45 protein-coding genes and 1 pseudogene are annotated in these 45,056 nt (G+C 57.4%); 33 read left to right on the top strand and 13 right to left on the bottom strand.

Features of this window, described 5'->3' with window-relative positions; genetic code table 11:
- Together GO986_RS19540 and GO986_RS19535 are read right to left on the bottom strand one after the other, a co-directional pair.
- Nucleotides 1-882 (bottom strand): tetratricopeptide repeat protein (locus GO986_RS19540; RefSeq protein ID WP_157461175.1); only part of this gene is annotated, 882 nt, incomplete at its 3' end.
- A gap of 91 nt (nucleotides 883-973) precedes the next feature.
- Nucleotides 974-1,921 (bottom strand): EAL domain-containing protein, encoded by a 948-nt coding sequence (locus GO986_RS19535; protein ID WP_157461174.1) that lies wholly within the window; start codon nucleotides 1,919-1,921, stop codon nucleotides 974-976.
- 227 nt (nucleotides 1,922-2,148) lie between these two features.
- Between GO986_RS19535 and GO986_RS19530 the strand changes: the two genes are divergently transcribed.
- The 8 genes from GO986_RS19530 to GO986_RS19495 all read left to right on the top strand — a co-directional run bounded on the left by GO986_RS19530 (nucleotide 2,149) and on the right by GO986_RS19495 (nucleotide 8,363).
- A complete protein-coding gene (locus tag GO986_RS19530) occupies nucleotides 2,149-3,777 on the top strand; it encodes a S8 family peptidase (RefSeq protein ID WP_157461172.1) in 1,629 nt (542 codons plus the stop codon).
- A gap of 281 nt (nucleotides 3,778-4,058) precedes the next feature.
- Nucleotides 4,059-4,325 (top strand): transposase, encoded by a 267-nt coding sequence (locus tag GO986_RS19525; RefSeq protein ID WP_198170843.1) that lies wholly within the window; start codon nucleotides 4,059-4,061, stop codon nucleotides 4,323-4,325.
- Nucleotides 4,319-4,693 (top strand): IS3 family transposase, encoded by a 375-nt coding sequence (locus GO986_RS23525; RefSeq protein ID WP_157461169.1) that lies wholly within the window; start codon nucleotides 4,319-4,321, stop codon nucleotides 4,691-4,693. Before GO986_RS19525 ends, GO986_RS23525 begins: the two co-directional genes overlap by 7 nt.
- Complete coding sequence (locus GO986_RS23520; protein WP_157461167.1) at nucleotides 4,605-4,925, top strand: DDE-type integrase/transposase/recombinase; 321 nt, start codon at nucleotides 4,605-4,607, stop codon at nucleotides 4,923-4,925. Before GO986_RS23525 ends, GO986_RS23520 begins: the two co-directional genes overlap by 89 nt.
- A gap of 15 nt (nucleotides 4,926-4,940) precedes the next feature.
- Nucleotides 4,941-5,165: an integrase core domain-containing protein gene (locus GO986_RS23515; protein ID WP_369409487.1), complete on the top strand. Its 225-nt coding sequence runs from the start codon at nucleotides 4,941-4,943 to the stop codon at nucleotides 5,163-5,165.
- Between the two features lie 334 nt (nucleotides 5,166-5,499).
- A complete protein-coding gene (locus GO986_RS19505) occupies nucleotides 5,500-6,081 on the top strand; it encodes a M23 family metallopeptidase (protein WP_232337913.1) in 582 nt (193 codons plus the stop codon).
- Nucleotides 6,082-6,108: 27 nt separating this feature from the next.
- Nucleotides 6,109-7,623, top strand: a complete 1,515-nt coding sequence (gene lnt / locus GO986_RS19500; RefSeq protein ID WP_369409486.1) for an apolipoprotein N-acyltransferase — start codon at nucleotides 6,109-6,111, stop codon at nucleotides 7,621-7,623.
- Between the two features lie 182 nt (nucleotides 7,624-7,805).
- Entirely contained in the window at nucleotides 7,806-8,363 is a 558-nt protein-coding gene (locus GO986_RS19495; RefSeq protein ID WP_198170839.1) for an AAA family ATPase, read from the top strand.
- Nucleotides 8,364-8,558: 195 nt separating this feature from the next.
- Here the strand turns inward: GO986_RS19495 and GO986_RS19490 are convergent, their stop codons facing one another.
- Nucleotides 8,559-8,804, bottom strand: coding sequence for a DUF2171 domain-containing protein (locus GO986_RS19490; RefSeq protein ID WP_157461159.1), 246 nt, complete (start codon nucleotides 8,802-8,804; stop codon nucleotides 8,559-8,561).
- 122 nt (nucleotides 8,805-8,926) lie between these two features.
- Here GO986_RS19490 and GO986_RS19485 point away from each other — a divergent pair, with 122 nt between their 5' ends.
- The 15 genes from GO986_RS19485 (at nucleotide 8,927) to GO986_RS19415 (ending at nucleotide 23,983) form a co-directional block, all read left to right on the top strand.
- Nucleotides 8,927-11,173 (top strand): heavy metal translocating P-type ATPase, encoded by a 2,247-nt coding sequence (locus GO986_RS19485; RefSeq protein ID WP_157461157.1) that lies wholly within the window; start codon nucleotides 8,927-8,929, stop codon nucleotides 11,171-11,173.
- Nucleotides 11,166-11,414: a glutaredoxin family protein gene (locus GO986_RS19480; RefSeq protein ID WP_157461154.1), complete on the top strand. Its 249-nt coding sequence runs from the start codon at nucleotides 11,166-11,168 to the stop codon at nucleotides 11,412-11,414. Before GO986_RS19485 ends, GO986_RS19480 begins: the two co-directional genes overlap by 8 nt.
- Entirely contained in the window at nucleotides 11,411-11,956 is a 546-nt protein-coding gene (locus GO986_RS19475) for a signal peptidase II (RefSeq protein ID WP_232337911.1), read from the top strand. The genes GO986_RS19480 and GO986_RS19475 overlap by 4 nt, the downstream gene beginning before the upstream one ends.
- On the top strand, nucleotides 11,953-12,453 hold the full coding sequence (locus GO986_RS19470) for a thioredoxin-like domain-containing protein (RefSeq protein WP_157461152.1): 501 nt from the start codon (nucleotides 11,953-11,955) through the stop codon (nucleotides 12,451-12,453). Before GO986_RS19475 ends, GO986_RS19470 begins: the two co-directional genes overlap by 4 nt.
- A 20-nt stretch (nucleotides 12,454-12,473) precedes the next feature.
- Nucleotides 12,474-13,049, top strand: coding sequence for a DUF305 domain-containing protein (locus GO986_RS19465; RefSeq protein WP_369409485.1), 576 nt, complete (start codon nucleotides 12,474-12,476; stop codon nucleotides 13,047-13,049).
- Nucleotides 13,042-13,932 (top strand): cation diffusion facilitator family transporter, encoded by an 891-nt coding sequence (locus GO986_RS19460; RefSeq protein ID WP_157461150.1) that lies wholly within the window; start codon nucleotides 13,042-13,044, stop codon nucleotides 13,930-13,932. Before GO986_RS19465 ends, GO986_RS19460 begins: the two co-directional genes overlap by 8 nt.
- Before the next feature lie 24 nt (nucleotides 13,933-13,956).
- A complete protein-coding gene (locus GO986_RS19455) occupies nucleotides 13,957-14,604 on the top strand; it encodes an SCO family protein (RefSeq protein ID WP_157461148.1) in 648 nt (215 codons plus the stop codon).
- A gap of 35 nt (nucleotides 14,605-14,639) precedes the next feature.
- Nucleotides 14,640-15,002, top strand: coding sequence for an ArsR/SmtB family transcription factor (locus GO986_RS19450; protein WP_157461146.1), 363 nt, complete (start codon nucleotides 14,640-14,642; stop codon nucleotides 15,000-15,002).
- A gap of 22 nt (nucleotides 15,003-15,024) precedes the next feature.
- Entirely contained in the window at nucleotides 15,025-15,432 is a 408-nt protein-coding gene (locus GO986_RS19445) for a hypothetical protein (protein WP_232337910.1), read from the top strand.
- Between the two features lie 542 nt (nucleotides 15,433-15,974).
- Nucleotides 15,975-16,388: a DUF1775 domain-containing protein gene (locus tag GO986_RS19440; protein ID WP_232337909.1), complete on the top strand. Its 414-nt coding sequence runs from the start codon at nucleotides 15,975-15,977 to the stop codon at nucleotides 16,386-16,388.
- Nucleotides 16,385-16,783, top strand: coding sequence for a copper resistance protein CopC (locus GO986_RS19435; RefSeq protein ID WP_157461143.1), 399 nt, complete (start codon nucleotides 16,385-16,387; stop codon nucleotides 16,781-16,783). Before GO986_RS19440 ends, GO986_RS19435 begins: the two co-directional genes overlap by 4 nt.
- Before the next feature lie 8 nt (nucleotides 16,784-16,791).
- Nucleotides 16,792-17,592: a CopD family protein gene (locus tag GO986_RS19430; protein ID WP_157461141.1), complete on the top strand. Its 801-nt coding sequence runs from the start codon at nucleotides 16,792-16,794 to the stop codon at nucleotides 17,590-17,592.
- Nucleotides 17,593-18,316: 724 nt separating this feature from the next.
- Complete coding sequence (locus GO986_RS19425; RefSeq protein WP_157461140.1) at nucleotides 18,317-21,109, top strand: lantibiotic dehydratase; 2,793 nt, start codon at nucleotides 18,317-18,319, stop codon at nucleotides 21,107-21,109.
- Complete coding sequence (locus GO986_RS19420; protein WP_198170836.1) at nucleotides 21,099-22,337, top strand: lanthionine synthetase LanC family protein; 1,239 nt, start codon at nucleotides 21,099-21,101, stop codon at nucleotides 22,335-22,337. Before GO986_RS19425 ends, GO986_RS19420 begins: the two co-directional genes overlap by 11 nt.
- A 125-nt stretch (nucleotides 22,338-22,462) precedes the next feature.
- Nucleotides 22,463-23,983 (top strand): ATP-binding cassette domain-containing protein, encoded by a 1,521-nt coding sequence (locus GO986_RS19415; RefSeq protein WP_198170834.1) that lies wholly within the window; start codon nucleotides 22,463-22,465, stop codon nucleotides 23,981-23,983.
- Between the two features lie 82 nt (nucleotides 23,984-24,065).
- Here GO986_RS19415 and GO986_RS19410 read toward each other — a convergent pair.
- Nucleotides 24,066-25,087 (bottom strand): annotated as a pseudogene (locus GO986_RS19410) (IS4 family transposase).
- A gap of 696 nt (nucleotides 25,088-25,783) precedes the next feature.
- Here GO986_RS19410 and GO986_RS19405 point away from each other — a divergent pair.
- On the top strand, nucleotides 25,784-26,614 hold the full coding sequence (locus tag GO986_RS19405; protein ID WP_157461133.1) for a hypothetical protein: 831 nt from the start codon (nucleotides 25,784-25,786) through the stop codon (nucleotides 26,612-26,614).
- Nucleotides 26,615-26,656: 42 nt separating this feature from the next.
- Complete coding sequence (locus GO986_RS19400) at nucleotides 26,657-26,950, top strand: DUF7674 family protein (protein ID WP_157461131.1); 294 nt, start codon at nucleotides 26,657-26,659, stop codon at nucleotides 26,948-26,950.
- On the opposite strand, the gene GO986_RS22665 is transcribed toward GO986_RS19400, so the two are convergent.
- The 5 genes from GO986_RS22665 to GO986_RS19375 all read right to left on the bottom strand — a co-directional run bounded on the left by GO986_RS22665 (nucleotide 26,933) and on the right by GO986_RS19375 (nucleotide 31,544).
- Nucleotides 26,933-27,941 (bottom strand): IS630 family transposase gene (locus GO986_RS22665; protein ID WP_198170832.1). Its coding sequence is split into 2 segments (ribosomal slippage): nucleotides 26,933-27,469 and nucleotides 27,471-27,941, totalling 1,008 coding nucleotides; the frame shifts between segments, so codons are not numbered across the junction. The two genes, GO986_RS19400 and GO986_RS22665, sit on opposite strands and share 18 nt — an antisense overlap.
- 87 nt (nucleotides 27,942-28,028) lie before the next feature.
- Nucleotides 28,029-28,343, bottom strand: a complete 315-nt coding sequence (locus tag GO986_RS19390; RefSeq protein ID WP_157461129.1) for a hypothetical protein — start codon at nucleotides 28,341-28,343, stop codon at nucleotides 28,029-28,031.
- 19 nt (nucleotides 28,344-28,362) lie between these two features.
- Nucleotides 28,363-29,371, bottom strand: a protein-coding gene (locus GO986_RS19385; protein WP_157461127.1) for an IS630 family transposase whose coding sequence is annotated in 2 segments (ribosomal slippage) — nucleotides 28,363-28,902 and nucleotides 28,904-29,371 — 1,008 coding nt in all. Because the reading frame shifts where the segments join, the coding sequence is not laid out codon by codon here.
- Nucleotides 29,372-29,404: 33 nt separating this feature from the next.
- Nucleotides 29,405-30,181 (bottom strand): IS982 family transposase, encoded by a 777-nt coding sequence (locus GO986_RS19380; protein WP_157461125.1) that lies wholly within the window; start codon nucleotides 30,179-30,181, stop codon nucleotides 29,405-29,407.
- 142 nt (nucleotides 30,182-30,323) lie between these two features.
- Nucleotides 30,324-31,544: a hypothetical protein gene (locus GO986_RS19375; protein ID WP_157461124.1), complete on the bottom strand. Its 1,221-nt coding sequence runs from the start codon at nucleotides 31,542-31,544 to the stop codon at nucleotides 30,324-30,326.
- A gap of 138 nt (nucleotides 31,545-31,682) precedes the next feature.
- On the opposite strand from GO986_RS19375, the gene GO986_RS19370 reads away from it, so the two are divergent.
- Nucleotides 31,683-33,137, top strand: coding sequence for a CehA/McbA family metallohydrolase domain-containing protein (locus tag GO986_RS19370; RefSeq protein WP_157461122.1), 1,455 nt, complete (start codon nucleotides 31,683-31,685; stop codon nucleotides 33,135-33,137).
- A 134-nt stretch (nucleotides 33,138-33,271) separates the two neighbouring features.
- On the top strand, nucleotides 33,272-34,396 hold the full coding sequence (locus GO986_RS19365; protein WP_157461121.1) for a HupE/UreJ family protein: 1,125 nt from the start codon (nucleotides 33,272-33,274) through the stop codon (nucleotides 34,394-34,396).
- Between the two features lie 55 nt (nucleotides 34,397-34,451).
- Here GO986_RS19365 and GO986_RS19360 read toward each other — a convergent pair whose 3' ends face one another.
- On the bottom strand, nucleotides 34,452-34,724 hold the full coding sequence (locus GO986_RS19360; protein ID WP_157461119.1) for a hypothetical protein: 273 nt from the start codon (nucleotides 34,722-34,724) through the stop codon (nucleotides 34,452-34,454).
- A 447-nt stretch (nucleotides 34,725-35,171) separates the two neighbouring features.
- Between GO986_RS19360 and GO986_RS19355 the strand changes: the two genes are divergently transcribed.
- Entirely contained in the window at nucleotides 35,172-35,540 is a 369-nt protein-coding gene (locus tag GO986_RS19355; protein ID WP_157461118.1) for a hypothetical protein, read from the top strand.
- Between the two features lie 101 nt (nucleotides 35,541-35,641).
- On the opposite strand, the gene GO986_RS19350 is transcribed toward GO986_RS19355, so the two are convergent.
- Nucleotides 35,642-36,373 (bottom strand): helix-turn-helix domain-containing protein, encoded by a 732-nt coding sequence (locus GO986_RS19350; RefSeq protein WP_157461116.1) that lies wholly within the window; start codon nucleotides 36,371-36,373, stop codon nucleotides 35,642-35,644.
- A 194-nt stretch (nucleotides 36,374-36,567) separates the two neighbouring features.
- On the opposite strand from GO986_RS19350, the gene GO986_RS19345 reads away from it, so the two are divergent.
- Both GO986_RS19345 and GO986_RS19340 read left to right on the top strand, forming a co-directional pair.
- The gene (locus GO986_RS19345) at nucleotides 36,568-37,359 is read left to right on the top strand and encodes a hypothetical protein (RefSeq protein WP_157461114.1); all 792 of its coding nucleotides are present in this window, start codon (nucleotides 36,568-36,570) and stop codon (nucleotides 37,357-37,359) included.
- Between the two features lie 23 nt (nucleotides 37,360-37,382).
- Nucleotides 37,383-39,500 (top strand): fibronectin type III domain-containing protein, encoded by a 2,118-nt coding sequence (locus tag GO986_RS19340; protein ID WP_157461112.1) that lies wholly within the window; start codon nucleotides 37,383-37,385, stop codon nucleotides 39,498-39,500.
- Nucleotides 39,501-39,580: 80 nt separating this feature from the next.
- Here the strand turns inward: GO986_RS19340 and GO986_RS19335 are convergent, their stop codons facing one another.
- Entirely contained in the window at nucleotides 39,581-40,864 is a 1,284-nt protein-coding gene (locus GO986_RS19335; protein WP_232337908.1) for an Nramp family divalent metal transporter, read from the bottom strand.
- Nucleotides 40,861-41,532 (bottom strand): metal-dependent transcriptional regulator, encoded by a 672-nt coding sequence (locus GO986_RS19330; RefSeq protein ID WP_157461110.1) that lies wholly within the window; start codon nucleotides 41,530-41,532, stop codon nucleotides 40,861-40,863. The genes GO986_RS19335 and GO986_RS19330 overlap by 4 nt, the downstream gene beginning before the upstream one ends.
- Before the next feature lie 176 nt (nucleotides 41,533-41,708).
- Here GO986_RS19330 and GO986_RS19325 point away from each other — a divergent pair, with 176 nt between their 5' ends.
- The 3 genes from GO986_RS19325 to GO986_RS19315 all read left to right on the top strand — a co-directional run bounded on the left by GO986_RS19325 (nucleotide 41,709) and on the right by GO986_RS19315 (nucleotide 44,708).
- On the top strand, nucleotides 41,709-42,854 hold the full coding sequence (locus GO986_RS19325) for a multicopper oxidase domain-containing protein (RefSeq protein WP_369409484.1): 1,146 nt from the start codon (nucleotides 41,709-41,711) through the stop codon (nucleotides 42,852-42,854).
- Entirely contained in the window at nucleotides 42,851-44,035 is a 1,185-nt protein-coding gene (locus GO986_RS19320; protein WP_232337907.1) for a ZIP family metal transporter, read from the top strand. Before GO986_RS19325 ends, GO986_RS19320 begins: the two co-directional genes overlap by 4 nt.
- A gap of 67 nt (nucleotides 44,036-44,102) precedes the next feature.
- Nucleotides 44,103-44,708: a methyltransferase family protein gene (locus GO986_RS19315; protein WP_157461108.1), complete on the top strand. Its 606-nt coding sequence runs from the start codon at nucleotides 44,103-44,105 to the stop codon at nucleotides 44,706-44,708.
- Nucleotides 44,709-45,056: the final 348 nt, after the last annotated feature.

Here is a 45,056-nt window from a genome sequence, read left to right as displayed (position 1 = left end):
ACCCATCTGCTGTACCAATGTCAGACTCTCTTTTAGAAGTACGGTGGCTGATTCTTTTTCGCCCAACTTAAGATATAACCTCGCATACTCATAAAGTATATCGACGAGGTGTTCGCGGTCATCTAATCTCCGAGCCCTACTCATTGCCTCACGAAAAAGAGTATGCGCGAGCTCAACTTCCCCCAAGGCACCATATGACTCGGCCATATTGGCCGTACAAGCGATAATGCTATATCTATTTTCCTGTCTCCGTGCGGAGCTCAGCGCCTCACGATGATACTTTAAGGCATCATCCCAGAAACTCAAGGCCATTCTGTTGAAACCGAGATTAGAAATTGCGTACAATTCAATATCCTCTCGCCTAACAGAGTGAGCAAGTCTTAAAGACCGTTCATAGAATGCGAAGGCATCATTATGTCGACCCAATCGATCATAGACAACGCCAATATTGTTTAATGTTGAGCAAAGCATCCAGAAATTTCGTATCGATTCGCAGACGCCTTCACTTAACAAATAATAATGGAGCGCTTCTGGCAATCTGCCTTGATTTGAGAAAATCATGCCCCGAGCATGCCAAATTCTCGATAGGATACTGACATCGCCCAATTTCTGATTTATTTTTTGTGCTTTATTGAGTCTAATAAGTGCTGAATCATAATCGCCTAAACGATCTAGATTCAAGGCCTCAGTGACCAGGAGTGATGCCAGCGCTGAAAAATCTCGATCTGCCTCTGCTAATTCAATCGCTGTACGGGCGATGCTCAGTCCCTCGCGCGCATTCACTTCTCGCAGCGCAAACGCTAACTCCATCAAGAGTCGTAGCTGATCTGGCCCTGAGGCAGACGCCACTTGCGATTTGAGATGTCTTACAGCCTCTGACATGAACTCACTATAAGAGCGTGCACTTGGTACGGTAGCTTAATACATATAGATTCATGGTCATCGCGCCACAGCTCCACAAAGCATTTCTGTTTCATGTGCATGCTCCAGATGTCTCAGCTAAATTCATGCTGCTCAGCGTCCAGTGTGGTTGTGGACGAGCAAAGAGATATCCCTGGAACAGAGAGACCCCCAGCGCCTGGAGCGCTCTCAACTGCCGGGGTGTTTCCACCCCTTCCGCAGTCACTTCAAGTTGAAGACGCTGACCGAGCTCAACGATACCCTGAACGATCCGGAGACTGCGCACGTCACGCTGCTGGAGTGGGCGAACGAGACTCCGGTCAAGTTTCAGGCCATCAAACGGAAAGGCCTGCAGGCACGCCAGATTGGAATAGCCTGTACCGAAATCGTCAAGCACCACCCAAACGCCGATGTCCCTCAGCCGCTGGAGTGCACGGGCCGCGTAACAGGACTTCGTCATCAGCATGGTTTCTGTTACTTCCAGTTCCAGGCGGCTTGGTTGAAGCCCGGTGTCCCGGAGGACCTGCTTGACCACCGTCACAAAGTTTCGCTTGCTGAATTGAGCTTCGGATAGGTTCACCGCCACACGGGTCCCCGGCCAGTGGGACGCCGCGTGGCAAGCCTGTCTTAAGACCCAGTTTCCTACTTCAGCCATGTCGCCTGAAGCTTCGAGCAGAGCTAAAAAATTCTGAGGTGAGATTGGCAGATGTCCTGGAGGCTTCCACCGGAGTAACGCCTCAGCTTTCACTGCCTGACCTGACTGCGCAGAGATGACCGGCTGATAATGCACTTCAAACTCGCCCCGACGCAGTGCGCCAGCGAGTTCTTCTGGAGCGTGCAGAGGTGTGGGTGCTTCTCTCTCAGGAGGACTGGAAAGTGAGAGGTCGCGGCCAGCGGTAGTCGCCAACTTCAGAAGTGCATTGCCGGGCGAGCAGAACCCAATGCAGGAGGAAGGATGCTGAATGACCTGGGTCAGAGGGAGTAGAGAAGGAAGGACGAGGGATTTCGGCACTTGTTGCATCAGGTGCTCCAGGCGTATTGATGAAGGTCTTTAGATCCTAAGTCATTTTTTCCGATGAATGAAATTATTTTGGCGATAAAATCATCTATCAATAAGATTGTCTATACATATTAGTTTATTCACACTTTGCTGACACCTACACTCACGTCGTCACCACAACGTTTTTCCTGCACTGCACCTGCGGTGGCCCTTTTGTTCACTGATTGAACAATTGTCTGGAGGCTCATATGAATGTACGGCTCGCTGCTGGAACCCTTGGCTTGACCCTCCTCCTCGCTGCTTGTGGACAACAGACCCCGACTGCACAGCAGCCCACTGCTCAGCCTGAACTTCAAGGTTCGCTGCCGACGACCGTGACGCGTACAGCTGCCCCTTTGCTGGGCACGAGCAACCCTGCAGCCATTCCTGGCCAATACATCGTGGTCCTGAGTGAAGGCGCTGTCAGCAATCTGTCCGCGCAGAGTGCCGGCGGATTGGTGAGCAGCCTTGGTCTGAACCCGCAGGGTGTGACGATTCAGCACGTCTACGGGGCGGCCCTCAACGGCTTTGCCGCCAAACTGAGCGCGCAGAACCTACAAACGCTACGCAGTGACCCCCGTGTGAAATACATTGAGCAGGACTCCACCTTCACGGCGAGTGCGACGCAGTCCAATGCCACCTGGGGCATTGACCGTGTTGATCAGCGCAGCCTGCCGCTTAGCGGCACGTACACCTACGATGTCACGGCAAGCAACGTGACGGCGTACATCATTGACACTGGGATCCGGACGACTCACCAGCAGTACGGTGGCCGTGCCGTTTGGGGCACCAACCAGACGGGTGATGGTCAGAATACGGACTGTAACGGCCACGGCACTCACGTCGCCGGTACGGTCGGCAGCACGACCTACGGTGTGGCGAAGAGTGTCAAACTGGTCGCTGTCAAGGTGCTGGGGTGCGACGGTTCTGGTTCCAACAGTGGCATCATTGCGGGTGTCAACTGGGCGGTCAGCAACAAGAGTGGCCCAGCAGTGGCGAATATGAGCCTGGGTGGCGGCTTCAGTCAGGCCTCCAATGACGCTGTGACCAACGCATACAACAAGGGTCTCTTCATTGCGGTGGCCGCTGGCAACAACAATGGCGATGCGTGCCAGATCTCTCCAGCCAGTGCGCCGAATGCATTTACCGTTGGGGCCACCACCAAAACTGACCGCCGGGCTGATCCTCAGGACTGGGGTTATGACCGCAACGGGAACCCTCTGGGCAGCAATTACGGGACCTGTGTGGATATCCTCGCTCCAGGGACTGGCATTCTCAGCACAGTGAGGACCAGCGATACCTCGGTGGACGATAAGAACTGGAACGGCACCTCCATGGCCACACCCCATGTGACGGGCGCAGCCGCCCTAGTCCTGTCTGCCAACCCGAGCTACACGCCAGCTCAAGTCGCTTCGGCGCTGAACAACACCGCCACGACAGGCAAGCTGACGAACCTCAATGGCAGCCCGAACAAACTGCTGTTCACCAACCCTGGTGGCGGGACCACCCCGACGCCAGACCCTGATCCCACGCCGACCCCCGGCAGCAAGACCTACACCGGCACCGTGAATGCTGGCCAGTTCAGCTACCAGCCCGGCACAGCAGGCTTTACCTATGCGGGCGGTACCCTGAAAGCGACCCTCACTGGCGCCACCGGCACCGACTTTGATCTCTACCTCCTGAAAAAGAACACGAACGGGACCTGGGCCTACGTGGCCGAGAGCGAAACCCCCTCCAGCAGCGAAACCATTACGTACAACGCGACCAGCGGCACGTATGTCTGGGGCGTGTATGGGTACGCTGGCAGCGGTCAGTACACCCTCGTCGAAACAAAATAATCCTCTCCCAGTGGCGGCTGGGGACTGGAGGGGCACGCCTTGGCGTGCCCCTTACTGATTCAGACACCACTGAGAGAGAACCGATCAAACGAAAAACGCTTGTCCGAACTCTTTGTCCCGATGCCCGCACACTTTCACGGAGGTTCTGTTAAACGCCACCTGACTGTGTCGCTCATGCTGCACAAGCTGTTGGACAGCATCCGGGGGGCTGTCACTGTGTGACGTGACCCCGGTTTGTCGACCCACTCCGAATGAGACAAGATCGTCTCCAGGGAGGGGTCATGAAGCGCAAACAGTACAGCGAAAACGAGATCCTCGATGTCTTGGCCCAGGTTGAGGCGGGCACTGCGATCGGTGACGTGGCCAGGTTGTCCGGGGTCTCCAAGGCCACCATTCACCGGTGGCAGGCACGGTATGGCGGTATGACCAAGGACGACGCGAAGCGCGTCCGTCAGCTGGAAGAAGAAAACCGCCGCCTGAAGAAGCTGGTGGCGGATCTGGCGCTCGATAACAGCATCCTCAAGGAGGTGGTGAGCCGAAAGTGGTAAATCCCAACCAGTCGCCGCGATCCCAGACGCCCATCAAACGACGTGTCATCTGGGAGGTGCGGCACCTGTTCGGGATCAGTGAGCGCCGGGCCTGTCGTGTCCTTGGTTTTCATCGTTCTACACAGCGTCATTGCAGCACGAGAGATGACCGTGACCTGGCGGACAAGCTCCGGACGCTCGCGTGCGAGCGTCCCCGGTTCGGATACCGGCGGTTGCACATCCTGCTGCGCCGCCAGGGCGAGAACGTCAACCACAAGCGAGTCTACCGCGTGTATCGAGATGAAGGCTTGGCCGTTCGTCAAAAGACCCGCAGAAAGGGGGTCGCGCAGACCCGACTGCCGAGTCACGTCACCGACACGGGCCAATGAGCGCTGGAGCCTGGACTTCGTCAGTGACCAGCTGGCCAACGGGCAGCGATTCCGGATCCTCAACGTCGTGGACGACGGCACAAGGGGGTGCGTGCTCAGCTCTGCGTTGACGTCGATCCCCGGCAGCACCGTGGCGCGTCTGCGAGCAGACGCGATTCGGGAACGCGGTAAGCCACAGGTGCTCTTGACGGACAACGGGCCGGAGTTCACGGGCCGGGCACTGGATCAATGAGCGTACACCCAAGGCATCACCCATCAGTTGATCGATCCTGGAAAACCTGTCCAGAACGCCTATATCGAGAGTTTCAATGGACGGATGCGGGACGAATTCCTAAATATGCACTGGTTCCTGAGCGTGCCGCAAGCAAGACTGAGCCTCGCCAGCTGGCGGCGGGATGACAACGCTGTGCGGCCGCATAGTTCCCTGGGGAACCTCACACCGCAGGAGTTCGTCCGCCAATTGGCGGGCTGAAGTAGGCTGGACTCATTCGGGCTGGACCGATCAACGGGCGAACGTCACTACCACTTTTCACCAATTTATCTGAATAGAGATTCAGAGATGCAGATGTCTTCCGGATTGCGTTTGGATCTTCAGGCGTAAGCGGTAACTTCTCTGAACCACTACCGTTCCAGTGCAATGGTGGCTCAGCTCCTCTCCTGGCACACGTATCTCAGCTTGGACGCCATATTCGAGAAGCTCGCTGGGTCGCTCTGTGTGCTCCGTGAGGGGCCGCTCATCACCCTGCTTGACCCGGTTGATACATTCACGCCGTCTTATGCGGATTCACATCTTTGCAGTGGCGCTGATGACAGCCGTCTTGGTGTCCTCCAGCCTGGCGGCGACGATCAAGGTCAAGGCGGGTGACACGTTGAGTGGCCTGGCCGCCCAACACGGCACCACAATCACCGCCCTGCTGCGGGTCAATCCTGGCGTCAGTGCCAACCGCTTGCAAGCCGGGCAGACCTTGATGCTTCCGGCTGTGCAGACCCGCACCTCACCAGCCATCACCGTCCGCACGGCCTCCGTACGGATCAGTGCAGTGCAACCAGTGCAGGGTCGCCTGACCACGCCGTTTAACACCCAGCATGGCGGTCTGGATCTGGCCGCCCCGACGGGGACACCCATCCGCGCGACGATGGCCGGCACCGTGAAAAGCTCTGCCTTTGATGCTCGCAATGGGTGGGGCTGGACCGTGGTGCTTGAGCATCCCAATGGCCTGATGACCCGCTACAGCCACAACAGTGTCAATTTGGTGCGCACAGGCCAGCAGGTGACCACAGGGCAAGTGATCGCGCGCGTGGGCAGCACAGGCAACAGCACCGGGCCTCACCTGGACTTCCGCGTGTATCAGGCGGGCCTCCCCGTCAACCCATACGGTCTCTTTTAATCAAGTCTGAACAGATGTGCAGATAAAATGGGTGGAATGCGTACCTGGTCGGTCCCACTTCACCGTTTCTGGCTCTCCGATCTAGGCTGGGCCGCACTGGGAGGCATTCTCGGTCTGGTGTTTCTCGTCTCGGTTTGGAGTTGGCTGAGCCCGTTGCCCCTGGCGGTCCTCTTCCGCGGGATCACGCGCGGCACGCCAGCCGACGCTTTCAAACTGACTTGGCTGTTCGGCGCCGGGTTTTTCACCGCCCACCTGCTGTGGTTACCCAGCAGTCTCTCGAGCTTCCTGGGTCCAGGTGCCCTGGTCCTCAGTGCCCTGCTCATCGCCCTCTTGGCCACCATGTGGGGACTGACCGCCGCACTGACCCGCCGTCTGCTGGGCCCGGCCACGCTGTGGGGGTTGCCCCTGGCCTGGACCGTCCTGGATACACTGCGCGCTGCAGGTCCCCTCGGCTTTCCCTGGGGCAGTCTCGGCTATGCCTGGACCCCGACACCCCTGATCCAGATGGCCGACCTGGGCGGTGTCGCCCTGGTGGGACTGCTCGTCGCCCTGAGTGCCGCCGCGCTGGCGTCCGGACACCGAGGCGCGCAGCTGGCCGTGGCCAGTGCGCTGCTGCTCGCCGCTGCCTACGGTCTGACCCGGCCAGACGCCTCTGACGGCACCTTCCAGGCCTTGCTGGTGCAGGGCAACATTGACCCGCGCCGGAAGGCCGCCGGCCGGCAGCCGGATGAATTGGCGCACTACCTGGCGCTCACCCGGTCCAGGCTGCGCACCGCTCCGGCAGACCTAGTGGTCTGGCCCGAAACGGCCGCGCCTGAGGCGCCGACCGAACCCTGGGTCCGTCAGGCGCTGGCCCCACTGCCAGCGCCGTTGCTGCTGGGGGCACCCACCTGGGACAGAGGGCTGCGTAACAGCGTCTACGCGGTGCAAGGCGGACAAATTCGGGGACGCCAGGATAAACGGCAGTTGGTACCGTTCGGCGAGACATTCCCGGCGCGCGCCGCGCTCGATAGCCTGTACCGCGCGGTGTTCAGCGCCTTAGGCTTGCCGGCCCTCACCGGTACCGTGCCGGGTGAGGTGGCGGAGCCCCTTGCCATTGGCCGCCTACGGGCGGGAGTCCTGATCTGTTATGAGTCCACCTTTCCAGCCGCGGCCCGCACTCTGGTGGCAGGGGGCGCCAATGTCCTGGTCACGGTCTCAAACGACGCCTGGTTTGGCCCTTCTGTGGGTGCCGAACAGCATTTCCAGATGGGCCGGGTACGGGCCATTGAGACCCGGCGCTGGTGGATCCGAGCCGGCAATGACGGCATCAGCGCAGCTGTTGATCCCCAGGGGAAAGTGGTGGCCCGCTTTCCCAGGGGCGTAGCCGGCGCTTTCGCCGCCCCGTACGGCCTGGCCACTTCCCAGACGCTCTTCGTGCGGTGGGGCAATTGGGTGCCTGTGCTAGCCGGTCTGGGTCTGCTTGTCCTGTGGAGAAGGCGGCGGGGGCAGATCCGCTGTTCCCCTCAGACAACTGGGCGTTCCGCGCATCCTGTGGCCTAGCCTGGCTGATCCTGCTGGCGCCTGGGACTTCTTTGGCAGGGAGATGCCAAGGAAGCTGCTGTTTGACGCCATGAGGCCTGTAAGGAGAGCAAACCTGAAGGTGAGGGCTCAAGTCGAACGCCGGGTCAGGCATTCTCGCCTGCTGTCGAGAACGAGGAGACGTTCGGTAAACTGGTGGACCTGTGGGTCAGAAGAATTACCTTATTGAAGGTCTGTCCGGTACAGGCAAAACCTCGGTGGCTGAAGAGTTGCAGCGGCGTGGCTACCACGTCCTCCACGGTGACCGGACGCTGACTTACCGAGGTGATCCAGACACGGGGGCACCAGTCCCTGAACCCCTCCATGCGAGCGAGCGCGACAGGGTCGTCTGGCAGTACGAACACCATCTGTGGGATATCGCTGAAGTGAAAGCTGTGATGGCGGACCACAGCCGGGCCATCACCTTCTTTTGCGGCGGCTTGAGGAATGTTCAGGCGTTGAGAGGGCTGTTTGATAACGTGTTTGTGCTGGAGGTCAGCGATCTGGCCACGTTGTACCGGCGGTTGGACGAGCGGGTGGCGCGAGATCCAACCGATTGGGACGGCCAACCGGAAGAAAAGGCGCTGGTGGAGCGGCTGCATCTGGCACAGGAGGGGGTGCCCAGGGACGCCATTGCGGTGGAGGCAACACAGCCGCTTATCCGGGTGGTGGACGAGATCCTTCGCCATATCGGCGCTCTCCCTCAATGTCCTGAAGGCTGAGAGGGCCACCAGAATGGATACCGAGGGTCCTGCTGAGACGGGGCCACGGCTGGGACCTGGCGTTCGCCTCAGCGCGTCAGGCAGCAGCTTCCCTGACACCAAGCCATCAACGGCCAATTGATTTGAACGATCTCTCCCTCACCCAGTCAAAAGGAAGCGGCGGCCTAAGGTGAGGCCGCCGCTCGTCTCTCCCGTTTACTGCCGGTGCTCAGGATGCGGATCTTCGCTGAGCCACTGTTGATGCACCTGCTCATGGCTCAAGTTGAGGTGAACGTGCGCGTCCACATGATCCACCGCACTCAGCGGCAGCCAGTGGTGCCGGCCTGAGTCATCCTTGGTCAGCTTGATGTAGTCCCCGTCCACCCGGTCGACTTCTCCGTGAGGCTGGCCATCCGCACAAAAGACGGGCATGTGCTCCTTGATCTGTTCTTGTCCAGTCATCGTTTGTCCTCCTGACCCTGAGCGTAAGGGGCAGCTTCCCTTCACCTGGTGAAGCCCCACCAAACTTACCTTCATGTCTGAGTAGATTTACATATGAATGGTGGCTCAGCTATCATGGGCGTATGACGCCCTCCCCCAACCGGCCTGCCCCACCGGACCCCCTCACCTACTTCGTGGACGGGATGGACTGCGCCAGTTGTGTCCAAAAGGTCGAGCGCATGGTCGACACCCTCCCCGGCACTGAAGGGGTCAAGACCAGCTTTAGCAAGCAGACGCTCACCCTGCAGCTGGACGAGGCCCAGACCCCCCGGGCCACCCTCGAGAAAAACCTCAAGGCTCTGGGCTACACCCCATCTCTGATGCTGTCCAGGCCCGCCAAACCTGCGCCTGAGCACGCCGGGCAAGATCACTCTCACGACCACAGCGCCCACGATCACGCCGGGCACACCCACGAGGTCGCCCCGGCCGGCACCCCCTGGTACCGCACCGGACAGGGCCGCCTTGTGGTGACCTCCGGCCTCCTGTTGGCCGCCGCCTGGTTGCTCAGCTTCTTCGAACCCCGCTTTGCCACTGCCGGCTTCATAGCTGCCACCCTGCTCGGGGTGTGGCCCCTGGCCCAGAAAGCTGTGGCCAGTGCGCGCCTGGGCGACCCCTTCAGCATCAACATGCTGGTGAGCCTCGCGGCCATTGGCGCCGTGGCCATTGGAGAAGCCCCGGAAGGCGCCGTCGTGGTGTTCTTCTTCGCCGTCGGCGAACTCCTGGAAGGAGTCGCCGCTGGCCGGGCCCGCGCGGGGATTCAGGCCCTCGCTGCCCTGGCGCCCAAGACGGCGCTCCTGCTGGACGGGGGCCAGACCCGCGAGGTGCCTGCGGACGCCCTGCAGGTCGGCCAGACGGTGCAGGTCAATCCAGGCGCGCGTGTCCCTGCCGACGGCACCATTCTGACGGGCACCTCCAGTCTCGACGACAGCCCCGTGACTGGCGAAAGCGTGCCGGTGGTCAAGACTTCCGGAGACCCTGTATTCGCCGGCAGCATCAACACCGACGGCACCCTGACCCTCCGGGTGGACAAGGCCGCGTCAGACAACACCATCGCGCGGATTATCCACATGGTCGAGGAGGCCGAAGGCAGCAAGGCCCCCACGGCCCGCTTCATCGACCGCTTCAGCCGGTACTACACGCCTGGGGTGGTCTTGGTCTCGGCCTTGGTCGCGCTCGTGCCGCCTCTCCTCTTCAGTGGGGCCTGGCACGACTGGCTCTACAAGGGCATCAGTCTCCTGCTCATCGGCTGCCCCTGCGCCCTCGTGCTCAGCGTGCCGGCGTCCATCACCAGTGCCATCAGCGCCGGCACCCGGCGCGGCCTGCTGATCAAGGGGGGCGGCGCCCTGGAAACCATCGGCACGGTCAAAACCGTGGCGTTTGACAAGACGGGCACCCTGACGGCAGGGAAACCACAGGTGACGGACGTGGTGGGGCTGGGCCGCACAGAGCATGAGGTCCTGCGCCTGGCTGGCGCCGTCGAAGCGGGCAGCAGTCACCCCCTGGCCAAGGCCATCACGGCGGCCGCCGGACAGGCCGGCCTCACGCTGCCCGCCGCCACCGACGCGCAGGCCCTGCCCGGTAAAGCGGTAAGCGCCACCGTGGAAGGCCGCCCCTTGAGTGTGTCGTCGCCCCGTCACGCAGCATCCCTGGCCCCGCTGAACGCCGAACTGCAGGCCACCATCACCCGCTTTGAGGAACAGGGCCGCACGGCGGTGGTCCTGCTGGACGGCTCTTCGCCCCTCGGGGTGCTGGCCATCCGTGACGAGCCGCGCCCAGATGCGCGCGCGGCCATCGCGGAACTGCGCCGCCTGGGGGTCCAGCCCGTCATGCTGACCGGGGATAACGCCCGCACCGGGCAGGCGATTGCCCGCGACCTGGGCCTGGACGTGCAGGCGGAACTGCTGCCGGAAGACAAGCTCCGCCTGATCGCTGGGTTCAAGGCTCAGGGTGGCGTGGCGATGGTTGGCGACGGCATCAACGACGCCCCCGCCCTGGCGCAGAGCGATGTGGGCATCGCCATGGGCGGCGGCACGGATGTAGCGCTGGAAACTGCCGACGCGGCGCTACTGCAAGAACGGGTCTCGGGCGTGGCCGACCTGGTCAACCTCTCGCGGGCGACCATGGGCAACATCAAGGTCAATATTGCCTTTGCCCTGGGGCTCAAGGCCATCTTCCTGGTGACCACCCTCCTGGGCTACACGAATCTCTGGATGGCGATCCTCGCCGATACGGGCGCCACCGCCCTCGTGACTGCCAATGCCCTGCGACTGCTCGGCTGGAGCGCGCCTCGCCTCACCTTGACCCCCAAGCCGACGCCTCAGCATGCCTGAGATCACTGTGTACACCGTCCCCAACTGCGCCGACTGTGAAGCGGTCAAACGCCTGCTCGACCGGTGCGGCGCCGCGTTCCGTGTCCGAGACCTGCGGCAGGACCCCAGTGCATTGGCTGAGCTGCAGCAGGTCACGGATGTCCGGGTCGCGCCCGTCACAGTCATTGGGAGCCAAGTGTTCTTTGGTCCAGTTGATCAGCAGCGGCCTGGCCTGCTAGCGGCGCTGGCAGGCCAGGCATGAGCTCTGTTCGGCCGGTCCTCTGGGCTCCAGTGGCCTTGATCGCCCTCCTCCTGGTGGGGGAAGGGCTGCTCAAAGCCTGGGCCGTTCAGCACCTGAGTCCGGGGATTGACCGCCCTCTGGTGCCCGGCGTCCTGCACCTGGGGTTCACGTACAACACAGGCATGGCGTGGGGCCTGCTGGGCAGCTTCGCCGTTCCACTGGCTGTCCTGCGGCTGTTGGTCGGTGTGGGCCTGATTGGAGCGCTGGTCGTCAAGCGGGTACGGCCGGCTCTGATCTGGCCAGTGGCCCTCATCGCGGCAGGTGCCCTGGGCAACGCACTGGACGGCCTGGCGCGCGGCGCCGTGGTGGACTACCTGACCTCACCGCTGCTAGACCGAGTATCAAACATACTGAGCAGTCGCCCCTTTCCCATTTTCAACCTATCCGATGTCCTCGTCTGCGCTGGCGTGGCCGCACTGCTGCTCGTGTCCTGGTGGCGGGAGCGGCGTGCTCAGCGCCAGACTCCATCGACTCACCCCACGCCTTTTCAGGAGAACCTATGAAACGATTGATGTTGCTGTCCCTGACTGTCCTTCTCGCAGCCTGTAACCAGACGGGTGGTGATATTGAAGGTGTCCAGACCTTCAAATTTGAAGGTGGCGCCCACAAGCCTGGTCGCCTTGAGTACGCCCAGCGCCCGCCTGCGGGGGGCGAGCACAATGCCGCCTGGCAGAACTGCGGGATCTATAACCGGCCTCTGTACGACGAGTACGCTGTCCACAGCATGGAACATGGGGCCGTCTGGATCTCGTATCAGCCGGGCCTGAGCGCCAGTCAGGTGCTGCAGCTCAAAGACAGCCTGGCTGGGCGGACGTACATTCTGCTCTCGCCCCATGAGTCGCAAAAGGCGCCGATTGTGCTGAGTGCCTGGAACAAGCAACTGGAGGTGCAGGACGCGTCAGATCCGCGCATCAAGTCATTCGTCCAAACCTACGAGCAGGGTGGTGAAGCCCCGGAGATTGGAGCCTCGTGCAGCGGCGCGTACGACGATACGGTCTGATTGGCTGGACTGGCGCGGCTGTGCTCGTATCGGCCTTGGGTGTCGGCGTGGCGGTGACCTGGCCCCGGCTCCCATCTGAAGCGAATCCAGAGGTGACCTTCGCCCGGGATATGGCCGCGCATCACGCCCAGGCCGTCAACATGAGCGTCACGCTGGTCAAACGCGCGGCTGATCCAGAGATCCGCTTGCTCGCGCAGGACATCCTGCTTACCCAACAGGCCCAGATCGGCCAGCTGCAGGGCTGGCTGATGGCGTGGAGCCGCTCACTGGCCGGTCGCGAAGCGCCCATGGCCGGCATGAACCGCTCTGCGATGGGCATGGCGTCCGCAGCCGACGAGATGTCCCTGCAGATACTGTCTCCCCGCACGGCCGAGACCCGCTTTCTGACCCTGATGCGCCGACACCATCAGGGCGGCGTCGAGATGGCCACGTCGGCCCTGGGCACCGTGCGTCGTCCAGAGGTGCGGGCCTTCGCCCAGCGGGTCGTCACGGCGCAGCGCTCTGAGATTCAGGCGATTGACGCCCTGCTGGCCGGGCGCGGCGTGACGCCTGAGCCGCTGCCCACCCACAACATGGACATGATGAATCATGAGTGAACACAGTCACGCCCACGGGGCGGCCGCCGGCGCCCGTCAACTGACGCTGGCCCTGCTCCTGACCGGGAGCTTCCTGATCGTTGAGGTGGTGTACGGGCTGCTCTCCGGTAGCTTGGCACTCCTGTCGGATGCGGGCCACATGCTCACAGACGTGATGGCACTGGCCTTATCGCTCTTCGCACTCAAGCTCGGGCAGCGCGCAGCCGACCGACGCCGCACGTTCGGGTATCGCCGCGCCGAGATTCTGGCGGCCACGGTCAATGCGGCCGCGCTGTTCGCGGTCGGGTTGTACATTCTGATTGAGGCGTACCGGCGGCTGCAGGAGCCGGTCGACGTTCAAACGACCCCCATGCTCATCGTGGCGACGGCGGGTCTGATCATCAACCTGATCAGTGCCCGCATCCTGACCCAGGGCAGTCAGGACAGCCTGAACATCAAGTCGGCGTACCTCGAAGTGATGGGGGACCTGTTGGGGTCCGTGGCCGTGATCGTGGGGGCCATCCTGATCCGGTTCACGGGTCAGAGCTGGATTGATCCGGTGCTGGGCGCCTTGATTGGGCTCTGGGTGCTGCCACGGACCTGGGCGCTGCTCAAGGCCAGCGTCAACGTGCTGCTTGAAGGTGTGCCGGAGGGACTGGACCTGGATACCCTGCGCGCCGACCTGTTGGCGCTGCCAGAGGTCACGGGCGTCCATGATCTCCATGTGTGGAGCGTCACGAGTGGCCAGCACAGCCTCACCGCGCATGTCGTGAGTGCCGCGTCCATGCCACTGGTGCAGCGTCAGGTGGCTGACATTGCCGCCAAGTACGAGATCGACCACGTCACTGTCCAGATTGAGCCGCCTGGGGCCCCGCTGAGCGCCCACGATCACCTGCACAACTGACCCGTTCTTGCCCTGTGAGTTGCTATGACCCTAACCCCTGCCTCCCAAGCCATTCGCCCTCGCCCCTGGCAGCGCTCACTCACCCTGGCGCTCCTGGCCGTGGCCGCTCTCCTGTCGGCGGCCCTGCTCTACAGTCGCCTGCGCAATCCACAGGGGCTGCTGGGTACGGCTTATTCACCAGGCACAGGCGCGCCTCCTCTTGAAGGCACTGGAGACAATGGTCAGCCACTGGCGCTCTCTGATTTCAAGGGAAAAGCCGTCGCCGTCTTTTTCGGCTTTCTCAACTGTCCCAACATCTGTCCAACGACCCTGGCGGCGCTGGAACGGGTGCGGCAGACCTTGCCTGAGAATCAGCGCCAGGAGCTGATCAGCCTCCTGGTCACCGTGGACCCGAAACGGGACACGCCGGCCGAGTTGCGCACCTATGTCCGCTACTTCAGCGCCAACGCGCGCGGCCTGGTGATTCCCGCCAGTCAATTGCGCGACGCCGCGGCCGCCTGGGGTGTGGGGTTTGAATACTCGAACGTGACGGCCCCAGACCGGTATGACGTCAACCACACGACGGGGGTCTACCTGGTGGACCGGGAAGGGCAGCGCCGGGTGGTCTGGGACTACACGCAGCTGAATCTTACCGACCGGATTGCGTCGGACGTGCAGACGGTGCTGCGGTGACGGCGAGTCAAGCGGTGAGCGTCTACACTGACGTAATGAGAACAGCCTCTCAGGACGACGTGTGTGAAGTGCCTTGCCTGCATCCGGAGGCCGTGCAGTTGGCCCGGACACAGCAGCCTGAAGAGAGGTGCATTGAGAACGCGGCCTCCTTCCTGAAACTGATGGCTGATCCGACTCGCCTGAAGATTCTCAGTGCGCTGCAAACCACCGAGCTGTGCGTGTGTGATCTGGCCGCTGTGGTCGGCATCAGCGAGAGTGCCGTCAGTCATCAGCTGCGCCTGCTGCGGACCGGCCGTATCGTGACGTTCCGCAAGGATGGCCGCGTCGCCTACTATCGACTCCTTGATCACCATGTCACGACAACCATTCGAAATGCCCTGGACCACGCCCGCGAGTAAAGGCAGAGGACTTTCCCTCGCGTTGGCCCTCTTGGGCGGCGTGGTCATTGCCGTGCCGACCGGCTGGTGGCTGGCCGACACGCTGCGCTGGCGCTCACCGCTGTACTGCATTGAACGTCCAGGCACGCTCTGGAATGGGCTGACCCCTCTGCCTGCTGGCCTGACACCGACCTGCCCGAACAGCGCGAGCTACCGTCAGGAGGTGCGCGCCGGGGAAAGCCGCGTTGAGCAGTACCTCGTGCCAGGCTGGCAGCCCTTGGCAGCGGCTCAGGGCCTCAGGGAAAAGGGCTACGTCCTGCTAGACGATGAATTGATGGCCCCGGATCACTATTCCGCCTTCATGGGCAAGACACTGCCGGCTGAACTGCATTACACAGCGGTCAAGCAGGGCGACCAGACCCTGATCACCATCAGTGGGTTGCCGCGTTGACGAAAGGCTGGGTCGTCGGACCGTCGGCGGCCGGGGGCTCGGCTGACGAACCCTCTCTGCGGCTCTGGACCCCTCAGCCGAGGCGCGTTGGGTGTGCCCAGGGATGAACCGCTCCTTGCAGCCCTGGGTGCTGAGCCTGCTGAGTCTGCTCGGCGCGTTCGTGTATCTGGTTCGCGATCCAGTGGCGCCGCCTGCGCCGGCGAGGCCAGCCCATCAAGGCCACGCTCCGGCAACAGGCCATCAGGACTCGGCAGAGGGCCACGGGCCTCACTGCGTGTACTGCTTCTCGGCGGCCTTTGCCCTGGCGCCAGACCCTTTACCGGAGCCAGACCACAGACTTGATCGGCCAGCCCTCAGGGTGCGGCCTCCTGACACTTTGGCTCTTCGCCTGGTTTGGCGCGTGCAGGCCCGGGCGCCACCCACTATGGGTTGCATTCACAGCGCCAGACCCAGTGAAGGGTCACGCTGCTCGGCCACTCGCCTCTTTCTCCACTGACTGAAGGAGTCCCATGTTCCGTCTTGTCCTTACACTGCTGTCTACCATGTTGTTGTCTGTCGCTGGCGCTCACGCCACTGTCCGTACGGAAGCAGGTCTGGGTGAAAGCAAGGTCGGCATCACTGAAACCTACCGGCTCAATGTCCCCACTGAAAAAGAGATCAGCACGACCCAGATCCGGCTGGTTGTGCCGAGTGGGGTCAGTCTGACCCGATTCGAAACGGCACCCGGCTTCACCCGCACTGTCACCAAGAACGCGGATGGCCTCGTCACGGAAGTGGTGTGGAAAGGCCGCGTGGCCCCCATGGAGTACGCCCGCTTTTTCTTTCAGGCCCGGAACCCAGCCGCGGCCGGTGACGTGGTGTGGAAGATCTACCAGACGTACAGCGACGGCTCTGTAGCGGCTTGGGACGGCAGCAACCCTGACCAGGGGCCGGCCAGCACCGTAACCATCAAATGAGGCGCCACCTGCTTGGGCTGATCGCCTTGACGCTGGGCACCGCGCAGGCACACGCGGCCTTGACGCGGGTGACACCGGCGCCTGGCAGCACAGGGCCGGCGCCTGAAGCCGTCACGCTGCAATTTAGTGAACCGCTGAGCACCCGCTTCTCCAGCTTCCGCGTGATGCGTGTTCCTGCGTCCAGCACGCCAGCGCAGGCGGCGACCGCCGCCCTGGCGCTGAAGGCTGGTGTCCCTGCGCTGGCCACGGCGGCGGTGAATCTGCCCGCCACAGCGGCCCTGATTCGGTTGCCGCTGAAAACGGCGCTGCCCAAAGGTGTATACGTGGTGGCCTGGAAGATCCTGTCGGATGACAGCCACCCAGTCACAGATTTCCGCACCTTCACTGTTCGGTAGGGCGGCGGATGTCTGTTCTGGCACTGACGAAGTTGTTGATGTATCTGGGGACCGCGCTGCTGGTCGGTGGCGTGGCCGCGCGGGCCTGGCGGCCGGACAACCAGCCCGGTGGCAGTTGGCTGGCATTCGGGGCGGGGCTGATCTCCATTGGGAGCCTGATCCAGGTGGGGGTGACCCTGTTCACCTTGGGCTACCTGACTTGGCCGGATGTGCCGGTCTATCTGCAGCAGACGGTCCCAGGCCGGGCGACCTTGACCGTGCTGCTGGGCACAGCGTTGCTGCTGGCCAGTGCCCTCTCCCGCTGGCCGACCTGGCTCAGTCTGTTGGCGGCCGGCACGCTGCTCTGGGGGCTGGGTGGGCTGGGCCACGGCGCCACCCACGGCCCCAGTGTGCGGCTGCTGCATGCGGTGCACGCCGGCGCGATGGCCGTGTGGCTGGGCGGTGTCCTGAACCTGTTGGGCGGGCCTGAAGAGCGTCTGCCCGCCTTGCGCCGCTTTAGGCCTGTGGCCACAGTCTGTGTGGTGATCCTGGGCGTGACGGGCGTGGTCGCCACCTGGGAACACGCGGGTGGGTGGCCAACGCTGACCACCCGCTACGGCCAGCTGCTGCTCCTCAAACTGGTCTTCGTGGTCCTTGCCCTGGCGGCCGCTGGCGTTCTGCGGCGTTTCCTCGCTCAGCGGAAACAGGTCTACGGCCTCCTGTCGCTGGAGCTGGTGCTGCTGGGACTGATCGTGACCCTCACTGCGTCTCTGTCCGTCACACCGACGCCAGCACACGGCACCGTGCCAACTTACCCACTATTCGGGTAGGGAAGACCAGAGAGCCGAGGGATATCTCCCTCGGCTCTTTCAAGCGGTGCCCTATGCCTGTGGATATGTGGACCTCTCGTCTGATTCGGTCCAGGAAGCAGATGCTCAAGGCGTGACTATTCCTGGTCGGTCAGATCTGCACTGCATCCCGTACCCACCACGCCTCTCAGTAGGATGAAAAGTGCGTCTGAGACACTTTCAAAGCGTTTGCACATACATTTTAACCAGCCATGGTCAAATCTTCGCCACAGTCTAATAGCGTTTTGATAGCATCACCCTGCCTTCAATAAGTGCCCACTACGACGTGGTGAATATGCACTTATTGCAAGTCACTCGGTGTCATGTCGTTTGAACAAGATATTTATCTTGTTCAAGGCTTACTACGGCATGAAAGCGGCCTTCGAAGTATTTCTCGATAAGGAGTATTATGAGCGATTTTGATCTGGACTTTAAAGCTGGAGGACCTGTCACTCTTGGCACGAATCATCCTACACACTCTTTGTTGTGCCCATTTACTGGTGACTGCTCAGACAGTTCTAGCTGCTGTATCCCCACGCCGCCGCCTCCAAGACCCTCAGCGAGTATGCGATCGGGTCAAGTAATGCCTAATCAGCCTGCTCCGACCACATCTAAGTATTGCTGCTGATTCAAAGGAAGTGGGGATTCGACAGGTGAACATCTGTCGAATCCCCACTTCATATTTCTTTCTGATGTTGGTGATAAAATGTATCAGCCTAAAGACAATCAATTTTTTATTCTTCGCTCGCCTATTTTCCCTATTTCTCGGCTTAAGGATATCGAAGCTATTAAATCAGCTGAAGAAATGCTTGAATTTTTTCTTCAAGATTCGAAATTTACTTCAATACTTCGCGAGCATGTACCCAATGTCTTAGCAGAGCTTGAGCGAATAGAAGTACATTCCGACAAAATCTATAAAGAAGAGCTCAACCGAACTCTGCTTAAATATTTTTTACGCGCCTGTACTCGATCAACGCCATATCGAATGTTCTCTGGTGTAGGACTAGGTTATTTTGCACCTGATAATTCTATTTTGCCTCAACGCGAGGCCTCATTGAAAATTCGACACTCTCCAAGTCTGCAAAATCTGCAAAGTTTCTCTGAGAATTTTCCTACATTGGATGAATTTACTCATTATCTGAATACTATAACTCAAAGTCCAAAAATATTCTTATCACCATCGCTAAGGGTTCGCGGAAAAAGATTATATCTAGAAATTTCAAATGTAAGTTCGCGTGATGTTCCAAGTGCAAGAAATAGTATTCGCCTCACGCCACCAGTCAACTGGATATTAGAAAAAATTAAACAATCTAATCCATGCGATTTAGAAAATTTAATGGAAGAATTTCAAACTGACTTTTCATTAGATAAATGGCAGGCCGTCAAATTCATATTTGCATTATTTGAAAAATCCTTCTTATACTTATATGATAATTCCTTAAAAATAACTAAAACTTCTCAGATTAATGCTGAAATTAATCTGTCAAAGAATAATTTAACGTATAAAGTATACAATCTAGCAAAATCAGGCAGTCAAGTTATGGCCCAGCTGGCCAATCTATATGTAACTCCTACTTTGCAAAAGTATGCTCAAGATTTTTACGAGCGATACGGAGAAGCGGAAATTTCTTTATTAGATCTTTTAGATCCATCTGTCTCAATGGGTCTACCGGAAGAATATTCGAATAATCGACTCTCAGCACCTTTGGACTTGAGTACATTTCAGGGTATATGTCATCGCTTGATTCTTTGTGCGGTAAAAGATGGTAAACGGAGTGTAGATATTAAAGATGAATTAAAAATTATTAACTCTACAACGGATAATATTACAACAGATGTATTTTGTACGGTATTAATAGACAGCGGATCAGATTCACCACGCCTCCTACTTCATTCTATAAATGGAATTGTTCCAGCCGGAAGATCTATGTTTCGTTTTTCTGTTTTCGATGAATCTATTGGCAATAGACTTTCTCAAGAAATCGCTTGCTCTAATACATCATCTATTATTATTTCGGACATTCAATACACACCTCCAATGGGGGAATTAACTGATATACATCATCATAACGTTTCTTTTCCAAATACTATCTTAACTAATGGTTTAGGCGCAGAAGACAATATCTCATTAAATGATATAAAAATTGTGTTTCGAAACAACAAACTTCGCATCATATCAGCATCTCGGAATGCAGAAATTTTTATTTATCCCTCTAGCATGTTGAGTCCAGCCTATTTACCTACAGCCATAAGATTCCTTTTTGATGTCAGTGCTATGCACTTTCCGGAAGTTGCTCCATGGCAATGGGGGATTTTTCGGGAAGAGTCCTTCTTACCTAGAATTACACATGGTTCTCTTATTCTTTCGTCTTGTTCTTGGCGTTTACCCAGTGCGAAAAGTAGCTCAAATGAAATAAAAAGCTGGCGAGAAAAAAATGAGGTTGACCGTTTTATATTAGTTGGGACGCATGATCACAAGATTATTATCGATTTGGATCATCCTTTACAAGTTACGCTGTTGAAGGATCTAATTAAGAAAGGTGCTACTAGGTGCGAAGAATCTTTTCATGAGCAGTCATCTTGGCTAGAAGACGAGAATAAAGAGAAGTATACTCATGAAATTGTTATTCCTATAGGCTTTGATTCAGTAAAAAAAGTTTTAGAGAGTGATTCAAGGGGCAGTAGGCTCTATAGACGACCTGACAAAACTACTATTCTTGCTTCAAACGAGTACTTATATTTTAAATATTATTCCGAACCAGAAATGCATTTAGAAATACTTCAAATGATCTATGAGTATGTGAAAGATATAGGCGAAGTCAAAATGTTTTTTGTAAGATATTCAGATGATCGTCAGCACTTAAGAGTAAGATTTAAATCGTCTAATGCAGTTATATTTTCCAATTTGAGAGGATGTATAGATGATCTCAATTTATTGCTTATTGATAAGTCGTACGCTGCAGACATTCGAACTGATATATATAGACGTGAAGTCTTCAGATATGGAGGTCAATTAGCATTAAATATTATAGAAGACTTATTTCATCACGATAGTTGCATAGTTTTTAAAATTTTAAATTTACATGAAGATCATTTCCTCTTGAGTATAAAGCACATAATTCAAATGGCATATTCTTTACTACTAACAGATATAAAAATACTAGATTTTTTTAGTCGATATAAAGATTATATTAGTAGTAACCTATCTCCATCGCAAAAGAACTCGAGTAGCGAGAGGCTAAGAAATTATAAGCATGTATTAGATTTATTTTTAAGTGAGAAACCAAAAGAAGATGAATTTCAATACAATTCAGTCAAGATACTTTGGGAGTCTGCTCAAAAGAATTTTGATGATCAGGAGCAGTTTGATGACATATGTATGAGTGTAATGCATATGAGTTGCAACCGCTTAGGTTTGTCGCGCCCTGATGAGCTTTCTGTCTATCATATTATTTATAAAACCTTTCTCTCTCGTCTTAGGAGATCTCATGCCTATTGAATCACTTAAAAACAAACAGCTTGCCTTTAACAAATTTGCCATAGATGTATTAGACAATAATAGGTTGGAGCAAGATTTAATCAAGACAAGTATGACAGATGGGCAATTTTCACAGCGAAATTGGCAAGCTTGGTCTGTTTGTTACGGCGAGCCCTCTCTTATTCTTGCGCTGTCCTCAATGCCCAAATCAACTGATAATTTAAAAGCAATTCAGATCTTATTAAAAAAAGTAATGACTAGAGTAAATGATATAGGATTGGATCAGATCCCGATTACATATTTTGACGGTTTAGTCGGACTAAATAGCATTCTTCAAGAAGTTTCTTATAAATACGGCGGTCTTAATAAAGCTAGATATCAGCTCAATTCTGCAATTGCAAAACGTTTTCCTGAGCTTATGGAAAATTTTAAGCGAGAAGAGAGGCATGAATTAGATTTTGACGTTGTTTACGGTATAACAGGTATATTAGCTGCACAAAGCAGACAAAAGGATGATATTGAAAATCTTAATTTTCTGCTTACTAATATTAATATTCTAGTAGATATTTACAAATCTAAAGGCATTGCGGCATTTACTGTGGATCCTAGAATTTCATTACAATCGCTAGCTAAGATCGAAAATCCATATTATAATATGGGTTTTGCACATGGACTTTCGGGCGTTCTTGCCGCCTTAAGCGTAATTGCAATGAATATAACTGACGAAACTAAAATTTTGACAAACATTTTATCATCTATAGGACATTTTATTATAGAAAATTCGATCAAAGATGGAAGTTCTATCTTCTTGCCAGCGATAATAGACGTTGAGGGAAATCATCAGGGGAGAACTCGTTCAGCTTGGTGCTATGGGAATCCAGGTGGGGCTCGCGCCTTTTCTTTAGCATATAGAGCTACAGGAGATAATAGATTTGCCCAATTTGCTCACGCTTTAGTGAAAACTGCTCTTTATGAAGACATGGAAGATAAACGCATAGATTTTGATGGAGTTTGCCATGGAAAAACTGGATACTTAATGAATATGTATTTAGAGGGCAATGAGCCGCATAATTACCATATACACCATCAGCTTATAACACATCTAAGCCAGATAGCTGAGTGTGTTTTAGAGCCAGGCGATGATCGGGATCCAAGTCTCTTGGATGGATATTTAGGCGTTACGGCAGCCTTAAATGCCATACAAAATGGTGAAATGCAGCTGCCAAGGCTATTGTTGATTTCAGTATGAATACTTTAACAGCCATACCGTTTTATTCTTTTAAAATTTTGAAGTTATGTTTTAAATTTTATAGATATAATTTGATCGGCTTAATAATTTTAATTATTCTGCAGTCAATAATCCCTGGGTGTATATTGAAAGTTACTGAGCACTTAATAAATATTGTAGCAAGCCAGATCGATGATAATATGAAGTCGCGTCAAGCTTTTATGCTGATATTAGCACAAATGGTATTGCTATCTTCAATGAGCATTATAAACAATACTTATCAATATATCTTAAATAATTTAAATATCAGGATATCTAATATGGGATCAAGAAATATAATACTACAGTCTTCTGAGATTAAGTTAGACTTGCTAGAAAATAGTGATGCATATGATTTAATGTATCAGATGCGCATGATTTTGGAAGATAAGTGGCCATCCATGCTAAGTAATGTTCTAGGTTTTATCCGTTCTCTGGCAAGTATAAGCATTATTTTTTCGCTTTCCAATATATTATCATTTGATATATTTCTGATTATAATACTTTCAGTGATTCCAGAAATTATTTCTCGATTATTCAATTCAAAAGATATCTATAAAAATTATCTTAATACCATTAAATCTAGTAGAATAATTGCTTCCGTTATGAATCTTCACCAGAAATCACAGGTATTAAGGGATTATATTACCTTTAAGCCATTTAAAATCCTCTTGAATATTTGGCAGAAAAATACTGATTATGTATTCGAGTCGACCCGTGCATTAGGGAGGAGATCAATGGTTCGTAGTATAAGTGCTTCTGCAGTAGCGACCATCTTTCTTGGAATTGCTAGCACACTAATTATTAAGCGAGCAATTTACCATTCGGTTTCTATAGGAGAATTTAGCCTGCTTCTTGGTGCAATTCAACAGTTTCAGACTCAGATTTCATCTCTTATTAATTATATTCTATCTGCTGCTGATACAGTGCCCTATTTGCTAAGGCAGAAGGAGATAGAAAACACAATTTATAAATTAAATACAGAGCTAGACTCTATATCGCATAAAACTAACTCAATTGCTGTTGCCAATGTATCTTTTTCCTACGGCGAGAGCTTAAATCCAATTTTATATAATATAGATGCTAGAATCGAGGAGGGAGAAATTACATATTTGATAGGAAAAAATGGCAGTGGGAAAACTACACTACTAAAAATAATATCTCAACATCTTACGCCAACTACGGGAGGGATATTCTTTAAACGAAAGGATGGGACAAATTCCACAATTCCGCCTATATCTGTTGTGTATCAAGATAGTATTATGTATCCTTTAAAAATTCAGGAAAACATCACTCTAGGTGCTTTACCAATCAATCATAGCAGACTAGAAAATATAATCGAAACTCTAAATATCCCTACAAATATTTTAGATAAAATGTATGGTAGAGAGCTAGGTGAATGCGATTTATCTTCAGGGCAGATACAAAAAATTCTCATCGCCAGAGCGTTATATAGTGAATCCAAAATTTTGATATTAGATGAGCCTACAAATCACCTTGACAAACTTACTAAATTAAATCTTCTAAACTACTTGAAAGAGTTGCGTGATCAAAAAATTATTGTAATCGCCACTCATGATTCTGAATTCATACAATCAGACTCCAGAAGAAACATTATAAATCTGTGATCTTCAATATTCTGCAGAAGCAGAGGAGACTTTAATTTGACTGCTCATTAAAATTTGTTATAACGGTCTGTAACGCTGCTAACTACCAGTCAAAACTCGGCATGAGGGTGTGTAAGGCCCGCCAGGACGAGGGCGACGGGTGGAGCAGGAGATCATGGAGATGATCGAGGCCCAGTCGGAGCACGGACACCACACGGTGTCCGTGCTTCTTGCGTTTCACGAGTTGCTTGGCAGCCAGCAGTTGGTCGGTGCGCAAGCCCAGATAAAGGCGGCGGACACGCAGGTGAGCAATGTCGACACGCGCTCCGCTTGCGTCAGACCGGTGTCTTCCAGATTGAAGCCTCTGGTTTTCAAAGCAGCGTGCAGGTTTTCCGCCTGCCAGCGCTGCGCAGAACGGCGCAAGTTCACTGAAGCGTGGCCCCGGTAGGCGAGGTACAGGACATCGCCAGCGGCATTCTTCGTGGCACATAGGCGCAAGGACACGCCCTAGACGACCATCCGGCGGTGCCAGCGGCGAATCTCGCCGGTCTGGAGTTTTTTGAAGCACGCCCAGACGGTCAGTTTGCCCGTGCCAATTGTGGTAGTCGCCGGCAGGCGAATACAAGGCGTAATGTCGTGCCCATCCAAAAACGTGAACCACGATTTCCCGATGAACTCCCGGTCTGCCAGCAGGCTCCGAATAGACCGGCCCGGGCAACACCGAAGGAGCCGGGTCAGGAGCGCTTCGCGCACCTGTTGCGAACTGCTGCGGCCATGAGGGAGCAGTTCGCAACAGCGGCAGACCGAAGCCGTTCCAGACCGCAGAGAGGAGAAGAATATTGATGTCCTGTTTGCCCAGCTTCCAGTTGGTACGGTCCAAGATCAGGTGCAGCTCGCCGTCCGGAAGGAAAGACAGCGTGAAGCGGACAAATCACCGCAACCGCTGGTACCGCGTGTCGAGTGAGCCGGGTAACGGCACATAGGTCTTGAGCGTGTGCAGGACGACACGGCGGGCTTGCACCATGGTCAGGATCAGCGCCGTCAGCACCTCAAGGCGACGGGAAATGCAGCCCGCAGCGCGGTCTGCAAGGTATCATGGGGATGTCGACTCTGACGTGTCTTCATCGCAGAAACACGCGACTGGAGCCGACTTTTCTGTTGGCTCACGAGTTTTGACTAGTAGTCAGCTCGGCGCACCACTTTCACATTCAGTCATGCACAGAGCCACTGCTCTGGACTTCCAACCGTTTCGTTGCTGTCTCCAAGTTAGGATAATACAATCCTAAATGTGGAATAATTCCGCTATTCTTGAAAAACTCTTCACTCCAGAGGCAGTCAAATCTGTTTGTACGGCTGGTTATAATAGCTCAAAATATATTGGTGCTCGCTTCTTTTTGGATATCTACTCGACCGATACGGTCTAAACTCGAGTCCATTCTCTTCAGGATTAGCCTCCTCTACACACTGCTCTACGTCACCCGGGGATTGGGTTTACCCTGGCGGCAGGCTGCGCAATGGTGGAGTCACTATCTTCAGACGCCACTACTACCTATCAGTCCAGCGAATGGAAATGGGAGTGGCGATACCCTTGAGCAGTATTACCTCACCGGATTGTGGTTACTTACTGCTCTGGTCATTGGGATTGTTTGGGCTATCGCGGAAAGGCGCCTTCCCCGCCTTCAAGAACTGACTCAGTCCCTCAAGTGGCCTTACCATACCTTCCTTCGCTATGGCGTCGCAGCGGTCCTATTGACCTATGGCTGGATCAAAGTGTTTCAGTTTCAAATGCCCAGACCGGATCTGGTACAACTCTCTCTCCCTATGATTGCCATGTCTCCCATGGGGGTTCTCTGGCGAACGGTTGGGATTTCACCGCTGTATCAGACAGTGGGGGGTCTGGCAGAGATTCTTCCTGGTCTTCTGCTTCTATTTCGCCGCACTAGCTTAGCGGGTGCGTCGATTGGCCTCGGAGTAATAGGATACGTTTTATTACTAAATATGAGTTTTGATGTACCAGTGAAGATTTTTAGCATCCATCTTCTGATGTTCTGCTTAATTCTAATCTTTCCATATCGATATCGTCTTATAGCTTTATTCAGTGGACGTGCCGCGCCAGCCGTAGCCTTCCCATTATCAACAATGAAAGTAGGATTGGTGTGGCTCGACCGCACTATAAGAGTTGTCCTTCTAGTCACGCTTCTCGTACTTGTACCCTGGCTGAGCTTTACCAGTACTCAAGCAGCGAATGGGCAAGCCGTTACACACGACATGGCAGGTATCTACCGTGTGCTTGAAGATTCTAATCCCGCTCAGCTTCAGGTCAAAGATGACAACCGTTGGACTCAAATAGTATTAGGGGACCGTCTGTACTCAGCTTCTGAGCAAGCGAGTCGCATGCGCGCTATGGTCAATACAGTGAGCGGTGAACGCTTATTAGGCGCCTACCTCTTGAACACGTCTTCTAATCAATTGAGTGTGGCACTTCAAGGCAAAAATATTAGTTTTGATTATATTAAGCTCGGCCAGGAAGTGATCTTGCAGGGTACTGGTGATAACTCTCAACGCCGTTTAGTCCTCGTTCGTGATACGAAGGATGAGCTCTTAATGACGCGCGGCTTTCACTGGATCAGTGATCAGCCTTTCAATCGCTAAAGTGCGTATGTGAAGAGTTTTTTAGCCTCTACATTGACGTGGATGTCAGCCGTCATCGACGCCACACACCTCCAGTTCTTGATCTTGCAACTTATCCCAGAGTTTGAAGTAGATGACGAACGAACATCAAAAGGACGGCCACCAAGCGAAGCCTGGCTGTTCATGCATCTGTTGGATGTCGTTGATCCTTGGGTACGTGCTGGTGATGAAGCACGAATTCAACCTATCTTCGCGCTCATCGAACGCTGCCAGATTGAAGGCACAACAGCAGTCGCCAATGAAGCCTGCACTTGCTTCTTGGAAAGCCTGTCAAACCGATTATTGATCACGGCGTAGGTTTGCATCCATAAGGAGTTGTGGGAGGCCAATATACCGGACACGTTGCCACGCTCCGATCAGCTTCTCCTTCAAGACCGTCAAGGTGCGGGCACAAAAATTTCCCAGGACGTTGCGCTTCACATACGCCCACACCAGCTCAATAGGGTTCAGCTCGGGAGCGTACGGCGGCAAATACACCAGTGACAGGCGTTCGTGGCGAGCCACGAACGCCTGCACGACTTTCGTCCGATGGACGCCCACATTGTCGAGCACCATCACAATGTTTCCCTGGATATGGCGCAGGAGGTGTTGAAAAAAGTGGACCACATCCCCACTCCGGATCGCGCCTGCCTTCGTGTTTTGCAAGAACTGTCCACCCGACGTGATCGCCCCAATCGTCGAGAGCTTCTCCCAGTTGGCTGGCAAGGTGACCAGGGGTGTGACACCTCTGGTGGACCAAGTCCGTCTGCGGACCCCTTTCAGGGCAAACCCCACCTCATCGAGGTACACGAGCGTGGCGCCTTCAGCGACCTTTTTTTTCCAACTCCGGGGCTACCTGTTCTTGCCAGGACGCAATCCGAAGTTCATGGCGTTCCGCTGCCCGGCCATCGGGCATCTGCGGGGTAAAGCCCAACCGGCGCAGGATGTGCCGGACATGGTCATGGTGGTACCAGACCTCGAAGTGCCGGCCGATCAATGCACTGACACGCCGGGTCGTCCAGGTTTCATCCCGAAAGCCGTGATGCACGGCACCCTCCCGCAGGAGGGTGCGCAAGTGCTCTCCTTGCTCTGCCGTGAGCCGTGAGGCTGGACCGCTGGCCACCGTGGCCTGAAGACTGCCGGTGCGTTTGAGCCGGCCTTTCCAGCTGTACACGGTGTGTACTGAGACCCCGAAGTGATCGGCAATCTCCTGATTCTTGTGCGTCCCGCGTGCGATCCATTCAAGCGCCGCGAGGCGGCGCTCTTCAAGTTGAGCACGCGAGTAATGGGTAGGCTGCCATCCGGGCATACCTCAAGAACCCCGTTTAGGGCCTGAGGCAAGGAACCTGGACTTCTAGAGATGTCCAGAGCGGCCAGTCTGCTGGCCTGGCGCATCTCAGTCGCTTGATTCCAGGTGCCCGGCCCACTGTGTCATCAGTTCGGCCAGTTCTTCCCGGTCAATAGAGGCTTCGAACGTCGCGTACTTAGCGGTAATCACGATGTCTCGACCCTGGGCTGCCAGGATGTACCCGGCAGTGTCGAAGAAGTAACCCCGAAGTATGGTGCGTGCCGCACTGCTGATATGCCGTGCATCGTCTTCGTCCTGTAAGTCGCCACACAGGCTGCTGAGATGTGCGAGCAGAATGCGGTCTCTAGAGCCAATCTCTTCGAAGACAGGCTCGTTCCAGGCTGTGCGACCCGCTATTTTCATGCCTGAACAGCGTACCCGTTTATTGATCGCGGTATAGATTCGTATTGAGAAGTTGTCGTGGCAGCTTGACGTATCGCACACGCTGCCAAGCCCTCGCCAGCTTCTGCTTCAACAGCCCGACTGTACGGGCACAAAAGTTGCCCAGAACATTGCGCTTTATATAGGCCCAGACCAACTCGATCGGATTCAGCTCCGGGGCATATGGCGGCAAATATTCCAGCGACAAGCGTTCGTGGCTTGCCACGAACGCTTGTACAGCTGTGGCTCGGTGAATGCTCGCGTTGTCCAGCACGACGACCATCTCGCCCGTCACATGACGCAGCAGATGTTGAAGAAACTGGGTGACATTGCCACTGTTGATGGCGCCAGCTTTGGTGTTCTGAAAGAAGCGTCCATCTGATGTGATCGCCCCAATCGTCGACAGCTTCTCCCAGTTTGCGGGGAGTGTGACCAGGGGCGTGACGCCCCTGATCGACCATGTCCGTCGTCGCACCCCCTTCAACGCAAAGCCCACCTCATCCAGATAGATCAGCGTGGCGCCCTCAGCGACCTTTTTTTTTCAACTCGGGTGCCGTCTGTTCTTTCCAGGTGGCCATCCGCAGCTCGTTGCGCTCTGCGGCGCGTCCATTCGGCAATTGTGGGGTCCAGCCCAACTGGTGCAGAAGTTTGCGGACGTGATCGTGGTGATACCAGATCGCAAACCGCCCGCCAATCAACTCACTCACCCGACGAGTGGTCCAGGTCTCGTCGGGGAACCCATGGGCGAGCGCACCCTCCTGCAGGAGGGTGCGCAGTTGCGCGTGCTGTGCAGAGGTCATCCGTGACTGGCGACCGGGAGCGACCGTCGCCTGAAGGGTCCCTCTCTTCTTCAGGCGTGCATTCCAGGTGGTGACGGTCACGACGGAGACTCCAAAATGCTCAGCGATTTCGCGGTGGGCGTACTTGCCCTCTTGCAGCCACTTCGCAGCGGCCAGTCGACGCTCTTCGAGTTGGGCACGGGTATATCGGGTCGGCTGCCATTCCGCCATACCTCAAAATACCAAGACGGATTTGCGCCGTTGTCAATAAGATGACATGAGGTTGTGTGCGATGACAGCCAGGACGACACGAAACCGCAATGAGGTCAGGGTTTTCGTTTGAACCGAGCGGACCTGAGCCTCGACCAGTTGAGAAAACACGGTTTCAATGCGTTTGCGTAATTTCGGGTGCCGGTCTTGTCGCCACCCGGTGTCGTACCGGGTGTTTTTCTTAGGTGGGAAGGTGAAGCCCAGTGCGCAATACCCTTTGTCTCCGATGACTTTCGGTCCGCCGAACGCTGGCCAGCGGCTGTTGAGCTCATAGGCGACAGTTGTGTCCTGCAGGTTCGCAGGTCGGATCACGTATTGCATGACCTGCCCACGCGGTGACACCCAGGCATGAAGTTTGAAGCCGAAGAAGTCGCCCTGCGTGCCGAATCCCCACCTCGCCCCGGGAAACGCACAGCGTTTCCCCCGTTTAGGACGACACACCGGGAGCGGCATTGAGTCCACCACGACTTCCGCACACGGCACAGGTGGGCTGACGATGGCTTCAAGCGGTCCGAGAAGACGTTGCCCCCGAGTAAATGCCTGGGTGTAGCTGGGAAGCTGGGGCCGGTCTTCCCGCAGGATATTCCACCAAATGGACGGATACGGATGTTGAAACACGTACCGAGAGAGGAGCAGTGCGACAAGGTACGCATCGGTGACCTTCTGATGTCGGCAGCTCTTCTGGTGCTTGAAATGTTTTCGGGCCCAACGAAGCAGGCGACGAATGACACAACGACGACCTAAACGGTGGTGGAGTCGATATCTAGCCATACCCACTCCATTTTCATTGTCCTGGACACCCTGGAGCGGCCCTCACTCAGGCCCTAAACGGGGTCAAGAATATCAATGCTAATCCGCATCGTGATCAATAACACTTCATGCTCTGCACGGAAAGAGAATGCGCCACCACACCTCACTCGTGCGGCGGCGGTTGGTCGGGATCGCAGTAATCAATGGCCGCACTTTGAAACGTCCCCGTCACAATTTCACGCTTAAAGGGATAGCCGACCCGGACACCTTCCGCCGCGCATTCGAGGGTGAATCGCTCACCGACCGCTACGGCCGTGTCGCCCAGCACGAGGGGCCGCTGAGCTTCAAAAATAGAAGCGTATGGAGTGCAGAAGTAAAAGCCGACTGGCTGACCCTTCTTGCTCTTGGCCAGTGCGGCACCACCTGTCTCAACGGCTCGCCGGATCTCGTCCCAGAGGGCAACACTGGCGGCTGGGTTAGGATCAAGCGACCACATCTCACCAATGACCCGAGTCGCTTCCGGGTTGCGTTTCAGCGAAGCGACAGAGGCCGCGTCCGTCATGGCCCAGGGGTTAAACCCTGGCTCGCCCGGCAGTGGCGTTCGGTGAAATGGGCGGCCATCCCTTGATGGCTGGGCGCTCTCAGGAACCCGCTCCTCCAAAAGGGCGGGATAACTGATCAGCTGCCCCACACGGTAGAGCGCCTCAATCGCCGCCTTGGCCTTGGTTTCAATCTGTTCGTGAACTTCAGTCGACACTCCTGGCCGGTACATGCTCGCCGCGTACTGAGCCCCAGACATCGCGGCAGCGAACTGACCCCTGAGTTTGGCCACTTTGGCCTGATCGGCCGCTGGCGTGGCCTGTTCAAGGTTGTGCATCGCGGCTTCGGCATGCAGCCGCAGCGCCTCCAGGGCGGCCATCATGGCGCTGAGGTGGGGCTGAGGACAGGGCTCAACCGGCGACCAAGCTGGAAGAGCCGCTGGGAGGGTGCCCGGGGGCAGATCAAATTCCGGATCGTGCTCGGCCTGACTCGCGTACCCGAGCCAGCGCTGCACTTGTTGATAGTAGGCCTCAACCTGGTCATAGGTCACAGGCGGCACGAAGCCCACCGTGTCCGGGTCGGCAGCCTCGTCAGCTGCCAGCATCTTGTCGCCCAGGGTTTGCAGTGCAAAGGCGTTCCAGGCGCAAGCGAGCTCCAGGCCGACGTGACGCTGGAGGGCAAACGGACTGACGCCGCCGACCAACAGATCGAAGCGCCGGCGCTCGGCGGCATCAAGTAAGGGATGAACGGCGGCGCCAGCCTGCCGATATGCGTACAGGGTCTGCGCGTCGCGCTCGCCCCGTGTAAAAGCGCGCACGCGCGCCCAAATGCCTGGCGTATCCATGCCGCTCACTGTACGGGGAGTTACGCACCTACGATGGCGAATTGCTTGAGGAGACGCGGGCGCCCTCCGCCTACGATGTCCCAACACCTGATCGGATGACCAGACATCCCGTTGACACGGGCCACCTAGCGTGCCGGCATGACTGTGATCAAAACCACGCTGTTGACTGGCAGCCTGCTGACGCTTCTCGCTGGCTGCGGTCTCAACAGCCAGACCATGACCGGACCCAACCGCCAGTGGTTGGCGGGCGACTCCCATATCCATAGCTACTACAGCCCTGGCTATGACACCAAGACCACGCCGCCCACGCCCATCGTGGGTGGGCCTGACGGTGACGCGCAGTACACCATCGGCAAGAACGCCGAAATGGCCGTGAAGTATGGCCTGAACTGGATGGTCATTACGGACCACGGCGGCCCCAACCATTCCAAGTTGAACATGGAGCGCGCTTACCCTGAGCTCCAACAGGCCCGCACGCGCTTTCCCCAGCTCCTCAGCTTTGTCGGCATGGAACTGAACATGCCGGCCATGGACCACCACACCCTGATGATTCCCCGGAGCGAGAAGGAATCGCAGACCCTCGCAGAGATTGAAAGCCGCTGGGACGCCCGCGAAGCATTTCCAGTCGACGCCTCCCGCAACACAGAAGACAAGGCGCTCCAGACCATCAACTACATCAAGGCCATGGACGGCACCAAGCCCATTCTCATGGCCAATCATCCGGCCCGGTCCGCCACGGCCCTGGGCACCTACGGCAGCGACACTCCCCACGAACTGCGCAACAACAACGACGCGGCGCCCAACGTCTACGTCGGCTTCGAAGGCGCGCCAGGACATCAGGCTGGGGCTCTGAACCCGGACGGTAGCCTCAAAGCAGGTGCGGGCAACCGGGGCGCTTACGGCAACGCCCCCACCTACGGCGGCTTTGATCAGATGACGGCCCGTCTGGGGGGCCTCTGGGACTCCATGCTGGGAGAAGGCCGGCGCTTCTGGATTGTGGCGACTTCAGATTCCCACGTGCATTACACCGAGGGGGGCGCCGACTTCTGGCCTGGGGAATACCAGAAGACATACGTGAAGGCTGAGCCGTCCTATGACGACATCCTTGACGGCCTGCGCAGCGGCCGCACCTTCGTGACGTCCGGTGACCTGATTTCCGAGCTGGATGTGACGGCCTCGACTGGACCGTCCAGTGCCGCGACAGGTGGCACTCTGAAATTGGGCGGCGCCAAAGACGTTACGGTCACCATCCGGCTGCGGGACCCGGCGGGCAAAAACTTCCACAATGACGCCCCCGAAGTCAAACGGGTGGACCTGATCGTCGGCCGGGTCACGGGCAAGGTGGCCAGCGCGCAGTACGACAGCGACACCAACCCCACGACAACCGTCGAGCGCCGCCTCAGCGCCGCCGATTGGAAGCGCGAGGGCGAAATCGTCACCATGACCTACACGCTCAAGAATGTCAGCGCTGACATGTATGTGCGGGTGCGCGGCACCAACACCGACCAGCAGGAACCGGCAGCTGATCCCAAGGGCGAGAACCCCTGGGCCGACCTGTGGTTCTATTCAAACCCCGTTTTTATTGAGCAGTAACGGAAGGCCAGCGGGACCAGCCCCAGGCTGGTCCCGCTGCCGTGCCCTGAGAGGTACAGCTGCTCACGCCGCCCTGTGGGGCGTTTCCAAGCTTCATCTGAGGTGCTTTTATGCTTTCTCGAACGCTCAACCGGATGCTGACCTGGGTTCTGACGCTGAGCCTGGCTATCATCACTAGCCGCGCCGAGGCGCACACCACCTCGGACTACCAACTCAATCTCTCGGTCGGAGGAACAGCGCTGCAGGGCACCTGGGACGTGATGCTGCCCGACCTCGCCGGGGCCGTTCCGCTCGATGCAGATCAGGATGGCCGGGTCAGCAATGAGGAACTGACCCGCTCAGGGGCCTTGGCGCGGGATTACATGCTCGCCCAGCTTCAGGTCAAGGCCGACGGCCAATCCTGCACCCTCACGGATCAGGCCATGCAGGTGGGCAAGAAAGACACGGGACGCTTTCTGCGGTTACAGCTGGCTGGGCAGTGTCCGTTGACGCCCAGCACGGTTCAGGTGACCAGCCGACTGTTCATGGACCAGAAGGACACGGCGCTGCACCGTGGTTTCCTGAATCTGGAAGCGGGCGGCCGCGCCTCGACCAGTGTCTTTACCCCAGCGTCCATCACGGCAGAAGTGACGCTGGCCCGGCCAGGGGCGTGGCAGAACTTTCTGACCTTCATCTGGTTGGGCATGACGCATATCTGGGCGGGGCTGGATCACGTGCTGTTTCTGCTGACTCTTCTTCTGCCGACCGTACTCAAGCGTCAGGGTGGACACTGGCAACCCGTGGGGCACTTCCGCGAAGCCCTCGTCAGCGTGATTAAAGTGGTCACCGCCTTCACCGTCGCCCACTCCGTGACCCTCACACTCTCAGCCCTGGGCATCCTGACCTTTCCATCTCAAGTGGTGGAGTCAGTGATTGCCGCGTCCGTCGTGTTCGCGGCCCTGAACAACCTGGTCCCACTGGTCCAGGAGCGGGCCCGCTGGGCGGTGGCGTTCGGATTCGGCCTGATGCACGGCTTCGGCTTCTCCAGTGTGCTGAGCGAACTGGTGGAAGACCGGCGAGCGCTGGTGCAGAGTCTCCTGGGCTTCAACATCGGCGTTGAACTGGGCCAGTTGGCCTTGGTGGCCGTGGCGGTCCCCCTCCTGTTCTGGATCCGGGCTACTGTCTTTTATCGGCGGATGGTGTTTGCCCCAGCCTCGGTCGGTGTGGCTGTAGTGGCCGCCATCTGGCTTGTGCAGCGGGCACTGCCAGCCACAACCTGAAGCCCAAACTCGTGGGCAACTGCAGTGCCCACTGCGCTTCGGTGTGACTGAACAATCAACGCTCCAGGCGCCTTATGATCAGGGCTTGATGTCCAGCCGCCCCACGCCTGCACTCCCCACTGCCGAGCACCTCCGTCAGCTCCGCTTCGTCTATGGCCCCTTGAGCCCCGCGTTCGTTGCTGATGAGCTGGGCCGCACTCTTGAGCAAGCCGTGCAGGACCTTTACGGTGCCGCTGCCGCTGAACACTGTTGGGTCCGCCTCGGGGATGTGGCGGCTTTGGCTGGCGTCCGTGTGCGCGAGGTTCGCCAGTGGGCGCAGCGGTCGCATATACCGAGCCTGCCCGGCGGCACCCCGCCACGAACCGCCGCGACCCTGCTGCACCTCTCGGACGCCGCTCACTTCCTCCAGACGTGGACCTGGCCCTCGCCCCACCCGCTCTGGGCCTTCTTGCCCCGCCAGGCAGCGCCCAGGCTGAACAGCACGCCTCCGGTCGCTTCCGTCCAAGAGACGGAGCTCGACTGGCAGCTGGCCCGGCAGGCGGCCTGGCCGATGACCGTTGAGCGTCTGGCGGACGCGCTGTATGGGTCGCGCACTTCCGCTCTTCAGCAAGCCCGGCGACGCCTGCGCACCTGGGAGAAGGAAGGACGCGTCACTTGCTTCGCCAAAGGCCTGTACGACTTGGTCCGGCCGACACTGATCTTAGATCCTGCCCGGTACGGCCGGGGCGTGTTGCCTAAAGCCAGCACGCAGAGACTTCACTCCCACCATCCAGAGGTGCGGCACTGGCCTGCTTCGCCCCTCGCGGCCGCGTGGCGCGCCTACAGCCGCTTGTATGGACCGGCCCTACTGCCGGTGTCAGACCGGCGGGAATCCACGTTCTTGGAGTACCTGATGGTCCGGCAACTCCACCCGGCAGAGTCGACCCTTCAACTGGACGCCCGGTATGACGCCCTGTGCCGGGAGACCGCGCTGTACCGCCTGGGCACAGTGCCACTGCTGCCGGCTGCGGCTCCAGGGACCGCCGAAGTCACCGCTGAGAATATCCAGGCAGGGCTGGTTGATTTTCAGGCGCTGGTGGCGGCCACCCGTCAAAAGCTTCAGCGCGATTTCGAGCGGAGCCAAGTGGCCGAGCGGCGTCCTTAGCCACTGCAGGCGTCATTCAGGGCACCTGCTGTTTACCCTTTACGGACCGTGCGGCTGGCCAAACGACTTCTCAAGGTCTACCGACCCGCTCAAGCGCCTCGTCACCGTTCTGAAGCTGCGACGTCCTGCACTGGCGCCAGACCCAGTTGCAGCGTATAGCGGGTCCCCTGCCCACTGTCCAGCGGCGAACGCCCCGCACGCCGCATGACGTGCGTCATATACAGCTGCACCAGGTCCTGCTGCAGCGCCTTCGCTTCTAGCGGCGTGAAGCTCACCGTCACGTTCGTGTACCAGGCCGCCGGCGCTCCGGGTTTCAGCAGGTCCTCCTGGCGCCAATCCGGATCGTGATCCGGCGCAGCCTCCCAATTCAGTGAGCCGTTCGCCTGCTGGTACATCCGCACATGCCAGCCCCCGCCCTCACCGACGACGGCCTGGATCAGGCCCCGGCCGAACTCTTCCCGCCGGCGACTGTCGTGGTGCATGAAGAGAGCCAGAAGCGTCTCTGCTTGCAGAGCAGTGAACGGCAAAATGAAACGGTCACCAACAGCCTGATACCGCTTGACTTTCCGGCCCGGTCCAGACGACAGGGGCAGATCCACTAAGAGCCCCAAGTCTGTCAGCCGCTCAATTTGATACAGCATTGTGTCCAGCCGCACGCCCGCCGCGCGGGCCGCTTGACTGGCCGAGAGCGCTGACCCCAGAAATGGCCGCAGGTATTTCAGCTGATCCCGGTGTGCCAGGACCTGCGCGGCTCGGGGGTCGGTGACGCGGTGCCAGTCTCTTGTTGAAAACGACGCTTTCTTTTCGACCATGATGCGACCTACTTTACTCAAGGCGCATAAAACTCATCTGTGAAACCGACCTGCACGCCGTCCTGCAGGAGGATTTCCTGCGTCTAAAAGGAAGTTCCATGAAGACATTCCACCTGATCGCCTTGCCGCTTCTCCTGGCGGCCTGTGCCCAGCCCACGCCACCCACCGCCGACACTCCACCGGGCAAATTTGGGCGCTTGGCCCTCCCGAGAGACGTGTACGACACGGATCTCAAAATGGCTCAAGCCAGCAACGGCTACACCTATGTCACCACCGAAGATGTGGTTGCTCAACTGAACAAGACTGGTCTTCAGTTCCCCGTCACTGAGAGTCTGCCGGAATGGGCGCGTGCCCTGGTGGACGGCCAGCGCCAACTGACTGCGGGCAGTCTCACCACAGGGCAGCCGATTGACGTGGCGTCCCCTGTTCAAATGACGGCCACCGAAGGAGAGACCAAAGTTTCACAGCGCGCGCTCTCTGAACTTGGCAATGCGGTACTGGTGCCTCTGCATTTGAAGGATGGCCGCACGGCTGGTCTGGCTCGGCTGCCGCTCTACCGGGACAACGAAGTGACGGCCTCGAATACGGAGTTCATTCTGTTTGAGGAGCCCGTTCAGCGGTTGACCTTGGAAGCAGACGCACGTGAGTTCCGGCCGTCAGAGCAGGCGCGTCCAGTGGGCAAGGGTGAATTCACCCCACAACCCGCTGAAGATGGACCTTCGGTCTTGTTCGCGGTGGCCATGACGGCCGCTGGCACGTATTCACCCTTTGATATTCGGTGGGCGATTGTGCCGACTGAAGGTCAAGCCGTCACTTTGATTCCGCTGGGGCTCCCCGCGTTCTACACCAGCCGCGGTGAGTATGTTCCCGCGTCTGATGAACCAGTGTCTTCTGTGGCGTCTCTTCAACCCGTACCACCTGAAGAAGCGCAGCGTGTGCAGGACTCATTCACTCGACCCAGCAAATCACCATACATGTTTGAAGGCAAAAAAGGACGACACTTATGATCCGGCTCTCAGCTCGTCTTCTGTTGACCACCCTCCTGCTGACTGGCGGCACGGCGTATGCGTGGAAGCCCATTACCCATAACTATCTGGCGGAAGAGGCGCTGCGAGATGCGCTCGACGACGGCTTCGTCACAATCCCCGTGCTGGCCAATGGGGCGCCGCAAAACCCACCGGTTACGCAGACGTACCGAGTTGATCCTGACTTGCTGCTGGCCCTCCGTGCCAATACCGCCCAGTACCGGGCCGGCGTGCTCGGGCCAGATGCTTATCCAGATATCGCCACTGGGCAACAGGTGATTCATCCGCCACACTCAGCCAACAAGGACGACGGTTCTGTCCGGAAAGGGTCAGATGACTGGCTCCAGCACCTCTACACCAAAGGGCAGCAGTCCCAAAGTGGGGCGGTCAAGGCGTTTGTCACCGGCTACCTGACTCACGCAGCAGGCGACGTCTTCGCGCACACCTTCGTCAATGCGTATGCTGGCGGTCCATTTGATGTGGATCCACATACCAACGCGGCAAAACATTTGGTGATCGAAGGCTATATGGGCAAGCGAACGCCAAACTTGGTGGAGTATGACTATTCTGGCATGGTCACCAGCGGCCGATTCGATGGCGGACTCAATAATCGGACATTCTATCCGAGCGGAGATTTCAGCATCAACGGCGTAGAGAACTTTATCTACGATGAGATGATTGACATTTCTCGGAATACATCCCTCAAAACTCTCTATGAGGGGCGAACAAATGTCGCTTCAATTCCCTACATTTACTCAAACCTTCGAAACGTCCTGGGAAAACACATCGACTGGTATTACGACGAGAAGAGATCCCTAGAGACAAAAATCAAAAATTGTAAATTCTATGATATCTGGTGCATGAACAAGTACAATTTTCTCTACCTCAATCATGTAACAGTGGTTTGGGCGACAAAAGAATATGCAATTGAGTGGCAACGTGACATTGATGACGGCCTCAAGGAATGGGCCAAGACGAGTCACGAACTGGCCCTTCAAATGATTTATCCCTCGTCAGATGGCAACCCAGCCAATGCTGGGATTGATGCCGATCGACGAGCGAAAGTCAGCGACATTATCGATGATTATCTGTTCAACCATCTGGCCAGTATGTCGGGTGCCCCGGATCAAGCTGGCCGCGTGGCCTACTGGGTGCTCAAGTTTATCGACGAACAGTTCAATATGCCGGAGTCCATCAAGAAGGCGAAGGCCAATCTGATCGACTTCATGCTTAAGAATGCAACAGGCAAGACCAGGACTGAATGGGAAAGTTACATCACCAGTCCAGAGCAAAAATTTGATCCCGTAATGACGATGGCATACGGCATTGACAAGGACACTCGTCTGCCGCAGCAAGGCACGCTCATCAATCTCCAGCAGATGAATCAGACTGTGCTGAATCTGCCTCTAGACAGCAGTGGTCAACCCGATCCTGCTTACAACCGCCCAGAACTCCGCTTTTCAATTGATAAGTTTTCGCCCGCTTACAATACCTTGATCATGAGCAAACTGGTGCTGCTGAGCCCATCCGAGTTCTCCCGCTTTGTCCAGGGACTGCCATTTGAGGGGACCCGGCCCACCTCAGTTCGGCCCAACGCCATGCTGGGTTTCGTGTATTCCCTGGATGGCCGGAAGGATAAGCAAAATCCACGCGTGTTATCAGAGGTCTATGGGGATTGTGGAGCCTATAACGCTGTCTTCAAACCTCAAATCGGGGATGACCGCTGCACCAACCGAAACACAACTCCCGCTCAACCGGTGCCTGGAAATCCCAGTGGTCTGACCGCAACGCCAGAGGATAGCCGGGAAGTGTCGTTGGCGTGGGTTGCTGGGTCCGGGGCAACTCAGCATACGGTTGAGCGCCGAGCTCTCCCCTCAGGCACGTACGCAGTGATTGCCACCCTGGGAGCAAATGCACAAGGGTTGACTGATCTGAATGTGCAGCCATCAAGGCGCTACGCCTATCGAGTCAAAGCTGGGAACGCAGCAGGCTACAGCACAGGTACCGAGGTCAGTGTGACGACGCCAGCGGATCAGGCGCCTTGCCGTCCCACCGGCACAGCAACCGGCCAACCGTCAAGCAAAACCGACGAGGCCGCACCTGATTTCGTCAAACCCTGCTGAACCCTGATTGAAGGGCCCGCCTCTGACTTCGTGTGTCAGAGGCGGGCCCTTTGAATCTCAGACAAGATCGAGAGACGCTTTCAGCCAGGCATGAACGTTTGAAACAGGAGATAGGCGTTCAAGCTGATAATCAGGGCCGCGATGCACCAGCCAATCCCCTGAACCGCGCGCGAACTGACCAGTTCCCCCATGACCTTCGGCTGAGCCGTAAAGATCAGGAGTGGCACCAACGCGAACGGAATCCCGAAACTCAGGATGACCTGCGACAGAATCAGCGTGTCCGTTGGGTTCAGGCCCAACAGAATCACGGCGAAAGCGGGCAGCATCGTGATCGTGCGCCGCAGCCATACGGGAATGCTGAACTGCACGAAGCCCTGCATCACCACCTGGCCGGCCATCGTGCCGACTGTGCTGCTCGACAGCCCAGAGGAGAGCAGCGCCAGACCGAAGGCGATGGCCGCCGCGCCACCAAGCAGGGGCGTCAGGGTGCGGTACGCCAGAGTCAGATCCGCAATGTCAGTTCGGCCCGACGTGTGGAAGGCGGCGGCAGCCGCCGCCAGCATGCTCATGTTGATCAGGGCGGCCAGCCCCATCGCCAGAAAGATATCGGTGCGCGACATGCGGGCCACCTGCCGCTTCTCGGCGGCGGTCTGTGCCGGAATCCGGTTCTGCGTCAACGCACTGTGCAGGTAGATCACGTGTGGCATGACGGTGGCCCCGATGATCCCAACAGCCAGATAGAGGCTGTCTGGACCCTCGAAGCGCGGCACAAAGCCGCTGAGCGCCTCAATGCCAGGGTGACTCAGCACGATCTGCACGAGATACGCCAGCGCGATCACGAAGACGAAGCCGGAAATCGCTAGCTCCAGCGGCCGAAAGCCCCGTTTCTGCAGGGTCAGCAGACTGAAGGTAATGATGGCCGTCAAGACCGCGCCCCACAGAAGTGGAATCCCGAACAGCAGCTGAAACGCCAGCGACGCGCCCAGGAACTCGGCCAGATCGGTCGCCATCGCCACCAGTTCCGCTTGAACCCAGTAGGGCCAGGCGAGCCGGGGCCAACGTTCCCTGATCATCTCCGGTAGATTCTTGCCAGTGGCGATGCCCAGCTTGGCGCTGAGATCTTGAATGAGCATCGCCATGAGGCTGGCCGCCAGAATAACCCAGAGCAGCAGGTAGCCGAACTGCGCGCCACCCTGAATGTTGGTGGCAAAGTTTCCAGGGTCCATGTAGGCCACCGAAGCCACGAAAGCGGGGCCCAGGAACGGCAGGAGCCGGGCCGCGCCGCGCCGCGTGGAGCGGCCACTCAGGACATCGGTCGCTTCGGTGGTCATCCGCTCATCAAAACTTGGGGCTGGAGACTTCATGCAGAAACCCCCTGGGCCACGCGAACTTGACGGGCCAGCGTGACTGACAGCACCAGGGACGCGGCGCCGCTGACCTGCACCGTCACCGTGCCCAGCGCCGGACTGGTCTCAAGAAGTGTTACCGTGACGCCCGGCGTGAGGCCGTGTGCCATCAGCCCTTTGAGGGCCGCCGGGTCATGAGGGACGCGCAGGATGCACACAGGTGCGCCAGGGGCAGCCGCAGTCAAACTCACTTCACTCCGGGAAGGAAGAGTCCCGTCAAGGCTTGGAATAGGGTCGCCGTGTGGGTCAAAGGCCGGCTGGCCCAGCCAAGCGGCAATGCGGGCTTCGAGCTTCTCACTGATGACGTGTTCGAGTTGCTCGGCTTCCTCATGCACCTCGTCCAGCGGAATACCGAGGGCTTCATGGAGGTACAGCTCCAGCAACCGGTGATGCCGCAACACTTCGAGTGCCACGGCTTCACCTTCCGGCGTCAGGCGCGCGCCCTTGTACGGGAGGTGGGTCACCAGGCCCTGCTCGGTCAGGCGGCGCAGCATCCCGGTCACACTGGCGGGATTGACCCCAAGCGTGTCGGCCAGCGCCTGCGTGTTCACCGCGCTCTGCTGTCCCAGGAGATAGAGGTATTTGAGGTAGTCCTCGACGGCGGAGGACAGCGTACGGTGCGTCATGCCCCTAATTTAGCTCAGACTAAAACTGGAGGTAGGCTGCGCCTAATACGTCGACCATGAGGTAGTAGAGAAAAGGATAGCCATAGTTTGAGCTGCACCTTGACATTTTTTTAGGTCTGCCTAATATGAAGTATGGTCTCATCTAAAATAAAGTCGTCTGGTCACCGGCGGCTCCCGTGAGTTGGCTGCGCTCGTTCTTGTCGCGGCGCGATGTGCTGCGGGTTGGCGCTGGCGGCGCGGCTGTTCTGGCGGGCAGCGCGGCTCTCGGGCAGGGCCGCACGGCACACGGTGCTGGACATGCTGAAGCGGCTTCTCCCGGCTCAGCGGTTCCAGCCGCTCACGCGGGCCATGGCAACAACCTGATGGTCGGAACCGTCAACCACAAGCGAAACGGCTTCGACCCTATGGCGATGCTCACTGACTGGGACTGGGGCAAAGCCAGCATCCTCCCCAGTGGTCAGACCTTACGCGAATACACCATGATCGCGCAGAACAAGGACATCGAGATTGCGCCGGGTATCTTTTTTCCCGCCTGGACCTACAACGGCCGGGTGCCTGGGCCCACCCTGCGCTGCACGGAAGGTGACCGGCTGCGCGTCACCTTCATCAACCAGACGGCCCACCCCCACACCATTCATTTCCACGGCGTGCATGCTGCTGAGATGGACGGCGTGCCTGGGTCCGGCCCTGGAGAAATCCAGCCTGGCGGCCGGTTCGTCTACGAGTTTGACGCCGAGCCGTTCGGCTGCCACCTCTACCATTGTCACGCCACCAGTCTCAAGCGCCACATTCACAAGGGGATGTACGGCGCCTTCATCGTAGACCCCAAAGGTGGGCGGCCGCCCGCGCAGGAGTTCGTGATGGTGCAGAACGCCTTTGACACCAATTTCGACGGGGCCAATGAAATCTACGCGGTCAACACGGTGGGTTTCGAGTTTGCGCGTCGCCCTATACCGGTGCGCAGGGGCGAACTGATCCGCATCTACCTGGTCAATATTCTGGAATTCGACCTGATCAACTCGTTTCACCTGCACGCGAACTTCTTCAATTACTACGACACCGGCACCACCCTGGAGCCGACCAGCCGCATCGTCGACACCATCACGCAGGCCCAGGGCCAGCGCGGCATTCTGGAATTCAAGTACAAGTTCACGGGCAACTTCATGTTTCATCCGCACATCAGTGAATTCACGGAACTGGGCTGGATGGGCTCGTTTCAGGTGGTCGAGCCAGAGGCCTATCCAGCGGCCTTGAAGGCCGCCGGAGTGGACGACCAGTGGGCGCGGCGCAGCCGGCAGGGCACCGCCGGAGGCCAGTCGTGAGTGCGCCGGCGGCGCCCGCCGGCCGCTGGGCCAGCCTGTGGGGCCTGGCGGTGGTGCCCCTGTTGCTGCTGGGCGCTGTGCTGGCCTACCTCGTGGCCACGGGCGGCGGCTTGAAGACCTTACAGGGCCCACCTGTCGAGCAGCTCAACATTGGCCGCGTCACCCTGCCGGAACGCGGCGTGATTCAGGTGCAGGTCGTCAATGATGGGCCGCAGACCGTGACGGTGCCGCAGGTGATGGTCGATGACGCCTTCTGGTCGTTCACTGCTGACCCGCCCGGGCCCATTCCCCGTCTGGGCCGCGCCACCTTCACGATTCCGTACCCCTGGGTGGAGGAGGAAGCGCACAAGGTCGCCCTGCTGACCACGCTGGGCACCGTGTTCGAGGCGGAGATTCCCGTGGCCACCCTGACGCCGCAGCCGGGACGCGACCTGTTTCTCCGCTTCGGGCTGGTGGGGCTCTACGTGGGGGTGGTGCCGGTGGTGCTGGGCATGCTCTGGTTTCCCTGGATGCGCCGCCTGAGTGCGGGTGCCATGAACTTCATCCTGGCCCTGACGGTGGGTCTGCTGGTGTACCTCGCCGTGGGCACGTACCTGGACGCCCAGGAGTTCGCGGCGGCGCTGCCGGCCTTCTGGCAGGGCACGGCAGCGGTGCTCCTGATCGCCCTCCTGACCCTGGGTGTGTTGCTGGCGCTGGGGAGCAAACGCCGGACCGAGGAAGCGCCCCTGGGCCTGTCGTACCGGATCGCCACCGGCATTGGACTCCATAACCTCGGTGAAGGCCTGGCCATTGGGGCGGCTTTTGCGCTGGGCGAAGCGGCACTCGGCACCTTCCTGATTCTGGGCTTTACCCTGCACAACATCACGGAGGGCCTGGGCATCGTCGCGCCCGTGGTGCGCCAGCAACCGAAATTCGTGCAGTTCGCTTGGCTTGCGCTGATCGCGGGCGGGCCGGCCATCCTGGGCACCTGGCTGGGCGGCTTTGCCTTCAACCCGGTCCTGGCGACGGTCTTTCTGGCCGTGGGGGTCGGCGCCATCGTTCAGGTGGTGTGGGAGGTGGGCCGCCTGGTGGCGCGCAATACGGCGGCGCTGGGCGCGCCGCTGGTCGGCTGGTCGACCTTGGGCGGGTTCACGGTCGGGGTCGCCCTGATGTACTTCACGGCGTTCTTCGTCAAGTTTTAAAGGACCGGCCCAGGGAGCGTGGCTCTGGGCCTCTTACTTGGCTCTGTATATGAATGTATGCTCAGATATGGAATCTCAAGTGTCTTATCCAGTTTTGTTTGCCGTGACGCTGCTGTACGTGTTGCTTGCGTTCGTCTGGCGCTCGGTGCTGGTCTGGCGGCGAACTGGCGTGAACCCCTACGTGCTGCCCAAAGATGACAGTGCGCAGGGATATGTGGGCTCGGCTATGCGCCTCCTGCTGGTTGTCTTGGTCCTGACCACAGGGGCGCTGGCCCTGATGCCGCAGGCCGAGGCTCTGGTGGGGTCTTTACTCTGGCTGACCAGCCCTGTGCTGCAGGGGGTGGGCTGGCTTCTGATGGTTGGTGCGCTGGGCCTGACCCTGGTGGCGCAGACCCAGATGGGCACGTCTTGGCGGATCGGACTGGATGAGGGTGCGCGGACCGCGCTGGTGCAAAGCGGCGTGTTTGCCCGCTCGCGCAATCCGATCTTCCTGGCCATGCGGCTGATGCTGTTGGGCTTCTTTCTGGTCGCACCGAATGTCCTGACCTTGACGCTGCTGGTGGCCGGAGACATCCTGATGCAGGTGCAGGTGCGGCTTGAAGAGGCTTACTTACAGGGTGTACACGGCGAAACATACGCGGCGTACCGCGCGCGGGTGCCCCGCTGGCTCTGAGCCGCTCACGATCATAAGCGCCCACCACCATGGACAAAGAATGGCAGCTGCCTGTGATCAGCAGCCGCTGGTCGACGTCCTGAGTAAGAGTCAGGTGCAAACCCGACTATTCGGTTCATTGCTACCGCAATGCTGGCATAGCGCTCTCACCCGTAGCTGAGGTACGAAGCTGATTCCAGCGCATGACAAGCGATGCAGACCATTCATGGCAGTGAGCCCCAAGCGACTGGCGATGACCTCCAGAACCGCCGTCAGGCGCTCTGTTCGTCCCAGGTCTCTAGCAGCGGTTGTGGCAAGTTGTTAGCGTTGGAACGATGAAAGAGCCTGGGTGAAGCAGGTGGCCTGAAC

Source organism: Deinococcus arboris, from assembly GCF_009755355.1.
In the GTDB taxonomy this organism is placed as follows: Bacteria; Deinococcota; Deinococci; order Deinococcales; family Deinococcaceae; genus Deinococcus; species Deinococcus betulae.
This window is presented reverse-complemented; position numbering and strand designations above follow the sequence as displayed.

Bases quoted from the DNA above. Each gene is read 5' to 3' on its own strand.
- GO986_RS23520 (WP_157461167.1), top strand. From the start codon at position 4,605: ATGAAGGCTTGGCCGTTCGTCAAAAGACCCGCAGAAAGGGGGTCGCGC.
- GO986_RS19380 (WP_157461125.1), bottom strand. From the start codon at position 30,181: ATGGCTAGATATCGACTCCACCACCGTTTAGGTCGTCGTTGTGTCATT.
- GO986_RS19365 (WP_157461121.1), top strand. From the start codon at position 33,272: ATGCTGACCTGGGTTCTGACGCTGAGCCTGGCTATCATCACTAGCCGC.
- GO986_RS19525 (WP_198170843.1), top strand. From the start codon at position 4,059: ATGAAGCGCAAACAGTACAGCGAAAACGAGATCCTCGATGTCTTGGCC.
- GO986_RS19330 (WP_157461110.1), bottom strand. From the start codon at position 41,532: ATGACGCACCGTACGCTGTCCTCCGCCGTCGAGGACTACCTCAAATAC.
- GO986_RS19505 (WP_232337913.1), top strand. From the start codon at position 5,500: ATGACAGCCGTCTTGGTGTCCTCCAGCCTGGCGGCGACGATCAAGGTC.
- GO986_RS19440 (WP_232337909.1), top strand. From the start codon at position 15,975: ATGTTGTTGTCTGTCGCTGGCGCTCACGCCACTGTCCGTACGGAAGCA.
- GO986_RS19360 (WP_157461119.1), bottom strand. From the start codon at position 34,724: ATGCGACCGCTGCGCCCACTGGCGAACCTCGCGCACACGGACGCCAGC.
- GO986_RS19315 (WP_157461108.1), top strand. From the start codon at position 44,103: ATGGAATCTCAAGTGTCTTATCCAGTTTTGTTTGCCGTGACGCTGCTG.
- GO986_RS19375 (WP_157461124.1), bottom strand. From the start codon at position 31,544: ATGGATACGCCAGGCATTTGGGCGCGCGTGCGCGCTTTTACACGGGGC.
- GO986_RS19400 (WP_157461131.1), top strand. From the start codon at position 26,657: ATGTCAGCCGTCATCGACGCCACACACCTCCAGTTCTTGATCTTGCAA.
- GO986_RS19485 (WP_157461157.1), top strand. From the start codon at position 8,927: ATGACGCCCTCCCCCAACCGGCCTGCCCCACCGGACCCCCTCACCTAC.
- GO986_RS19435 (WP_157461143.1), top strand. From the start codon at position 16,385: ATGAGGCGCCACCTGCTTGGGCTGATCGCCTTGACGCTGGGCACCGCG.
- GO986_RS19530 (WP_157461172.1), top strand. From the start codon at position 2,149: ATGAATGTACGGCTCGCTGCTGGAACCCTTGGCTTGACCCTCCTCCTC.
- GO986_RS19480 (WP_157461154.1), top strand. From the start codon at position 11,166: ATGCCTGAGATCACTGTGTACACCGTCCCCAACTGCGCCGACTGTGAA.
- GO986_RS19470 (WP_157461152.1), top strand. From the start codon at position 11,953: ATGAAACGATTGATGTTGCTGTCCCTGACTGTCCTTCTCGCAGCCTGT.
- GO986_RS19430 (WP_157461141.1), top strand. From the start codon at position 16,792: ATGTCTGTTCTGGCACTGACGAAGTTGTTGATGTATCTGGGGACCGCG.
- GO986_RS19370 (WP_157461122.1), top strand. From the start codon at position 31,683: ATGACTGTGATCAAAACCACGCTGTTGACTGGCAGCCTGCTGACGCTT.
- GO986_RS19405 (WP_157461133.1), top strand. From the start codon at position 25,784: ATGATTGCCATGTCTCCCATGGGGGTTCTCTGGCGAACGGTTGGGATT.
- GO986_RS19450 (WP_157461146.1), top strand. From the start codon at position 14,640: ATGAGAACAGCCTCTCAGGACGACGTGTGTGAAGTGCCTTGCCTGCAT.
- GO986_RS19420 (WP_198170836.1), top strand. From the start codon at position 21,099: ATGCCTATTGAATCACTTAAAAACAAACAGCTTGCCTTTAACAAATTT.
- GO986_RS19475 (WP_232337911.1), top strand. From the start codon at position 11,411: ATGAGCTCTGTTCGGCCGGTCCTCTGGGCTCCAGTGGCCTTGATCGCC.
- GO986_RS19425 (WP_157461140.1), top strand. From the start codon at position 18,317: ATGTATCAGCCTAAAGACAATCAATTTTTTATTCTTCGCTCGCCTATT.
- GO986_RS19455 (WP_157461148.1), top strand. From the start codon at position 13,957: ATGACCCTAACCCCTGCCTCCCAAGCCATTCGCCCTCGCCCCTGGCAG.
- GO986_RS19490 (WP_157461159.1), bottom strand. From the start codon at position 8,804: ATGACTGGACAAGAACAGATCAAGGAGCACATGCCCGTCTTTTGTGCG.
- GO986_RS19460 (WP_157461150.1), top strand. From the start codon at position 13,042: ATGAGTGAACACAGTCACGCCCACGGGGCGGCCGCCGGCGCCCGTCAA.
- GO986_RS19390 (WP_157461129.1), bottom strand. From the start codon at position 28,343: ATGAAAATAGCGGGTCGCACAGCCTGGAACGAGCCTGTCTTCGAAGAG.
- lnt (WP_369409486.1), top strand. From the start codon at position 6,109: ATGGGTGGAATGCGTACCTGGTCGGTCCCACTTCACCGTTTCTGGCTC.
- GO986_RS19335 (WP_232337908.1), bottom strand. From the start codon at position 40,864: ATGAAGTCTCCAGCCCCAAGTTTTGATGAGCGGATGACCACCGAAGCG.
- GO986_RS19535 (WP_157461174.1), bottom strand. From the start codon at position 1,921: ATGCAACAAGTGCCGAAATCCCTCGTCCTTCCTTCTCTACTCCCTCTG.